We start from the raw sequence: 57,671 nt of genomic DNA, 5'->3' as shown, positions 1-57,671 counted from the left end.
AGACAAGCTACACCAATTAAAGTGGCTAAAAGTTTGGGTAAGTCATCAATCTTCCATTGGGGATTACCCAGACTGACCCAAGCTGCTAAACAACTAATCAACAAAGGAATCAAGTAAATCGGAGCCATTGTTATTTTGCTCTAAAAGATATTATTCATAGTATACTGATTTACAAACTTTGTTCCCACTTCTCATGATAGAATTGGAAAATTTAACATTTATATATAAAGGAAGAAGCAGTTTGAGAGCAGATCGGGTAAAAACCCCAAATTTAACCTTATATAGCATTGCCAATTAAGCTATAACAATCCTAGTGCTTCTTGTTCTAAGAGCGCTACGCGCTATACTAACTAAAAAATAGCCCTTGAGTGTTAATCATGTTAGGCCAATTTTTCCATAAACCCACTTCTGATGAGAGCGATCGCGTTCCACCCGGACAACATTTAAGCAAAGGTTTTCCCGTCTTAACCTATGGGGAAACCCCCGAAATTTCTATTGAGAATTGGCAGTTAAAAGTTTGGGGTTTAGTCACACCCAAAACCTTTACTTGGTCTGACTTAATGGCGATGCCTCAAAGCAATTTTACCGCCGATTTTCACTGTGTAACTCACTGGTCAAAATTAGAGGTGAAATGGACAGGAATTAAAGTAACTGATTTCATGAAATCTGTTGAAGTTGATCCCCAAGCAATTCATGTTATGGAACATTGCTATGGGGGTTACACTACTAATATTTCAATGGAAGATTTCTTACGAGAAGAAAACTTTTTTGCCTATCAGGTTTTTGATGAACCCTTACCCGCCGATCATGGTGGCCCGATGCGGTTAGTTGTTCCCCATTTATATGCTTGGAAAAGTGGAAAATGGATTAAGGGGTTAGAATTTCTGGATCATGAGGAATTGGGATTTTGGGAACAGAATGGTTATCATAGAAGGGGGGAACCTTGGGCAGAAGAACGCTATAGTGATTGATTTTCGGACTTAAAAATTATCGGGGAAAAAGTTGGGTTGTACTGTTTTCAACTCAACTGAGAACCTAAATTTGATATGATGATTAAAGTGCTAATCTACATAACCCTCAAATCTTATGAAACTGACTAAAACCGAAGCCAGACAACTTTTAGAACGAATGATTTTTGATGAAGAACGCCCGCGAGACTGGGTACAGGATGTTTGGGATATGAGTCCCATGTTAGGAGAAAATGCGGCTAAACTCCTCGATGCTTTTGATATGTTAGTAGACTGTTGTTCTGAAGAGAAACTAGAGAATTTAGTTCAAAGTTTATATGCAGAACGTTTAGAATAAGCCAGAATTAACAGTCTCAAACTCTAATCTAATGTTGGAAAGTCTTTCTAACTCTAAAGTTTCTCCTTGGTTAACACCCATTGCTTATTTTTTATTCGGTGGTTTGGTTGTACCCTTCTATTTTAAAAATATTGAAATTGAGGGTCAGGACTATTTACCCCAAACAGGTGCAGTCATTTTAGCACCTACTCATCGCTCTCGATGGGATGCCATTTTATTAGCTTATTCAGCCGGACGGTGGGTAACGGGACGAGACTTAAGATATATGGTTTTATTAGAACAAACCCAGGGTTTTCAAGGGTGGTTTATTCAACGGTTGGGGGGGTTTCCTGTTAACCGAGATCACCCTGGAACCTCCAGTATTCGCTATAGTATAGAATTGTTAAAACAAGAACAAATTTTAGTTTTATTTCCCGAAGGACATATTTTTTTAGAGGGGGATATTCGCCCCATTCAACCCGGAGTCGCGCGAATTGCATTACAAACTTTATCCCAAAAACCGGATTTAGATTTAAAAATTGTTCCGATTAGTATTCGTTATGATCGCCCTGCACCAATTTCTAAAGGATCTTCTGTTAAAATAAAAATTGGAGAACCAATTCAGGTTAATAATTATACAGAACAATCTCCTAAACTGGCAACAAAATCTTTAACTTCAGACTTAGAAACATCTCTTAAAACGTTACATACCTAGATGATTTATTCTCTGTTTTACACTGAGGTACACCCCAAAAACCCGGTTTCTTTGACCATACCCTCGCCAATATTATCGGGGTAATTTTTAAGATCGCTGATGACAACCACAAAGACACAAAGACACAAAGAAAGGAAGAAAGATGATTCAGAGAATATGGGTTTTTAAGTCCCTCACCCGACTAAAAACTGCTATCAACCTTAATATAGCAGGGAAAAGCTTAACTGCTTAACGGGTCAGAAAAGGCTTCACAGTCTGGATTTCAGCATTAGTCTTTGTCAAATACCCCCAGGCGCGGTTGCTATACCTCCTTCATATCTTCCTTTGTGTCTTCGTGCCTTTGTGGTAACATCTACAGTTAAAAAAATGGGGAAGGTATTGTTTTAGAAACCGAATTTTTAATCCCCACTGTACCCCATCAAGAGTGAAAATTGCTATAATTTCACCAAACTTGCTGTGTGAGAGCATCTATTTCTGGATGTCGTTTTTAAGCTATTTTAAAAATTGATTTAAACTAGCTAGATATTGCTTAATTAAAGGTAAAATAGTATAACAATTACCTTGTTGTTCGATTAAACAGCGTCGGAGTAAAGATTGGATGGCGTTGAGTAAATCTGATGAGAGAATTCGGCTATTTTCTAACAATTTAACTAAATTAACCGGATTGTTTTCGGCTACCAATAAAGACAGCACTTGTTTTTCTATCTCCGATAAGCGATCGCACTGTTGCTGTAAACTCTCCTTCACCTCTTCCGGTAACAATAGGGTATCTTTCAATAATACTTCAGTTGCACATCCTCCCAACTCTTGGATCAAATTTGCTATACTTTTTAACCAGAAGGGGTTGCCTTGATAAGGTTGAATAATTGTCTCAAAATTCTTAATTTCAACTAACCCATAATCTCTAAATATTTCGCGTACAGCAACAATATCTAAACCCGTTAATTGTAAAGTCCGAATTACAGAATTTTCGCTTTTAACCTCAGTCACTTCTCTGGGATGTTTCCAACCGATTAACAGAAAACAACTTTGATGAGATAATTCTTTAATCTGTTTAAATAAAGTTCGATAGTCTTCATATCCGGGTTTATATTTTCCCGCTAATTCTCCGCTACTAAAAAGATTGTGAATATTATCTAAAATAATTAAACAGCGATGCTTTTGCAAATATTTAATTAGGGGTAAAGCTTTCGGATGAGGTGCTGATAAATCTAGTTCTTCTGACTGCGAAAAAAATTCGATTAAGTTAGTTTGAAAGTCTGCTAAAGTTGGAGATGAGTCAAAATTGCACCAAATTACAGACTCAAATTCATCTTTAATTTGTTGAACCAATTGCACCGTTAACGCCGTTTTCCCCATCCCACTAATACCCGTAATCGCAATCAAACGACAGCGTTGTTGTAAAATCCAATTTGTCAAGGTTTCTAATTCAGGCGTGCGACCATAAAAAGCACCTAAATCAGGCATTTCACTTAAATCATAACATTGGTTTTTAGATTGTTTAGTGTTATAAATATTCTCATTTTGCTGATAGGCGTTGGGTATATCTGGCGGATGTCTACTTTCTCCACAAATATTAAAACTATGATTAACAGTTTGCCCAAAGTTGAAAAAATTAGCGTTTTGTAACCTCTCCATCGCGGCTCGAAAATTCGATTTACTAATATCTTCCCCTAGTTCCTCTGAAAAAATCTGCCATAATTTTGATCCCGCATTCCTAACGTTACTTTCAGAACAATCAAAGTCCTTAGCAATTTGTTTATATGTCTCATGTTCCAGTGTTCCCCGCAATACCGCTTCTTCTAAATCGTCAAGGTGTTGGCCCGTTTTACCAAATACTATATCATCAGCCACTTTTAACACTTCTTTGAGATCCATGAGGGCTAGGAGATGCAAAGGTTTTTTATATTATAGCGTACATGGGCTGATTTTTTTAGACAATTTTGTATATTTTTGTATAAAAATAGGTTTTACTAGAATGAAAGTAGGTAAAAATTGTTGGCAAAATTGAACATTTTTGACCTAGACAATGCTTGAATTTATAATATAAATTATAAAAATATTCTCATATAAATTTAAAGTTTTGTAGGGATCTGGTCATGAAAAAAAGTACCATTATTATTACTGGTCTTCTAGCAGTTCTCCCTTTATTACCAGCCTTAGCCCAAAATGTCCGTAATGATCAAGTTGGTATGCTTGAGGCTCCTAATGCTACTCCCTGGGGTAGTTGGACTAGAGCCGTTTACTGTCCTCCAGGTAGTTGGGCGGCTGGTTATACCATGAGAGTAGAACCGAACCAAGGCACTGGTGACGATACTTCCCTTAATGCTGTTGCTCTTTATTGTCGTGACAGAAATGGGCGCGATGTGACTCGCATTACCCCCCATGACGGTTTTTGGGGTTCGTGGAGAGAGGGTGCTAATTGTCCACAAGGTCAGTTCTTTACTCATTTTACACTTAAAGTTGAACCTAGCCAAGGCAGTGGCGATGATACGGCTGCAAACTCTGTAGCTTTTGCTTGTAATGGTCAACGTATTGAAGCATCTGGTGGTGGTCAATGGGGTGAGTTTGGAGAATGGCAAGGCAAACAGTTTTCTGGTGCTGCTATATGTGGTGTCCGGGCAAAAATAGAGGGAAAACAAGGAACAGGGGACGATACAGCCTTGAATAATTTAGAGTTCACTTGGTGTCGAATTTAAGTTCTTTTAGTTTAGTCAATTGACTGATATTGTAGGTTGGGTTAATACTCTTGAAACCCGACCTCCTAATTAATAGGAAGTTTGAATTAGTTACCTTAGTAATACAGGAGTAAAAATTTATAACAGTAAAAGCAGCATAAGAAGATATCGTTAATATTGGGGGTAGGACTATGCTAGCTAAAATAATTTTAAATAAGATTTGTATTTTCCTAACTTTAGGGGGGGTTATTTTCACAAGTGTACTGATTATTTCAGAACCAACTGTGGCTGACCATAGAACAAATAAACCTAATGTCCAACGGAGCCTCGAAAATGGCTGGATTGTAATTTATTCAAAAGAGTTCAGTCATGAAGAGTATCTAAAATTATCATCAGCTATAACAGCAGATGCGCTAGGAGGAAGTGGCTCAGTAACAAGCGCATATTTTTCAAATTTTGCTGACGAATCTCGGGCAAAAATTTTACAAGAGGTTGTTTTAAAAGCCCCTTCAATTATTGATGAGATTACAAGAGAGCTAACAATTCAGAAGATTTTGTCTGCTATTAAAGTTTCATTTAATGGCAGTAACAGCGTTAATTTTTCTATTGCTGGAATGGAATTTGAAATTGGGCGTGCTACTTATAATAGAGAGGAATGTGCAAGAATTAAGGAATGTGCTGTTCCCAGAATGGGGCAAACAGGTTGCAGAAAGTGGATTAGCACATTTTGGGGTAGCAGAGAGTGTATTGCACCTACGTTTGGACAAGTAGGTTGTGATAAATGGGTGGAAACGTCTACAAGGTGTATTCCTACTCCTAATACATATCAGCCATATATCCGTTTTAGAGTAGCAAGAAATAACTCTGTTAGTTCAACTAACGCAACTAATTCAAATAGTTCTGTATGCGTCTCTGTAGATTCAACAAAGGGATGGCAAAGGTTTAACTTACCTGGAAATTTTACTAAGATTACAAGCCTTGGCGGAGGATGGAGCGTTGATACCCGAAGTTATCAACCAGTTAATGCTTCTGGACATGGAGGGTCTGATGCTCAGGCTCTTACACCATATAATCAGTACAAGTTTGATCAAAGATTTCCATTTGGTGCTTTGCTAATGGCTAGTAGTCAAGGTGCCTTATGGATTCAAGCTCCGACTTCATTGAATAGCCCATTTAATGCAGTTGATATGAGAATTAATGATGCTGATAATGCACTTAGCGATAATGGAGGCTTACTTCAAGTCTGCTTTGGACGTTAATTTACGGCAACGGATAAGTAATTTGTTGAAATCCCTGATTTTTGATTTTCAACATTATTTTATTATTGTATAAAACTACACAATAATAAAATAAAAATCGGTAAAAACTGTTGTCAAAATCGAACTTTTTTAGCCTATATAATACTTGAGTTTATAATTTATATTATAAAAATATTCTCATATAAATTTAAAGTTTTGTAGGAATCTGGTCATGAAAAAAAGTACGATTATTATTACTGGTCTTCTAGTAGTTCTTCCTTTGTTACCAGCCTTAGCCCAAAATGTCCGTAATGATCAAGTTGGTGTGCTTGAGGCTCCTAATGCTACTCCCTGGGGTAGTTGGACTAGAGCCGTTTACTGTCCTCCAGATAGTTGGGCTGCTGGTTATACCATCAGAGTAGATGTCCTATCAGGCCCTGGTGACGATACTGCCCTTAATGCTGTTGCTCTTTATTGTCGTGAGCGAAATGGGCACGATGTAGCTCGCATTTCTCCCCATGACGGTTTTTGGGGTTCATGGAGAGAGGGTGCTAATTGTCCACAAGGTCAGTTCTTCACTCATTTTACACTTAAAGTTGAACCTTCGCGACGCAACCAGGATGATACGGCAGCAAACTCTGTAGCTTTTGCTTGTAGTAATGGTCAACGTCTTGAAGCATCTGGAGGAGGTCAATGGGGTAGCTTTGGAGAATGGCAAGGAGGGTTTTCTGATGCTGCTATATGTGGTGTTCGGGCAAAAATAGAGGAACCACTAGGAAGAGGAGGCGACGATACAGCATTGAATAATTTAGAGTTCACATGGTGTCGAATTTAAGTTTTTGTAGTTTAGCGTAATAGGAAAAGTGAACCAGAAACCGGGTTTCTCAAAAAGATGAGCGGATCTCAACCGAGATTGTTGTTAAGAAACCCGGTTTCTCAGCCTTGAGCGGTTAAAATATTGCGCTGGTACTTTCTTCTCATCATTGTAGACAGAGTGATCGCAGTCTTAAAAAAAACGATCACACTTTATTGTAATAATTGTAGGGAAAGCGATCGCAGTCTTAAAAAAAGCGATCGCACTTTCTTGTAATAATTTTAGGGAAAGCGATCTCTGAACTGGCTAGATATCTATTAATATTGTACTGTAAGGTTTAGAGGTTGAGAAAGTGAAGTGAAAGAAACAGTTTACATTGAGACTAGCATTTTTGGATATTTAACAGCTAGATCAACCGAAAACTTGATTCTAGCTGCAAACATTAAGGTGACACAAGATTGGTGGGAAAAGTGCCGTGGGGATTTTGATTTGTATATCTCTTTTGTAGTTTTAGATGAAGCGGCGTTAGGCGATCCTGAAATAGCTGCAAAGCGCTTATAAATTTTAGAAAGTATTCAATTACTAGAAGCTACGGAGACAGCACAAGAACTAACTTTACAATTCTTAGCAAAAAGCAATCTCCCATCAAAAGCTGCTAATGATGCTGCTCATATAGCCCTTGCTACGGTTCACGGTATAGATTACCTGTTAACATGGAACTGTAAGCATATTGCCAATGTGCAAATCCAGAAAAAGCTATCTCAGGTTTGTTTTGAATTCGGTTATGAACTACCCAGAATTTGCACACCTTATCAGTTAATGGGAGAATAAAAAATGTTAACTAATGAAATCCTAGAGGAAATTTATCAAATCCGAGAAGCTCATGCTAAAGCTTTCAACTACGATGTGGCTGCCATGTTTGCAGATTGGCGTAAGAGACAAACAGAAAGTGGAAAATGCTCAGTAACACTACCCGCAAAGAAGTCTAATAAGTCATTAGAACCGACGGGGCAAAAATAGTAAAATTATGAGGTTTTACAATGTGATAATCGTTTCCGAGATTGATGCCGACAGGTGGCTACACCATCGCAGTCTGAAAAAAAGAGCGATCGCACTTTATGGGTGATAATTTTAGGGAAAGCGATCGCACTTTATTGTAATAATTGTAGGGAGAGCGATCGCATTCTTAAAAAAAGAGCGATCGCCTGAATTAAAAAGAAACCTGATTTCTGAGATAACTTTTGTCTGCTAACAGAAATGTTATTAATAAACCCTCTTCCGAACTCTCAGGCAATAATGATCAAGTTAGATAAAAATGCTTAAAGAACGAATTTAATAAACTTCGTCATGGCTACCAATATCAATCAGAAGGATTTCTTCAACATCTGAATTTGAACACTTCTTAAAATTGAAGACTATGCGACAGTCGTACTCTAAAGTACAAGCCCAGGCACCAGATAGCTTACCTTTTAGCTTGTGGGTCTTAAGTGAGGGATGGAATGGATTATTTACCAATAGTTCTAGTCGTTCAGCTATTTTTTCCTCCATTTCAGGTTTTTGGCGGATTAAAGATTTAAAAGCTCGTTTGAACGAAGATGCTAAAACCAGAATTCTCATCGATTTAATTCCGCCATTATATCATTAACTGTTCCTCTGAAGACTTGTTCATGCAAATACTCTTCATCAGCGCGAACAATATTAAGAGCGATCTCGTCTCTCCGTTTTTCCCTAAGTCGTTGGCTGATCAAATTGATTAAGGTGATTTGTTCATCATCAGACATTTCTTCAACTAACTCTATAATGGCATCAAATCTATAGGTTTTCATTGTTCGACTCCATAAATTCAGAATCACTTAGTTTATTATATCACCAGTTTCTATCATGACAATGTGATCATTGTCAAGAGAGCGATCGCTTAAGATATAATCAAATCAACCCATCTCATAAAATAGTTCAATCATGAAAACACAACTTAATCAAGAGGGACAGATTACTATACCTCCTGAAATTCGTGAGCGTTTAGAACTGAAACAGGGAGATGAATTCCTATTAATTGTTACCGGAAATGAAATTAGGTTACAACCAATTCAAAGAAAATGCCTGAGTGAATTTCGAGGAGTTTTACCAGCTACTCAACCTGATCCGGGTAAAACAACTATACGCCAAACTGTAGCCCAATCTTTAGCTCAGAAATCTAATCAGTCATAATCATGAGTAATTATTGGGTAGATGCCAATATTTTATTAAGGTTCATTACCAATGATCCCCTTGATCTCGCTGAACGATCTGCTAGATTTTTACAGCAATGTTGTGATTCATTTGGGCTTCAGGAGTTTCCAGGGTTTTTAAAGCTAAGTTAATCCATGTAACCGGATCTGGTCGTAAGGAAATCCTTCCTTTTTCTGCAAGAATGAGTGTCTCCCAAATGCTAATAGGACTCAACCAAATTTCAGTGTTAAGATCGGCAATCAGTGTTTGAAGTTGGATTGATAAGCGTTGGTCACCCAGTAAATACCAAAGCCAAATATGGGTATCGAGTAGAAGTTTCACTCTAAAACCTCCCAAGGTTCGGCAACAGAAATGATTAAATCTCCTAATATTTCACCACTTCCTTTCATAACTCCAAAAGCGGGGCGTGAGGGTTGGCTGTTGGCGGGATATATAATTACTAATGGTTTTCCTTCATGGATAACAGTTAGGGGGGTTTTGGTACGTTCGACCTCTATTAATAGAGTTTGGAAGGTTTGAGGTAATTCAGTCGTGGTAATTTGTGTCATTTTTTAAGGGTTCATAATCAGATCTATTTCTATTCTATCAATGTGCTCATTGATTTCCCCAACAGAAGGAGCATCAAGATGAGTAAATAGTTGATTAACTTTAGAGGTCAATAGATCAGCAACAATAATTTCACTGTTCATTTCCTTCAAATGCTGCCAAAATTTCTTGGGGTAACGGTTCATTAAAGTCGTCTGGTATGATAAATTTACCTTGATCTTGCCCTAAAGTTGCCCGTCGATTGGATGAAGGACGAAACGGAATTAACTTAGCGATCGCAACCCCTTGATTGGAAATAATAATTTCTTCTCCAAGTTCTACACGAGACAATAACTCAGAGAGATTTTTTTTGAAGTCATTAGGTAAGTTTTCAATCTGAAGTTTAGCCATGCCGATCCCAGAATTACTTAATTTATTATATCACCCGTTTCCATCATATCAATGTGATCATTGTAGGGAAGGGCGATCTCTAAACTTGCTAGATATCTATTAATGGCGATGCTGAAATAGCTGCAAAGCACTTAGAAATTTTACAAAGTCTTCAATGTCATTGCGATTGTTAGTCATTTTGGGGAGCTTTATCATTATAATTAATAGTTAAATTAATTAGTAGAGTTAACGATGCGAACTATTGGATTAAAGGTAACGATAACAAGCAATGGCAAGTTGTTAGTCGATTCTCCTGTAGATATACCAGTGGGTCAGTATAACGCTGTTCTTGTTATAGAAGATCAACCCATTCGGGATCAGACCCAAACTTCCCTCCAAAAGGCTCAAGCTCTTTTCAGGCAATATATTCCTGCTAGTAGAAAACTTTCCGAAGAGTTGATTCAGGAGCGAAGATTGGAGGGGACAGGTGAGTGAAGTTGTTTTAGATGCCTCTGCTGTCTTAGCTTTACTGAATCAAGAAACAGGTAGCGAAGAAATTTCGCGGTTTATTGGGAATGCTGTTATCAGTACCGTCAACTTGTCTGAAGTGATAGCAAAGTTAGCGGAAGCAGGAATAAATGAAAACGTCATTCAGCAGATTCTATCCAATCTAAATCTTGAGGTTGTAGCTTTTGATCAAGAACAAGCATTAAAGTCGGGAATGCTGCGACCAAAAACTAAATCAATTGGGCTTTCATTTGGTGATCGCGCTTGTCTAGCGTTAGGGATTTCTTTGAATCAACCTGTTCTGACAACTGATAGATTGTGGAGCAATCTTAGCCTTGGAGTTGAAGTCCGAGTGGTGCGTTAGATTGAAGCGAATTAATTAGAATATTCGTTTAATTGGTGTAGTTTTAATTGTAGGGAGAGCGATCGCAGTCTTAAAAAAAGCGATCGCACTTTCTTGTAATAATTTTAGGGAGAGCGATCGCAATGCGTTAAAAGTAAAGAGCGATCGCCTAAAATATAAACAGCGAACGCCCATTAGGATCAACCCATAAACAACAACCCTCGCACAGCTTATGACCCTAAAAGAACAACTTCTACAAGCAATTGAAACTTTGCCGAGCGATCACCTTGCCGAAGTCCTCACTTTTGTTAACTCTCTTCCGGGCAAACCTCGTAACACATCCGCTAGATCCTTTCTCGCTCATCTCAAGACAATCGGCACTTGGTCAGGGGACGATTTCCAAGAATGTTTAGAAGCCGTCCAATACTCACGAGGCGAAATACAATTTGACCACAACCCCAATCCTTTCGAGTAATGTTTCTGCTCGACAAAAATCACTGTAGTTACGCTATACTCGGCAACACTCAAGTGCTTGATCGCCTTGCCAATCTTGCGGATGAGTCAATCGCAACTTGCACAATAGATGACCTATGATAGATTTAAGTAACTTTCCTGAAAAATCTATGAAATACAATGAGATCATCACCATCGAACCCGGAAAACGGAGTGGAAAACCGTGTATTCGAGGAATGCGAATCACTGTCTACGATATCCTAGAATATCTAGCAAGTGGTATGACAGAAGCAGAAATTTTAGAAGATTTTTCGGAACTCACTTCCGAAGATATCAAAGCTTGTCTTGCTTTTGCAGCCGAGCGGGAGAGAAAGTTATTTGTGGTATCATGAATCAAACTACTACTAGATGAAAACCTCTCGGATCAGATTATTAGCAAGATTATCGATTTGTATCCCGATTCTAATCATGTCAAAACCTTGGCACTTACAAATACTGAGGATTCAGTTATTTGGGAATATGCAAAGCCAAATCATTTCGTAATTGTGTCAAAGGATTCTGATTTTCATCAACGAAGTTTACTCTACGGTCATCCACCCAAATTTATCTATCTTCGCATTGGTAACAGTTCAACATCCAAGATTGTTCAAATTTTAAGAGATAATTTTGACACGATAATTCAATTTTGCAATAGCAAAGTAGAAAGTATCTTGATATTAGCGTAGTGCATTCCCGTGATTGTTGTGGCTACGTTATCACATTCTTAAAAAACAGAGGAAGGAGCGAGTTGATTTAGAGTTTTACGAGTTAACTAAGATAGTCTTGAACTCGCCCCTACGGTCAGGGTTATTTTATTGATATTTTCTGTTAAAACTCAATTAAAACAGACCCTTTTAATGAATAATTTAGGATGATCGCAGCTTATTTCGTTGAGATTTAACTATCATAAATAGTCCAATTATTCCTAAGCCAACGACCATTCCCGGTTCAGGAACACTAGCCGTATTATTCAAGGGATTATTGGGTTTATTTAACTGTTCTTTCCCGGTTTCAATCTTACGATTAAATCGATCAGCAGAGGCTTCTGCGGCTTTCAATGCTTGACGTTGTTCATCATTAACTAAAACAATCATCGAAGAATAAGGGGTAACAATATTATAGGTTTTTGCGATCGCATGAATCCCATCTAATTCCGTTAATTGTTGATCAGAGGTTTTCTGACTTAACCCTCGAACTAATAACCGGGCGGCGATAGGTTCAAACCCCTGAGAATTTGTAGGTTTTTCTGTCGTTTTTTCCATGAACCACCCATAACCATCTGCTACTGTTAAAACTGTCGGTTTGGGTTGGGGTGAACTCACTAATTTCTGGGTGAATTGTTCAGTGGTTGCGATGCGTTTAATCACCTCAGAAATATCGGTAGAAACGCCACCGCCATTCTTTTGAATCATCTTTAATGTTCCATCTTCATAAGCAGGGGCGAGGGAGCCTAAATGGACAATCCACAGGGGAACAGAAATCTGAGGAACTCCTGTTTTATCTTCTGATAATTCATAACTTCCTTCATCGCTAATTAATATAATCCCGTCATAGGGTTTATTTTCCTTTAATTCCATAAATTGACGTAACATTTCCTTAATTTGCAGGGTTCCATAAAAGGCTTTTTGATTCACCGGGAATTGACGCAAATTATCAATTAATTGGGGTTGATTTCCTTCCGTTGCGGTAACATATAAATCCGCTTGATTATTCGGAAGCACATTAGTTTTAAACCAGTCTAAGGTTTTCACTAATTCCTGTTGATGGTTTCCCATACTGCGAGAGGTATCGAGAATAATCGCAAATTGTTGACCTTGGGGTAAAATATAATCCTTTTGAGTTAAGGGTTGAGCCGTAATTTTGTAATTAGCTAATGTCACTTCATGGGATTGAATTGACGCTTTAGAAGCGGGTAAACTAGCCTCTAACCAATTATTATCAAACCCTCTAATTCTTTTTTGATTGCGAATTCGTTGGGTGCTTTTTGTCCAGAAAATATTGCGTTTTTCACCAACTTTAGGGAGGAGCCATTGATTTCCTTGACGCAGGACTTTATAGGTTAACCAAAGATGTAATTCTGTCGGACGACTGGAATTATTTCTCTCCCAAGAAGTTGATTTAGCAGGAATAGGAAAAGCTCGCAGGCGATAATGTTGAGTTCCGACTTGTTCTAATAATGCTGGGTCAACAGGACGTTCCCGTTTCACTTGGGAATTATACACTTTTTGCGCCGCACCTCTGGGAGCAACGGTAAAGGGAAAACGTGTGGCTTTATTATTCGTATCTCCTAACCAAAGACCTGTAATTACGGCTGTTTCCGGTAAGGAAAAGGAGTAAAAAATTTCCTCTACATCGTTGGTTTGATTTTGATAAACTTCATAGATTTCTACCTCTCCCCAGTCCCCCTGTTCTTCAACTGTAACCTGTTGTTTTGCTAACCAAACTTTCTTCTGATTAATATTCAATAACCCCGCCTTAGCTTCATCTAAAATAGCGGTAGATTTGAGTGCGTGTTGAATGGCTAGGCGTTCTCCTTTTTGAATGGGAGTATCAAAAAAATTAGCATAGAGTTTTTCAGCTTGCTCAGAGTCTTTATCTAAATCTCCTTGATAGAGAAAGGGTGACATCACTTGATTATAACTATTCTGAATTCTATCTAAAAGAGGTTGAGGCAGGTTAAAAACATCTTTGTACATTGTCTCAATAGAATTACTATCTTTGACGGCTCCTAGATAACGATAGGCGGATAGATAGGCATTAATTAATCCTTTACGAATGGGTTGAGATTGAGCTAATAATTCTTGTTTTTGTTGATCAGTTTTGGGAATCGTTTCTAACTTTTCAAAGGCTAAAACTTGCGGTTGATGGAGAAAATTTATAAATAAAACCATCCAAAGGGTTATCACCCCTAACGAAATTTGGGCGGTACGAATGCGACCATATTGAGTAGCAAAGTTGCGTAAAATTCGTTGTCCTGAATGAATATAAAGGGCAACAAAAGCAGATGGCATTCCTAAAAATAGGGTGGCTGTTCCTGTCAACAGAATTGTCACTATAAAAAAAGATAATAAGAAATCATGAGTTAAAGACTGCCAAAGAAAAGTTAACCATTCCCATGAAAAGAACTGGCGCAGGAGAATAACAGCAAGGGGAACAGCATAATAGAATAGAAAAATTCCAACGTATAACCCGACTAATAACATTAAGCTATGGGTAACGAGTTGAATTCCTGATAAAAATCGATGAATTTTATTGTGTTTGTTTCCTAAATATCCCCATAACAATTCTACAAAAAAAGCACAAATACAAATCAGAATGGTACTTAAAACTAAACGGCTGGCTGGAGTTAGTTCTCGCAGAATAAATAATCGCACCAGACAAAAGAGAAATAGCGGTGCTTCTACACCATAAAATAATCGGATTAACTCGACAGGACGTTGGCGAAAATATCGGGCACCAATAACAGTGCAAATGGTGGGAACTGCTATTAAAGTGAGGATGGTCAGAGTAAATTCTAGTTCAATTTCCCCGGTAAAAGTTGCTACCACTAAGAAAATCGCTACAAAGGGTAAAATCCAAAGATAAACAACGCTTAGGAAGGTGAAATTCCACAACCAAAAAATTAATTTAAACAGAGAATGAAGAGTTTTAGTTATATTCATATTACTCCATGAAAGTGTATATGAAGGCAGAAGTTAGAACAAAAACTATTGCACCCTCTTAGTTTTCCAGTTTAACGATCTACAGTTGAGCTATCCACAATTACTTAAATTTAGAGGCAGAAATTTACAATTTGTTATATAGATCGAGGGAACAGGGAACAGTAAGTTATCACCCTTGTTACAAGGTTTAGTATTGTTAAATACCTTAATTGGTAGTGCTATAATAATCAGAGAATAGAGAAATTGTACTCTAATAAAAAAGCTCAAGCATTGCTGCCTGAGCTTTTTTATATTAGATGAAATCTAGGGACTGATCAGAGCCAGTCCGAATCGGAGTGATCCGCCCAGACACAATTTAGTAGCGACCACGACGATTACCACCGCCACGAGCACCGCCACCAGCACCACCAAAGCTATTATCACCCCTTGAATTCTCACGGGGTTTAGCTTTATTCACTTTCATGCTCCGACCCATCCATTCTGCTCCATCGAGATCATCAATGGCTTTTTCTTCCTCTGCTTCAGTTTCCATTTCAACAAAAGCAAAGCCCCGCACTCGACCTGTTTCCCGATCTTTAGGAAGCTGAACCCGTTTTACAGAACCATATTCTGCAAAAACGCTGGTTAGATCCTCTTGGGTAACTTCATAAGAAAGATTGCCGACATAAATAGACATGGGGTATCTCCAAAATCAAGACAGTGCAGAGGTTGGAATTTCGGAGAGAAGCCTGTCCAAACCAAACGGGAAATGCCCATCAAGACTACAAACAAAAGCTACAACCGAATTTTACTCTCACTGGTTACTTTAGCACAATCTGTTAAAAAATAGGTAATAGAATATTGGATTAAATAACTTAGTAGCGCCGTGAATAATTTTGTTTATTTCCCCAACTCCCTCTATCGGGTTTTCGGTCTTCACGCGGTCGAGCTTTATTCACTTTGAGAACCCGATCCATCCACTCCGCCCCATCCAGTTCATTAATTGCTTTCGCTTCTTCGTCATCCGTTGTCATTTGGACAAAGCCAAAACCTCGCTTTTTCCGGGTTTCCCGGTCAATGGGGATTTGAACTTCTTGAACAGAACCATACTCAGTAAATACTTCTCTCAGATTGTCTTCCGTTACCTCGTAAGACAAATTACCTACATAGATCGTCATTAACTTACCTCTTTAGTCAAAAATTTAAGGGGTGTGTAGAGATTGGAACTCGGAGGTAAGCGGGCAGAACTTACACCAGAGATAAAAAACGTTCCTGATGCGATCGCAAACTAGGCTACCGATATCTAATCTTTTTGAGATTATAACATTAATTGCTAAAAAATCTCTATCTGTCAAAAGATAGATATAGATTTTTTTTACTCCATTTTTCTATCCAATTATTACAGATTGTAAAGGATTGTTTCAAGATATTGTGATCCGATTAGATAATAGTTATTGATAAAAAACGCGGGTTAAAAATTCTGTAGCTTTTAAATGATCTAACGGTTTAGAAATTAAATAGCCCTGTCCATAATTGCATCCCAACTCTTCTAATTTTTCGAGTTGGATATTGGTTTCAATTCCTTCAGCGACTACATCCATCCCTAAGCTATGAGCTAACGTAATAATTGTGTGAATAATTTCTGCACCTTCTATTTTAGACTGAATTTGGCTGACAAAAGAACGATCAATCTTTAAAGTACACAGAGGGAAACTATGCAGCCGACTTAAAGAGGAATATCCTGTGCCAAAATCATCAATACACAATTGAATTCCGATGGCTTGAAGTTGTTTAATTAAATCCTGTTCAAAAGTCAAAGTTTCTAAAAAGCACGTTTCAGTAATTTCTAACTTTAAAATCCAATTTCCTAGAGAATTTACTTCCAAAACTTGCTGAAAATTTTCAACCAGATTAATCTGTTTTAAATCAACGGGAGAAAGATTGATACTCATACTCAAAGGGGGTAAATTTTGAAATTGCTGGTTCCAGCGACAAATTTGGTTACAGGCTTCTTTTAATACCCATAAATCAATAGCTTGAATTAATCCAGTTTCTTCGGCGAGAGGAATAAATTCACTGGGATTAATTCTTGTTTTAAGGGGATGATCCCAACGAATTAAGGCTTCAAATCCTACGAGCATTCCTGTTTCTAAAGAAATAATAGGTTGATAATATAATAAAAACTCTTGCCGAATTAAAGCTTCCCTTAACTGATTTTCTAATTGTAAACGTTGCACAGCAGGAACTTGCATTGCGGGAGTTAAAACTTGATAACACCCTTTCCCTAAACGTTTAGCTTGATACATGGCAATATCAGCATCTCGAATAACTTCTTCAGCTTGGGAATAGCCTATAGAACTGATAGTGATTCCAATACTAACTCCAGTAAAAATTTGATTTTTATAAATATAAAAAGGCTGTTTAATCTGTTCAATAATTTGTTGTGCTACATCTGTTGCTTCAGTTAGATCTGTAATATTTTCTAATAAAATAATAAATTCATCTCCTCCGAGTCGTGCGACAGTATTCTTGAGTTTAACGACCGTTGTTAAACGATGAGCTACACTTTTTAATAATTCATCTCCGACTAAATGACCCAAGCTATCATTGATCACTTTAAATCGATCTAAATCTAAAAATAAAATAGCATATAAATAATGATTTTCAACTTTTGTTTTTTGAATTAAATGTTGGAGTCTATTTAACAGCCAATTTCTATTTTTTAACGCTGTCAAACTATCGTGAAACGCATCAAATTTTAGTTTTTCTTCCCGTTTTAATAATTCCGCTTGTGTTTTTTTTAAATGTTCTAAAGCTAAAGAAAGTTCCGATGTCCGTTGATCAACTCGATCTTCTAATTCTTTATTGGATTTTTCAATAGCTGCTTTAGCTTCTTGTAATTCAGCCGTGCGTTCTTGTACCCGCACTTCTAATTTTTCAAAAACGGTCTTCAACTGCATTGCCATTTGATTAAATGACTGGGCTAAAATTCCCAATTCATCTTTTCGATTAATTTCAATCTTCTGGTCTAATTCACCTTTGGTAATAGCTTGACTCGCTTGACTTAACTTAATAATAGGGTCAGTAATTATATGAGCCGTTATGATTCCTAAAATTGTTGCTATAATCAAAGCCAAAAGACACAAAAATAACGTAACTTTTGTATTGTAAATAATCAAATTCATAAAATCCCGTTCGGGAACCACAATACAAATTAACCAATCAATTCCCCTGGGATCTGAAAACGGAAAAACCTTAACAATATATCGTTCATCACCTGCTTTAAAATCTAAAGAAATAGAGTCTTGAATAGAGTCAAAACTTGTAACCTGATTTTGGAGATTTTTAGCTGTTTCTCTAATTAAAATATCATTAATTTCAACCGCTTTTATTCTTTCAGGTTTACCTTCTTTAATCAGAAAAGGATTTTTCACTGAAGAACTAGCAACTAACAGCCCAGAACGCTCCATAATAAAGCTCTGTCCAGATTTACCAATCTTCACACTTTGAAGAAAATCACCAATTTCTGACAGATAGAATGCCGTATCTAGCACGCCTAATAAACGTCCTTCTGAGTCATAAATGGGTAAAACGGCATCAATAGCTAAGGTACTGTGATAAAACCAAAGATAAATCGGAGTCCATATACCTGTTTTAGCTTGGGTTGCAGCTTGATACCAAGGACGACGACGGGGATCATAATTAGGCAATCTTTTTAAAAGTTTACCCTGTTCTCCCGTTTTATTTAAGCTGTAAATATGAAACCAATCTTGAGTCGAATTCTGAACAATTTCTAAATTAAATTGTTGATCGTTGATTCTTCGAACACCAATATATTCTCCTTTTTCACTTCCCCAAGCTATATAGTCAATGGGAGAAAAAGAATTGACTTGGCTTAAAAAAAACTGTTTTAAACGTGTAAAGTCTGTTAACGAGATGAAATCTGGCGTCAGCGCATTTTTATTAGTCTCATTCACAAGATGAGCCCTATTCAGGTAGGTTCTCAGAGCTAACTCTATCCGGGTACTAATTTCTTCATGTAACTGAGTTGCTAACTCATGGACAGCTTTTTGACCATTTCTATACGAAAAAAATCCCGTTATTCCCACTGCGATCACAATTTGTAGCACAAAAGGAATAACGAGTAGTTGACGCAGTGATAACTTCACGAGCGCTGATCTCCTTGAGAAGTAAAGCAACTAATCAACTGGTTACGCATTCAAAATCGCTGACATCACATCACTCATTGTTTCTTAATCATTAGTAATTTTGTAGAGTGCTTTGTTCCTGCATTTGAGTCCCTCTACAAACCCCAATTAAAATTTTGTCCACTCAAACCCAACACGGGGGCGATTGATCTCTGATTCCCAAGCTTCAACCAGTCCGACCTCAACAATTTGGGATGCAATGACCCGTTTAAACGGAATCGGATCATAATCGGGGTTATCCGGTTCGCTAGGAGGAGCCGTTCTACTAGGGGGGGAAGTCGTGGGAGAGCGACGGGGTTCAAGGGGTTCTTCGGAAATAGGGGGAGGAGTGTTAGCGCGACGAGAACCCAAATCAACAACTTTATTGGGTGTGGCTGCTGCATCAGAAGGATAGGGTTGGCTTTTGAGATCCCCCTTTACAGGATAGATCCGTTGAGCCGTTAATTCCGCGCGTTTTTCTTTAAACCCTTCTTTTCGCTCAATCATATTCATTCCTAAACGACCTTCAATAATGATTTGATCGCCTTGATGATATTTTTCATGAACTTCTTGGGCAAAATTCCCCCAGGCGATCACTTTTAAGGTAGCCGGGGGATCAACCTCTCGCACCCCAGGAAACTGAACTAACATTTCTGTTAGGGCGAGTTGGTTATCGGGGGTATAACGAAGTTGCGGATCTTGAATAATCTCCGCCATTAGAATAATACTGTTCATGGGTTAATGAATAAATTCAAGTACAAGGTTAAACTCTCCAAGGGAGTTGAGTTTTTTTTTAATCATGACATTTTTAATTGCAAATTCAAACTATTTTTCTGTTAATTTTGAACTTCAAATGTCTTCTTGGTGATCCATCCCTTGAGATTGATTAACAAAATCATGGACTAAATTGCGATATTCTCGCAAGGTGGTATCAACCCAATCTCGATCAACGCTATTGGCAAAAATATGAACCATCGGTTCTCCCGCATCGGGTAAAATCAAAACCCAGTTATCATCTTGGTAGTTAATTAACTTCACCCCATCAATTAATTCTAAGTTTTCAGGGGAATGGGTTTCCACTAAATGCCGCATCAACGCTCCTTTGATTGTCCAAGGACAACGGACGGTATATCGACGATGGACAACATGGGGTAAATCTGCCCGCACTTGGGTGAGCGATCGCTCTTGACTGGTTAACATTTCAATAATTTTAGCAATGGAAAACATGGCATCAAACCCCGGATGCAGTTGGGGGAAAATAAACCCCATATCCCCACTCCCTCCTAAAACCACATTAGGATAGCGGTGACAAGCTTCCATTAAAGCCGTTGGGTTAGCCTTCGTGCGAATCACCTTAGCATCATAACGACGGGCTATTTGTTCCACCGCCGCCGAAGTATTGACGGGAACTACCACCACACTACGGGGATGGGAAGTTAAGACCATATTCACCATCAGAGAGGTTAAGGGTTCCCCTCGGATGGGACTTCCGGTTTCATCAACTAACATAAATTGTTCGCCATTGGCATAGACTTGCGCCCCGAAATTAGCCCGCAAAGCTTCTACAACTCGCCCTAATTGATCGAGTAAATTTTCCCGTTCAGGAACGGATAAAGCGGTGTGATTCAAACTAGCATTTAAAACCACGGCATCACAGCCAAATTTTGCTAAAAGTTGCGGTAAAATTGCCCCAGAAACCGCATAAACATAGTCAATTACAACTTTGGCATTACTGTATCGTAACACCTCAATATTGATATGTTTAGCAAAACTTGTACTATAAATATCGAGTAAATCGATGGCATAACTAACGTTACCAATTTCGGGAATTTGTGCCCGTCGTAAATCTTCTTTAAAATAAGCCCCTTCGATTTTTTTCTCTTTGGTTTTGGTAATATTAATTCCTTTACTATCGAGAAATTCAATTAACAGATAATCCGCCCGTTCTGGGGAAAGTCGGACATGAATTCCGCCAGCGACTTTTAACGTGGGAATCGTAGTCCGAGTAATCGGAATCGCTGTGGCATCTAAGTTAATAATATTAATCCCAACGGACATTAAACCCGCCACTAAAGAACGAGTGACCATCCGAGAAATCGGCCGTTGATCCCGCGAAACTGCCACCGTTGAACCGGGTTTTAAAGTTGATCCATAAGCAGCACCCAATTTAACCGCAAATTCGGGAGTAATATCAATATTTGCTAATCCTTGAACCCCCCGTTGACCAAATAAATTGCGTTGGGCCGTATTCCCCCAAATTAAATTAATATTCAGCGTCGCCCCGGATTCGATTTTTTTACTCGGCCACACCCGCACCCCTGGACTAATTAGGGCTTCTTCCCCAATACTGGATAAAGAACCCACCACCGCCCCTTCGAGGACATGGGCGCGACGGCCGACACGGGTGCCCCTGGCGATCACACAGGCCCGTAAATGGACATCATCCCCAATAATCGCCCCATTCCAAATAATCGGTCGTTTAATATTGGCATCCGCCCCGATGGTGATATTATCGCCAATGACGCTTCCGGCTTCAATTTGCGCCCTCGCCCCAATCCGACAATTGCGACCAATCAAAACCGGGGATTCAATTTGGGCCGTTTCATCAATATAGGTATTTTCGCCAATCCACACCCCCGGAGAACGTTCAGGATAGGGAATTTTGAGTTTAACTTTTCCGATTAAGGCATCATAATGGGCTTCTCGATAGACATCTAAATGACCAATATCACACCAATAGTTATTGGCAATAAACCCATACATGGGTTCTCCTTTTTCCAGGAGTAAGGGGAATAAATCTTGGGAAAAATCACACTCTTGATCAAAGGGAAGATACTGTAAAACTTCCGGTTCTAAAATATAGGTTCCCGTATTCACCGTATCGGAAAAGACTTCACTGGCGGAGGGTTTTTCTAAAAAACGATTAATGCGATTATTTTCATCGGTAATCACCACCCCAAATTCAATCGGGTTAGGCACTCGGGTTAAAATTAATGTGGCTTTAGATTGTTTGCGGTGATGGAATTCAATGGCGGCAGTTAAATCAAAATCGGTAACACTATCTCCACTAATCACTAAGAAAGTTTGATCTAAAAGTTCAGCAATATTTTTTACACAACCTGCGGTTCCCAGAGGTTGATCTTCTTCAACCGCATAAGTAATTTGTACACCCAAATCACTGCCATCATGAAAATATTCCCGCATGACATCGGGAAGATAATGCAGGGTAGCAATCACTTCTGTAATATTATGTTGTTTGAGTAAATGAATAATATGTTCAGCAATGGGACGATTGAGTATCGGTACCATCGGTTTAGGAAGATCGCACGTTAACGGTCGTAGTCGCGTTCCCGATCCACCTGCCATTAGCACTGCTCGCATATCTCCTCCTGACTGATTTAGGCTAATTTATTATTCAAAATCCTAGGTATTCTTTCACTCAAATTCCTTGAACAGCTTGCCGATCAGGGATTTCAATAGAAAGGCAGTAAAGATGTTAGAATCAATAACCTACTTAGTAATAGGATAGCAAATTTCTTATTTAATCGCTAAAAATCTTAAAATGATTCTCTCTTTTAATCGTTAATTTTTATTAAAATCTCCAAATCTTCCCCTTCAGGTAGAAGTCACCCGTTTATCCCTTAATCGGTCGATTCAAAGGCTTTTTGTCTACCGGAAACCCAGACATCTTGTACAAGCGGGTCAAGGGGATCACTCCTTCATCAGTTGTAAAGTACAATTCTTTGAGATTAACTGCTAAAATAGAACAACGTTAACTTGTAGATAATCCTTTACGGCAAAATCCTTTAGCTATGAGTTCCCTAATTACCCTGCTATTGATTGCTATTTATGGGGGTGGAATTTGGAAGTTTTGGAGGGGGTTTGAAAATACCAACTTCAACCGCAGTTTCCAGAACCGTCTCATCCTCTCCTTATTATGGCCTGTGTTGGTATTCAATTCCTCCTATCGGAAAAATTTTACCAAAGCCTTAAAAGGCTCAAAATAGAGTTATATCTATAATGAATGTCTAAATCTTCTAATCCATCCAATTTTTTCAGTTTGTCTGTAAGTTCCGATCCCTTGGAAAGGGCGATCAACTCTGTAGCCTATCGCTTTAACCGCGAATATCAAGGGGAAGCCTTTGATTTACCGCCAGAAGTGGAAACGATGGCAATTTTCCGCGATCGCATGGCCGGAACTTTATCCGAAAAAATCACTTCCCCCTTTTGGGAAATTGCCAAACCCCAAAAAAATCAGCGCTGTTTAGATATCGGTTGTGGAGTCAGTTTTCTGATTTATCCTTGGCGAGATTGGGAAGCTTTATTTTATGGTCAAGATATTAGTAATATTGCTAAAGATGCCTTGACAATTCGAGGGCCGCAGTTAAATTCTAAACTGTTTAAAGGAGTGAAATTAGCCCCCGGTCATAAACTGCAATATGAAGATCATCAGTTTGATTTGGCGATCGCAACGGGATGGAGTTGTTACTATCCCCTGAGTTATTGGGAATTAGTCTTAAAAGAAGTCAAACGAGTCGTTAAACCCGGTGGCGATTTTGTGTTTGACATTCTAATTCCCGATGCTGAATTAGCTGAAGATTGGGCAATTTTAGAAACCTATTTAGGCACCGAAGTTTTCTTAGAGCCCTTAGAAAATTGGGAAACAATTATTAAAGCAACAGGTGCTAAAATTTTAAAACGTAAGCCGGGAACGTTATTTCAACTCTATAAAATCCGCTTCTAAACGGAATCATGATCATCGACCTGTTATTAATGGGTGCATTAGGATTTCTCGGAAGTTTTGGTCACTGTTTGGGGATGTGTGGCCCCTTAACCGTTGCTTTTTCTTTTTCCGATCAATCTCTATCCCCTGGCAAAATCCCGTTGCAATTTCACCTGTTATTAAATTTAGGCCGAATTCTCAGTTATGCTTTAGTTGGAGCTATAATTGGCGGGTTAGGTTCGGTTTTAATTGCGAGTGGACAAATGGCGGGAATTGGCAGTATTTTTCGCCAAGGAATTGCTATTTTAACGGGGATCATGTTAATCATTTTAGGACTCGCCCAAATTAATCCCACTGTCTTTCATCGCTTCCCAATTTTCCATCCCTTATCCCCTAAAAATTTACATACTCATCTGAGTAAACTCATGGTGAATGTGTCCTTACAAAATCATGCTTTTACTCCCCTATTATTGGGATTAATTTGGGGGTTTATTCCCTGTGGTTTTCTCTATACAGCCCAAATTAAAGCCGCAGAAACGGGAAATATAGGGTTAGGAATATTAACGATGTTAGCCTTTGGGACAGGAACTTTACCGACTATGTTAGGAGTGGGATTATTAACCGAAAAATTCACCGCCGACCGTCGCAGTCAACTGTTTAGAATGGGAGGATGGATTACTTTATTAATCGGAATTTTAACCGTATTAAGAACAGGAAATCATGTTGATTATACAGGGTATGGATCTTTAATTTGTTTAATGTTAGCCTTAATTGCCCGTCCCATTAGTCGGTTATGGTCATATCCTTTAAAATATAGACGAGTTTTAGGAGTGGGAGCTTTTGTATTAGCAATTGTTCATACAGTGCAAATGTTAGATCATACCTTTCAATGGAATTTAACCGCCTTTGAATTTATGCTCCCTCAACATCAAGGAGGAATTCTGGCGGGAGGGTTAGCATTCATGTTAATGATTCCTGCTGCAATTACCAGCTTTGATTTTATCCAAAATTACTTAGGAATATTCTGGCGTAAAATTCATTTATTAGCAGTTCCCGCGTTAATTTTAGCGGTTATTCATACTCTATTGATTGGGTCTAATTATTGGGGAGGATTTGATGTTACAATTGGGAGTAAATTCAGAGTTGTTATCCTGACCTTTTTAACCTTAGTGGTATTATTGGTTCGGTATCGTCCTGTTTGGTCATTATTTGGGTTAAAAAAATTTTATGTTGCACCCCTACCCCTTAAACAAAAATAAGTCTTTAAAGTTATTATTAATTGTGGGAACATTTCTCTGTTTTCAACCCCTGCAAAAACTTCTCCATTCTAACCCTGCTATTGCTCATGAAGTGGAAGTTTCTGGAGATGTGGCGGTAACGTTCCACTTAGAACCAAATCATAACCCCCGTACAGGCGAAAAAGCAACGATTTGGTTTGCATTAACCCGTCGCGGAGGAAACATTATTCCCCTCTCCCAATGTAATTGTCAACTGGCGATTTATCGAGAACCGCGTTCATCAAATCCTCAACCGTTAATGCAACCCCAATTAAAAGCGATTTCCGTCGAAAAATATCAAGGTATCCCCGGAACAGAAGTAATTTTTCCCCAAGTGGGAAGTTATCAATTAGAATTAACAGGAACTTCCAAAGATAACAAGAGTTTTAAACCGTTTAAAGCTAATTATTCTGTGACAGTTCGATGATTTTTAACCGGATTTTCTCACCCCGTAGGGGCGGGTTCGAGTTAACCTTTACTGCTCACAAACAATCTACCTAAACCCGCCCCTCTTAATTTAAACTATAATATTTAAAAAAAATTAAAACCGAGGTTTATGCAGAAATTAATTCATCGAGTCTGGTTAATTGGAGGAACTAGCGAAAGTGCAATATTAGCTGAGGCGATCGCACAATTGCAAATTGATTGTATTGTTAGTGTGACTACAGAATCAGCAAAATCTCTCTATCCTGAATCTGAATTTTTAACAATTTGGGTAGGTAAATTAGAGGAAAGCAAAATTAGCCAATTTATTAATACTAATAAAATTAACAGGATTTTAGATGCTTCTCATCCCTATGCAGTAGAAATTTCTAAATTAGCGATCGCAATTTCCCAAACCCATAAGATTCCCTATTTACGATATGAACGTCTGGCTATAGTTCCTCAAAATTTAGCTAATATTGTTTATTTAGATAGTGTTGAAACCCTATTAAACGGCGATTATTTAACCGGAAAACGAGTATTACTCACCTTGGGATACAGAATATTAGCTCAATTTACAAAATGGCAAGATCAAGCCCTATTATTTACGCGAATATTACCTTCTTCTGTTGCTTTAGATACAGCTTTGAAAGCCGGATTTACACCGGATCGAATCATTGCCCTTCGTCCTCCTTTCTCCCTAGAATTAGAAACAGCATTATGGCAACATTGGCAGATTTCGCTGGTGGTGACAAAAGCCTCTGGGTCAGCAGGGGGGGAAGATATTAAAATCAATCTAGCCCATCAATTCAACATTCCTTTAATTATTATTCAGCGACCCTTGATTAATTATCCTCAGATGACTCAATCTTTTTCAAATGCTATTAAATTTTGTCAACCCTTAAAGGGGGGATAAAAACCCTATTAACCCGTCTAATCTTTAATCTCCCTAGACCTTGGCCAAAACTTGATGGCGAATTTTCATCGGGTCTTGAAGACTCCGAGCACATCCAACGCCGGACACCGGACACCCGAAAAAGTAGGAGATCGTTGCTGCGGTGATCCCCCTTTCCGATAAGATGGTATACGCGGCATCCAACTAAGGAAAGATAGGATATGAGTGATACGTTTGAAAAAGTGAAGGGAATTGTTAAAGAGCAATTAGACGTTGAGGAAGATAAAATTACTCCATCGGCTAACTTTATCGATGACCTAGGCGCTGATTCTCTGGATACAGTGGAACTGGTCATGGCGTTGGAAGAAGAATTTGAAGTCGAAATTCCTGATGAAGACGCTGAAAATATTAAGACCGTTCAAGACGTTGTAAACTACATCAAGAAGAACGCAGAAAAGGAATAACCCTCAACTGAGGTAAAATCAACAGAACAAGTGGAGGATTAGCCTTCCACCAGTCTCACAGAGATTTTTTACTGCGTCCGACTGTCTGGATTAGGCAATCCCAACCCATCTTAAATAAACTGCTGTTATAAGGTTAGTTTTGCTTCTCACTGACGTTCTGCATTTTGGGTGATTAAATTCTTGAATCGACGAAAATCATGAGTACGATGAATGTTAAGCGCGTTGTTGTAACAGGTTTAGGAGCAATTACTCCGCTTGGAAATACCAAGGCTCAATATTGGGACGGGTTAATCAACGGACGCAATGGAATCGGCCCAATCACCTTATTTGATGCGTCACGCCATGATTGTCGCATTGCGGGTGAAGTCAAGGGATTTGACCCCTGTGATTACATCTCGCGCAAGGAAGCCAAGCGGATGGATCGCTTTGCTCAATTTGCGGTGGCGGGTAGTCAACAAGCCATAGCAGATGCCAAATTCGTGATTAATGACCTAAATGCAGAACAGGTGGGTGTCATTATTGGAACAGGCATTGGCGGACTGAAAGTGCTCGAAGATCAGCAAGAGATCTATTTGACTCGTGGCCCCGATCGCTGTAGTCCTTTTATGATCCCAATGATGATTGCGAATATGGCGGCCGGACTGACGGCGATTCATACGGGAGCCAAAGGGCCAAACTCCTGTTCTGTAACCGCTTGTGCGGCGGGATCAAATTCTGTGGGCGATGCCTTTCGTTTAATTCAACGGGGCTATGCTCAAGCGATGATTTGTGGGGGTACAGAAGCGGCGGTTACACCTTTATCTGTCGCCGGATTTGCCGCAGCACGGGCATTATCGACCCGCAACGATGAACCTCTGAAAGCTTGTCGTCCCTTTGACAAAGATCGAGATGGGTTTGTGATGGGAGAAGGCGCCGGAATTCTGCTGTTAGAAGAATTAGACTGTGCCTTAAGTCGGGGTGCTCACATTTATGCAGAATTGGTGGGTTATGGCATGACCTGTGATGCCTACCACATGACCTCCCCGGTTCCCGGTGGAGAAGGGGCAGCTAGAGCCATCTCCTTAGCGATGAAGGATGCTGGATTAACCCCAGATCAAATTAGTTATATTAATGCTCATGGAACCAGTACCTCTGCTAACGACACTACAGAAACGGCAGCGATTAAAAAGGTATTAGGCGAAAGTGCTTATCAAGTGACCGTAAGTTCTACGAAGTCGATGACGGGTCATTTATTAGGAGGTTCTGGAGGCATTGAAGCGGTAGCAACGGCGATGGCTATTGCTGAGGATCGAGTTCCTCCGACTATTAATTTAGATAACCCAGATCCAGCTTGTGATTTGGATTATGTTCCTCACACCAGTCGCGCCCAAATTGTTAATGTGGCGTTATCCAATTCCTTTGGCTTTGGAGGACATAATGTGACCTTAGCGTTTAAAAAGTTTAAACCCTAACCCCAATGTAGAGGCGTGCCATGGCGCGTCTCTACATTGGGAAAATAGCCACTTGATCAACTTGTTGATGGAGTGGCTGTTGCAGTTATTAAGCTATTCTGTACTCGCGTAACAGGGTAGGATAGAAAAATCAAGAAAATTTAATAATTGTTGTCTTTGTAGTCAACCTAGAGAGGTATCCTTGAGTCATCATCTTGACGCTATTGCTCCCCATGGTGGACATCTGATTAATCGCATTGCCACCCCTGACCAACGGCAGGAATTTTTGGACAAAAGGGAACATTTACCCAGAGTTCAGTTGGATGAGCGCTCGCTCTCTGATTTAGAATTAATTGCCATTGGCGGTTTTAGCCCCTTAACTGGGTTTATGGAACAGGCGGACTATAAAACCGTTGTTGACCAAATGCACCTCAGCAATGGTTTACCTTGGTCAATTCCGATTACTTTGTCTGTGTCTGAAGAGGTAGCCTCAAACCTCAAAGTGGGTTTAGTGCGTTTAGATTCCCCAACGGGTGAATTTGTGGGTGTTTTGGAACTCACCCAAAAATATACCTACGATAAGGAAAAAGAAGCTCTCAACGTTTATCGCACCACAGACGAAAAACATCCAGGGGTGAAAGTCGTTTATGATCAAGGGGGTGTGAATCTTGCTGGCCCGGTTTGGTTATTAGAGCGTCAAGCCCATCCCTATTTCCCAAAATATCAAATTGACCCCGCAGAATCACGGGCGATGTTTCGAGAAAAAGGATGGAAAACGATTGTCGGATTTCAAACTCGAAATCCTATCCATCGAGCCCATGAATATATTCAAAAATGTGCGTTAGAAACCGTTGATGGATTATTTTTGCATCCTTTAGTGGGAGCAACAAAATCCGATGATATTCCGGCAGATGTACGGATGCGCTGCTATGAAATTTTGATTGATCATTACTATCCTAAACAACGGGTGATTTTAGCGATTAATCCGGCTGCGATGCGTTATGCAGGCCCCCGTGAAGCGATTTTTCATGCTATTGTGCGGAAAAATTATGGCTGTACTCACTTTATTGTCGGTCGAGATCATGCCGGGGTGGGCGATTATTATGGCACTTATGATGCTCAATATATTTTCGATGAGTTTGAACCTGGGGAATTAGGCATACTGCCGATGATGTTTGAACACGCTTTTTATTGTACGGTGACAGAAGGCATGGCTACTAGCAAAACCAGTCCTAGCACCCCAGAACAGCGAATTCATTTATCGGGAACTAAGGTGCGAGAATTACTGCGTCGGGGAGAATTACCCCCCCCGCAATTTTCCCGACCCGAAGTTGCTAATGAACTAATTAAAGCCATGAAAACGAATAATCAGTAATCAGTTATCAGTAATCAGTTATTAGTTTTAGAGTTAATATAGCAAGTCTAAATTAGTTTTCTAAATGGCTTGAAATTCAATTCACCCCAAGAGGGGAGATGCCCTTCTAAACTGATAACTGATGACTGATGACTGATAACTGATAACTGATAACTGATTTTTGGTAATGGGATTAAAACGACGGGAATTTTTACAACAGGCTGGCTTGCTGCTGGCGATGCTGGGGATTCATGAAAGATTGTATTATCGTTCATATCAAGCCTTGGCACAGCCAACCCGACGGAAGTTAGCCCTATTGGTAGGAATTAATCAATATCCAACAGTTAATCGGATTGAAGAACCGTTGCAAGGATGTTTAACGGATGTGGAATTGCAACGGAATTTATTAATCTATAAATTTGGGTTTCAACCCGATGATATTGTCACGTTAACCAACGAAGAAGCCACTCGAAATCAGATTGAATCTACATTTATTTCCCATTTAATTGAACAAGCTCAAATGGGGGATTTAGTGCTGTTTCATTTTAGTGGTTATGGCAGTTGTATTCCCCGTTATAACTCGGTTTCTAGTCAACCTCAAATTCAATATTCTTACCTTCCTGTTGATGTCGCGTTATCAGAACAGGAAGCTGTTAATGATATTTTAGAAGATACGTTATGGTTGTTATTGCGATCGCTTTCAACTTCTGATGTCATTACCGTTTTAGATACAAGTTTTATTTATCCGGGTGATCATCAACAAGGGACTCTCAAAATTCGCGCAGTTGACCGTCCAACAACCGTTGAAGTCAACCCCGCAGAACTGGATTTACAAAATCAATTATTATCCCATTTAAGCCTTTCGCGTGAAGAATTAGAACAACGAAAACCGGGGCAATTACCGGGATTAGTTTTAGCCGCATCTAAACCTTCCCAAGTTGCAACAGAAGGTCGCTGGGATGGATTTAATGCAGGATTGTTTACCTATACTTTAACTCAAACTCTCTGGGGGGCAAGTTCAACTGATAACTTACCCGCCCAAATTAGCCGAGTGGCTGGGGAAGTTGAACAAATTGTTGGGCCCTGTCAACAACCCCAACTACGACGCACGTTAACGGGGTCTAATGTTAAAACTGAACGGGAATTTTCTTTGGGGAATTTAGGGGTTAACTTTCATCCCGTTGATGGTGTAATTACTGGCGTTGAAGAAAATGGAAAAACCGCCAAAATTTTATTAACGGGGCTTCCTACTTTTGTCTTGGATTCCTATAGTTTAAATAGTATATTAACGATTATACCAGAGTCTAATACTTTAGAAAATCCTGTCTATTTACAACTGCGTTCCCGCACGGGATTAAATGCCAAAGCGCAAATCAAAACCAGTGATTTAACATCATCTTTCGAGTTACAAACCGGGCAACAGTTACAAGAAGTGATTCGGATTTTACCCCGACAAATTAATTTAAAAATTGCCTTAGACCCTAAATTAAATCGCATTGAACGAGTTGATGCTACCAGTGCTTTTTCGGGGTTTTCTCGGATGACAATTGTAGCCAGTGATCAACCTGCGGATTATTTACTCAGTCGTGTTACTGATACCACTATTGCTCAAGCGTTAAACGCACCCTTATCTCCTTTATTTGAAGGACGATATGGGTTATTTTCCAAGGGTTCAGTATTACTTCCCGATACCGTTGGCGAAGGAGGAGAAGCGGTAAAAATGGCGGTACATCGGTTAATTCCCCAACTCAAAACTCGTTTAGCTATTAAGTTATTACGATTAACAGAAAACGAACGTTCTTCGCAATTAAAAGTCAAAGCAAGTTTAAATTTATTAGCCCCCCAGTCTCAAGTCTTAATCAAACGAGAAACCCAGGGAATTCTCAATCAAGTTAATCGAGAAAACACTCAAACTGTTAATTCTAAATCGAGTTCAAATCAATCTATTATTTCAGCTTCAGAAACTATAGGAATTGTCACGGTTGCTGTGGGAAGTCGGTTACAATATCAACTGCAAAATCAGGGAGATTTTCCGGTTTATTTTCTTCTATTTTATTGCAATAGTGAAGGACAAACTTATATTTTTAATTCGGTTTTTGATCCTCAGCAACAAGAAATTGCAGCCGGAAAATCCCTCAGTTTACCCCCAGCTACTATTTACAGTGGAAATTCTTCAACGGAAATTATTGGAGAACTGGTAAAAGGGCCAGCAGGATTAGCAGAAACTCACGTTATTTTAAGTCAAAATCCTTTCATAACAACTTTAACAAATTTAGATAAAAATGTCAAGAAAAACGAGGGAATATTAAAGTTTAACTTAGTCTCTAATCCTTTGGATCTTGCCGATTCAATTTTACAAGATTTGAGTCTAGGCAGTCAACCCATATTAGATAAAATGGGCATTGTTACTGATGATTTAGCCCTCGATATTAATCGTTGGGCAACATTGAATTTTGTTTATCGGGTTGTGGGGTAGAAATCGGTAATGCAATTTCAGGGCTTAAGCTTAACGATTTAACCAATCTGAAAATTCCTGGCTAAATTGAGACAGGGATAATAAATGAATTCTAGGATATTCTAACGTTAAATCTCGTTCTTTTTGGAGATTATAGCCCCAATCTGCTAAAAATAATTGTACTGAGTTTAAATCCGGTTGTTGTTGCACCGATAATAACGTTTGTAAGCGATCTTCAATAAACCAAATATTCGGAGTCGGTTCAATTGTTGTTAATAATTCGCGTAAAATCTGGGCTTTCGGACGTTTATAACCTTTGCCAAAAATTCGGCCTTCGGGAATTGTAACCCCTTGTTGTTGGAGAAGCGATCGCACAAATCGCTCCTCCTTTGTAGTAATAATATAAACAGGAAAAGACTGTTCAATTAGAGGTTTAATTCGTTCAATCACACCCGGATAAAACCGATGTAATCCTAACCAACCAGACAAATCATTATTAATCCATTGATCTCGAACCCCATCCAAATTAGGGCCCATCACCTCCGCTTTTAATTGTTCTTCCGTGACAATATTGTGAGCAATTGTTGACCAATTCTGTAAAATATCCGTTTCCGAAATCCCCAAAACCAAAGCTCGAATTAAAATCGGCATTTCCCAACCAATTTCAATCACAGGGCGAGTTCGATAGAAAATCGGGGCTAATACTTCGGGTGAAACAGTCTCAGGAGGCGACCACAGTTGACAATAGCTGCGCCATGCGGTTTCAAAATATTCCAACAGTCCATCACAAACAACCCCGTCAAAATCTAGTGCCAGTAAAGTCGGTTTATCGTTTATCATAAAATTTTAATTTGAAATTGACAATTTCAGAATTAACTCAACTTATATTAAATCAACGTTGTTTTATTCCTCTAAAATTTGTAATTGAGGATCGATCGTGGTACAAGCCTTACAACTCGAAACTGAATCCTTCCTTGACCCTCCAATGCCTCCCTATCAGCTTGACGCGGACTTAATCAGGGTGGCTAAACATCTCTATTATGCCTATGTAGAAGTCCATGCTCAACGAATGCGTCGGCCTTTGGGAGTGGCGATCAACCCCAGTAATTATCGCAGTTGCTTATTATTTTCGGGTCAACCGATTTTGCTACCTGGGGAATATTTTATCCCTTTTGAACGCATTGAAGCCGATTTATTTTAGATCCCAGAGACTCTTAGAAACCCGGTTTCTATATAAAGCTTTCGGCGTTTAATCAAGACCCTTTCAGAAACCGGGTTTCTATATAAAGCTTTCGGCGTTTAATCAAGACCCTTTCAGAAACCCGGTTTCTATACAAAGCTTTCGGTGTTTAATCAAGACCCTTTCAGAAACCGGGTTTCTGGTGAATGGTTTTAGCTCCCATTTTAATAGTTAGCATTGAACATGGATATTTTACTGAATTTACCTGCCTATTTGATTGTATTTGCGTTTGGAGCGTCTATCGGCAGTTTTCTCAACGTGGTGATTTATCGAATTCCCGCCCGGTTATCCATCCTGCATCCTCCCTCTCGCTGTCCTCGATGTTTAACGCGGTTAAGTCCCTCAGAAAATATTCCCGTGTTCGGTTGGTTGTGGCTTCAGGGACGCTGTAAACATTGCCATACCCCGATTTCTATCCGCTATCCCCTTGTCGAAGCCGCCACAGGACTCTTATTTTTATTGATATTTTTAATCTCCCCAAACTTCACCCAAACCTTGGGCTATTGGGTGTTATTCAGTTGGTTAATCGCCCTATCCTTAATTGATTTAGATACCTATACCCTGCCTAATGTTCTCACCCAGTCCGGGTTAATATTAGGCCTAGGATTTCAACTAACCCAAGGGTTAAAAGTATCCTCACCCCTGAGTAATGGCTTAATGGTGGGAGTTTTTGGGGCTGTTCTAGGGTTATGGCTATTTGATATGATTTCCTTTGCAGGAACCCTAATTATGGGTCAAACCGCAATGGGGGCCGGAGATAGTAAACTCGCCGCCATGATGGGTGCTTGGTTAGGCTGGAAATATTTACTGGTGGCTGGATTTATCGCCTGTGGGTTAGGGGCTATTGTCGGAGGAGGAGCGATCGCACTCCAATTAATAAATCGCCGTCAACCCATCCCCTTCGGCCCCTTCCTCGCCCTAGCTACCGCTATCACCGCCCTTTGGGGACAAACCCTATTATCAGCCTACCTCAGTCTATTTTTTCCTCTATGAAGCAAGCAGGGGAAGCAGCGCGAGCGTCCTCGCTCGCTAACACTCAACACTCAACAGTCAACAGCCAACCGCCAACAAATTTCTATGTCTTGGATTACGATTAAAACAACAGCCCTGCGATGGGAAGCTGAATTGATGCAGCAGGTGTTAGAAGCGCAGGATATTCCCACGCGGATGATTGACTTGGGGGTGTGTTCTTCCTTGGGAATGGGGAGCCCTGTGGGGTTGCAAGTTCCCCTAGCCCATCAATGGACAGCGTTACTGTTATTAAGTCCGATTGATGAAGAATTAGAATCTGTGGATTGACATCCTCCACTGCCTAAAGGCGAGTGGATTCCCAAACCTCACGATTTAAGTTTCTGCTTCATCCACCGTTGCATACCACAGTTAAAAACCATGTACCGTCTTACACAGAGTCCACAGACTTTTATTCCCCTTTCAGAAAATCCGATCCCGATAGTCCATCGGTACGGTGTCAGCAAAAGCTTTTTGTACTTGTTGCTTAAAGTTTTTACCTGTACAAGCATTTCTGTACAGAACCCCCTAACTTGAGTTTTCAAGGTGGATTGCCTACTGCTTGGTTTTCGCTTTTCGGCGATTCAAGTTTACCACACAAACAAAATATAAAGCCGTCCTCAAAGGACGGGGTTTTTACCCAAATTTTCGATAACGTGATTGATCTGATGTAGATCGTTCTATTATGGTATAGATTTAAAATTCAATCCTGGGGCTAACGGGAATTCCCCAAATTTCCAAATGCCTCATTTTTTAAATTAAAAACTGAAAGGTCAAAACAATCTTTAATGTCTCTATTTGATTGGTTCGCAAATCGGCGCAAATCATTACCCAGCAGTCCTGAACCCCAGGAACGTGAAATTGCTGATGGGTTATGGGTGAAGTGCGAACACTGTAATGCTTTAACTTATGCCAAAGACCTACAAGCTAATAACATGGTTTGTTTGGAATGTGGTCATCATTTCCAGGTACATAGTGATGAGCGTATTCAGCAACTCATTGATCCCAATACCTGGATGCCCCTAGATGCCGAAATGTGTGCCGTTGATCCGCTCAAATTCCGCGATCGCAAATCCTACAGTGATCGACTGCGGGAAACGCGGGAAAAAACCGGGTTATCCGATGCGGTACAAACGGGAGTCGGGTTACTCGATGGAGAAACCGTTGCCCTCGGTGTCATGGACTTCCGGTTTATGGGCGGAAGCATGGGCTCTGTGGTCGGGGAAAAACTCACCCGATTAATTGAACACGGTACACAAGAACGCTATCCGGTGATCATTATTTGTGCATCGGGAGGCGCGAGAATGCAGGAAGGAATGTTGAGCCTGATGCAGATGGCGAAAATTTCCGCCGCTTTGCAACGGCATCAAAAAGCCCGACTCCTGTATATTCCCGTTCTCACCCATCCCACCACCGGAGGGGTGACGGCGAGTTTTGCCATGTTAGGGGATATGATTTTAGCCGAACCGAAAGCGACGATTGGTTTTGCGGGCAGACGGGTCATCGAACAAACCCTCCGGGAAAAGTTACCCGATGACTTCCAAACCTCAGAATACTTATTAAGCTATGGGTTTGTCGATGCGATTATTGCGCGTACCCAACTTAAGAAAACCTTAGCGCAACTGATTCGCCTCCATCGTCCCCCCCAAAATTCCAGTCCTTTTTCCCATTGTCCAGAAGTTAAATCCTTAACTTCCCCCCATCCCGAAGTAGACCTAAACCATGAAGTCTCACCGTCAAAGTCTGTCTAAGAAAGTGGAACAGGCATCTTGTCTGTTACCTGTTACCTGTTACCTGTTACCCCAGAAAGAAAATTAGCTGTTTTCAGAGATACCAAACGTTCCTATAATTTTTGATCAAGACCTGTCAGCAACTAGACTCATGGGTTTTGCCGATCTGTCCATTACAGAAATAGCAGAGGACTACAATCTCCCCGTTGAGACTGTACTCAAACTGTGCGATCAGTTGGGAATTGCTTATCAACATTCTCAAACCCGTTTGGCTCTTGAGGATGCTAAAGCCTTGATGTCCTACATCATTGCTGAACGCCAGTCCCCAGAGTCCAACGAGTTCGATGAACCTTAACCCTTTTGAGTTTAAAGGCATTGAAGCAAGAATCTGTGAAATTATATTTCGCGGACGGTCAAAAATGGTAAATAACAATAGACGATTGACAAGTAACGATCAGCCAATGACCGGGATCAGGTACATTGAACACTTGAACCGAAACTGAACTGACTTCTGCTTGCGGATAAAGCCAAAACTGGATTGAGCCTTCAATAATTACTTAGCTATAAGGAGAACCATGCTAAAAAGATACTTTTGGCTGGCAGTAGCCACTGTATTCTTCACCTTTCAACTATTTGTCAATAATGCCAATGCGGTAGAATTGACCAAAGAACTTCGGACTTTACCTCTGAATGAACAAGGGGAAACCGTTGTCCTGAGTGAAAGAGAAATTCAAAAAGGCAAAAGCTTATTCAATAAGGCTTGTGCTTCATGCCACGCTTTAGGGATGACAAAAACGAATCCTGACATTAACCTCAGTCCTGCAACCTTAGCAGGTGCGTCTCCCTCCCGCGATAATATTGAGGCTCTGATTGACTTTATGAAAAATCCCACAACCTATGATGGGTTGGAGGAAATTTCTGAAACCCATCCCAGCACCAAGAGTTCAGATGTTTTCGTTGTCATGCGGAATCTGACAGAAGATGATTTATACAATCTGGCTGGCTATCTGTTAATAGAACCCAAAGTTCGTACTGAACAATGGGGTGGTGGAAAATACCTCCGCTAACATCCGTTAAAACCTGATAATTTTAGACTTTAGGTTTTGGGTTTTAGATGATCGAGAGGTTTGGGTCTTTTCTCTGCCAAGAGTTGAGAAAGCAACACAAAATCATCTTTAGTCTAAAGTCTAAAGTCTAAAATTTTGAGGAATTGCTGAACTTAAACAGGAAACATATCTTCCTGCTATATCACCAGTTTTTTATTCGTTCTTTATTGATAATGGGGAGTCCAACAAGAGCAACAAACCCCTTCATTTTGAATCTGAATCTTGATGATTGCTTTTAAGTTTCAATCTGAACTTAAATAAACGGATGGGTAGTCTATTGTTCGTTTCATTACCAACAAAAAACTACCCAAAGATTGATCATTAATTAATTCTAAAAAATTAGAGTTACTAAACTCCAATTATTTAGTTAGAACGATTTGTCCCACCATACCAGCACCGCGATGGGGTTCACAGTAGAAGGGATAAACACCAGCAGGCATATCATCGGTAAAAGCAATTTCAAAAGATTCACCCGGACTGAAAAGGGATTTCTTATGAGAAAGCTTTTCAGCAACGCCAGCATCAGCAGATTTGGCTTTATCAACAACCATATTATGGGGAGGAAGTTTGTTATTGACAAACTTAATACTATCGCCGGATTTTACCGTGATTTTGCTAGGCACAAATTGTAACATTCCACTATCAGCACCCATTTTAACAGTATAGGTTTCTGCGGAAGCGGAAGCAGCACCGAAAACAAACGTGCTAATCATTAAAAAGGCCACAGACAGAACAAGAGCGACCTGCTTGGACAGTGAAACAATTCGATTCATAAGTTGCCTCTAAAAAATGTGACTTTCTAAGTTCTAAGGAACATCTTACCACGAACTATGACGATCTGTCGTACTAATAGATGACCCTGGCAATTGCGGAACAAATCTGTCACAATTTTCTCTAATCACTGTTATCGTCCCCTACCCGAATCTCAAGAATGGCAAAAAAGCAAAAATTCCCTTATCTGTTAGGATCAAAATGGACAGCAAATCAAAAAAACTGGGGTTGGAGGCATTTCCAAGTGGTTAACCGCAAAAATCAAGGAAAATGGGTATTTGCTGAACTCGTAGCCTCCTGTGACCCAACAGTACGATTTTGGTTAAATGCCCAACAACTTCAAGATCGTGCGTTATGGCAACCGGGATGGCAATCTACACAGGAACTTGAAGACATTGATTAATCCTAAAAAAGTGTAATTTCACGATTTTTGCTCCCCTATCGTTAATCTAATCTAATAGACATGAATTCCCCGCAACTTCAGGCTACCCTTGAGCTTTTGCAGCAGGCTACCCAACATCTCCAAAATCTGTTACAAAACCCTATTTCTGAAAGCAATAACCGGGAGATTATTCAGGAAGTGGAAACTCAGTTAACTCAAGCTTTAATCACATTAAAAACACCGACTAATCCTCCTAATTTAGATCATGTTCCTCCTGAGATTTTACAACAAGTTCAAGCTTTGGGACTTCCCCTAGAAAATCTCGATATTCAGATGGCTTTATCCAACCATCATCTCAGTCAAATTATCGGAATTTTAACCGAAATTCAGAATAAATCTGAACAGATTAGAAACAGACGAGACTATTTTTTAGATCGTCTTCCTCAAATGCCAATTGAGAAGTTAGGCCCTAGAGTTCCTATTGTTACGGCGGCAGATTTTTTACCCGATTATGAACCTTTACCTAAAGATAAACGAGAAGAATTAATAGTTAAATATAATATTGATAAATTAATTCAAAGACGACAGCAATCTCGTTCTTCATTATTTGCAAAAATTAAACAAGCGGAATCGTTTCTGAACTCCCAAAGTAAACCCTTAGAAAATTCTCCAGAAGGGGAAGAAGATTTACGTTTTTAATTTGCGATATAATAGAATAATATCCCCTGTTTTTATAAAGGAGTAAAAAATGTCTCAACCTGGTGCTCAACATCCCTCAACTCCCGATGAATCTCCTAAGTCTGGAGAGGCGTTAGAAATTGTTAGTATTGATATTAATAAATCTCAAGCAAAGATTTCACATCAAGAAGGTTTATCTCAAGATCAACTCAATCAAGTTACTGACAAAATTAACGCGGATTTCCAAGAAAATAAAGATCCAAACTGGCGAGTTGAAACCAATGGGGATGAAACTAAAGTTAAGGTTGATTTAGATTAAAAACCGTAGGGTAATTTAGGGAATGCGATCGCCGTTTCTGTTTTTCCTGACCCGGTGGGGCACAAAGGAGAAGGTTTTGGCGGTTGAGGAGATGGGCGATCGTTTGCTGTTGGAAGTGACGAGGGGGGTAGGGGATGAGTGCGATCGCATTTTATCGTTTTGGTGGTCTAGCCCAAGCAGCAGAATTACCTCCTTCAGAGTTACCCTTTGGCTTTTGTTGTTGTTTAGATGGCTGATCTTTTGTGATTTGCTTATCCTTATTTTGCCCTTGAAGTATAAGTTTAGGAGTGTTACTAGCACTACCATCAGTACCACTAGGTTTACTTATTTGTAATGGAGTAGGTAATACAGGACGGTTTTGATACTCTTTCGCTTTGATAGTCATGTACCGCGTTTGTTCTGCATCTGGAGTTTGATCGCACCGCAACATTGCTAATAACATTTCAATTCGTCGTGTTTCCTTGAAGCTGGTAGCTTTCGTTTTGTCTGGACGTTCTCGATCTTTGTCACTAATTCCCTTTTCTGAATCGAACATAAAATCTTCAAACGCTTTTACACACTCTTTCTCGCGTTTAGCAGTCTCCGCTTGGTTTTCTTCCCCAGTTTTCCATTGATCGCCATCGAATAGATTGCTATAACGAGAAGTGCGATCGCTCAGATGCAAATTATAATCAATCTTAACTGCACCCATTCCCAATGGTTTACCCATCCCTAGAGAAAAGCAGTATTTTTCATTTTTTTTTCCAGTTACCAGTTGTTGCGATTTATCGCTGCTAAGACTTAGCACCCATAACAATGCACCCAATTCAACATCACTCAAATTTTCAAAGTAAACATCAAACTTAAAAGTCACCCCTTTTTTAATAGGTTCAATTTGAGTTGTCTGAGTATTCAAATTTTCTTCAGAAGAATGAATAATTTTTCTAGAAGAATTAATGACTCTTTTGGTAGGCGAAGCAGGAAGTTCAAAATCTGGGTCATCTCCTTTATGCCAGTATAACTTATGACCTCGAATTACAGTTTCTTCAAGAGGTTCACTAGCATAGTGTTTAAGCTTTAATTGATCTGCATTTGGTTGAACTAGATAATGTGGAAAGTAGCTGGGTTTTGGTTCAGATAATATTTGAGGAGTTACAGGAGTTTCACTATAGAATATACCATTTTGATTACTTTCATATAAAGCATCTGTAACAAAAATACGGCTTGATCTCTGTTTATCAAAACCGTCAGGTAGTCTTTCATTTTCAGACTCTTGCTTAATCCAACCAAATATAGCATCAGCTAAATCAATTGAAGCTAATTTTCTTAAATTTTTAGGAATAAAATCTAATACAGTAGTAGCATGACCATTACCTTCTGGAGAATACGGTATACGAAAATTAGGACTTTGACCAAAAAATCCAACTGTTTTGCTCTGACCATCGTGATAGTAAAACACTGGATGACCTTCTTCTAATACTCCCCAATCTTTATCAAAGGGTGATTCTTTCTGAAACTCAGTCAAAGCATTACGGTAATGTTCAATCGCTGTATCATCTATGGGTAATGGCTTGGCACTTTTACTCTCAGGGAAAACTATGCAGTGATTACGGCGAGGTGAATCTTCATCTGCTTGTTTCATGTTTCCACTGGTAACAAGTTTACTAATTGGCTCACTTTCCTGTAAATTAATATTCGATGCAAACCAAGGTTTAGCAATAACTCTACCATTTTTTTTAACTTCTTTTTGTTCTAAAGAATTATAGCTAACATCAAAATACTGGGGTTCATAACCATCACTATTAAATCTTTTAAATCTAGGTAGATTCGCAAGCTCACTTTCTTCAACCCAAGCAAAAGTTACGCTTTCATCTTCAGTAGCAGGTTGAATATACCATTTCTGACCATCTTGTTTTAAATAACCAGCTTTAACAATTTCAGGCTTAACATATTGTTTATATTCTTTTCCCCAAGATTCTTTACTCGGATTTGATCCTACTGCACGAAAAAATAATCGTTGATGTCCAGAGACTCTTTCAATTTTACTAAAACTCACAATTTCAACTAAAGTTCGCAACATCCCTCGTAAGCTACTACCAGGGATGACAGGTTTTTTAGATTTACTAGATGGATCGGTATAGAAAAACTCTGGTAAATCTTTAGATTCTTTACCTGATTCAAACTCGTCGGTAGTTAATCCACAACGAGTATACAAAGGAGATTCTGTTGTTAAAATACATTCAATTCTTCCGGTATGTCGATTTAGATGATAGCGATCGCCTTCTGGTAAAGGTCGTTCAGCTTCAACAACTTTTTCTGGTAATTCTACAAAATTGTAGGGTGCGATCGCTCTACGTTTTGGATCGGTAATATTATCAATATGTCTAGGATTCATTTACTTATCCTCCCAATATTTTTTATATAAAAGTACATCAGTTTGAACATCAAATTGCCAAGTCTCAGGAAACTCTGTTTGTTTATACTCAAATCGAACACTCTCTAGCGCATTAGCATAGACTTTAGCTAATATTTCTGCTAGATAAGGTTTGAGACTGGGAGAGTCTTCCAATAAATACCGAATTTGTCGCCGTTGTTCAATAATCGTTACTTCCCACTCATTGAAATTTTCTGGACTATTGACATATATTCGCTGGAGAATATGAGCAAGCATTACCATCAATCTATTTCTTAATTCTCGGCGATCGCTTCTTCCCAAACTTTCCACCTCCTCAATTAAATTATCAAAATCTAGGTAATCAAGCTCCCGCTTTCTAAGTTTAGCCACAGTATCTTCACACCAGGCTACAAAATCTTGTTCATAAAGCGTATCGTTTTTGGGTATTATTTCAGCCATGCTCTTGCTCCTCAGTAACTAAATTGATTACTCTGATTTATTTCCTAAATTTTTTACTTTATATTTTAACAGATTCTAAATCTACCAATCGACTTAAATAAATTCTCGCCACTCCACTACTATTATCATCATCAATATAGTGGTGAACTTCCAAACGCACTCTATTTTTAAGTTTGTGATCGCTCTCTAACTCAATATCTGTAAATGGGACAGCGTGCCTCAAACCTTGCTGTCCGTCCCATAGTAGAGTAAACCCGTTTTCTTCATCTTTTTGACCATGAGTTCCCCAAAGTATTTGAGATTCACAGATAGAGTCTGTACCTTCTGGTTCAATGATCAAACGGCTTTGGGGTTGACCATTCACTTTCCAAAGCATAATCTCAGAAGTTTTACTAAATATTCGGCATTGCTGAAGCGTTAACCATCTGAGTTTAGCAAAATTATTTTGTGGAAATAAATCTTGTGGTTCAGTTTGAGTAATTAGTGTTCCATCGGTTTCAAATCGTCCCCAAATAACTCCATCATCAGCATGAGCCAGTAAGTATTGAAGATGATAATCTTTCGCTTTTTCTTCTAACCATCCTTTTAAATTGCTCTCAATTTTGCTAACATCATCGATATTCTTACAAATGGGTTTATTCATTGATTTACCTCATTTTTTATATTCAGGTTGATTCTCTAACTGTTGAAAACTTGCCAACTCATCGGTTGCCAAATTTTAGTTAAAATTTCAGGAGTTTTAAGAATTGCTTGGCTCATTATTATTGTTATCCTTAATATATTTTACCAGTTCTGATACATAGTTTCGTAGTTTTTCTTTGTCACTTTCTGGAGTTATTTCAAGGGAATTATCACGATTTTGTTTAATCTCCCAGGTTGAATCTTTCCACTTTATCGTAGCCTGTTTTCCCTTCAGCCGTCCTCTCCCAATACTACTAGAACCGCCAACGGGTAAATCTTCTGTCCACAGATCTTTAAGTAGTAGTAACAGTAAGCCTATTTCGTGTTCTATAGGGTTGCGTAATTCTATTTCTAATTTTAGCTCTGTTTTATGATTTGCAAAAATAGGTTGTTCCTGAAATAATGCACCGTGATAAGCACCTCCAGTAAAGCGATCAATAGCAATGCGAGTTTGTACTAAGTCAGTTGTATGATTGATGGTACTCTCATGGACAATTAGACGGCTTGCTTGCGATCGCTTGTTTTCAACATGACCAAAAATAGATTTGATAATTTCTGGTTCTTTATCACATTTTGGGTTTTGACCAAATGAACACTGAAGCGTTTTTGCAATCCGTTCGGCACGATGTCGCAATACTCCTGCTAAACTTGTACCAGAGAGAACAGACGTTAAGACTTTTGCTTTTAGAAGATTATGTGCAAAAAAGAATAATTCCCAATTTTCAGAACTCCATAAATCTATTTCTGATGGCAACTCACCTAGAATCTGGATAGCTCGATCAAACAGCCATTTAATTTGTTGATTAATTATTCGGTAAGATTTTAAATGTACAACATCAGGTGCGCGTCCCGTTTCAGCTTGACCTGAACGAATAAGTAAGGGACTGGCGAGGGTAAATGTGGCGTTGATGGTGAAGCGATCGCGCTGATCTTCCTTCTCATCTAATACCACACCCAAAGCATCAGTGATTTTATTCGTAATAACGGGTTGCTTGTTAGTGCATTCACGATCAAAGAGCAACCAAGCTGTGCGATCGCCTGCATCCGTTAGATCAAAATTCCAAACCTGCCATTCTTTGACATGACAGCGACCAAAACCCCGGCGTTTTTTCATACCAAGGCTGATTTCATGATTTTGTAAGCCGGAAAGTGCGATCGCTAATCCTTTGCGTAACTCAGTTTCATTACTATCTTTCTCAATCAACAATTCAAAACACAAAGAAAACTCTGTTCCCGCTTGCAGTAATTCTAAGTCATATTTCTTTTTATCTTCTGCTGTACGAGTAATGCTATCAATTTTTACCCCATCTCTGAGTTCAGATTGAATAGGTTGAGTGCTGATAACATCGTCAATAATCAAATTGCTTTGCTCACCATCATCATCTTTGCGGGTTCCACCAAATAAAACAGTTGCTAAATTATCAGATTTTTCATCTGTCAGATATCCATGTTCGCGTTCCTGTAAATAGTTCCGTAAAGCACCCGCGATAGATGAACCAGTTAATAAAGCGTGATCGCTAATACTATCCCTGAGTAATGGTAAATCAGTGGGACTATCTGCGTCACCACTTGCCAAACAAGTAGGGGTATCTAAAATTAAAGTACCGCGTATTACAATACGTCTAATAATATGACGTTGTTTCCGTATCGATCGATTATCTATTGTAGGTTGTTCCTTAGTAGCTGTCATTTATTTTTCTCCTTTTTAGCTTTCTTAGCAATTGCCATAATTAAGCGTAATGTGTATTCTCTAGCTAACTTAAGAGTCAGTTTTCTAGTAATTCCAGCAACCTCTACTTGTAAATCTTGTGGATTTTTAATCCATGATTCAGGATTTCCTATTGGTTTTCTCAACAAATCATAAATTTGCTCATCAAGATGTTTAGGTCGTTCAGCAATCCCTAAAACTTCAGTGTTCTTAAACTGATTACGAGCATTTGAGGCTAAGTAACGTAGTAACCTAAAAACGGGAATGCGACTTTGAACAGTCAAAGCCTGTTGAGCGACAATCTCTAATCGAGAAAGTTGACTGTTGCTAATCTTGCGTCGTATACTTATATGATTTATGCTGATATGACTAATTTTTTCTACAAGAAACTGCTCCAATTTTTGGCGTAAAATATTTTCAGCTATTTGTCCAGCTAAGTCATGGTATTTTTCCTCTAGCTGAGTTTCCTTGGCTGTAACTGGCTCTGGCGGTGTAGCTGAAAATTCTCGGTATTCTCCTAACCAATTAACAGCAATTCTCCCAAAACCATCAATGCAGCGATCGCCAATTCCTTCTCTTTCCAAAATTTTTATTTCTTCAGTTGTCAATTGTGCATCAAATACAAACACACTGCCTGCTGATAAAGCTGGTACTTGAGGTAAAGGTAAACCCCATTTCTGATTAAATCCACCAACAATGGTACTGCTGATAAATACATTAGTTGCTTGAGGTAGCTGCACAAGCAATTTATCTTCAATTGCTTGTTTTACCAAACAAGGATCGGCTGAACATTGCCCACAGTAATCGCGGAGTATTACATCACTAAGAAGAGTTATTTTTAGCTTTTTACGATTGAGTCTATCTTCAGGTTTTTTAATCTGTATTTCATTCCAATTATCAAGTTCTTGAGGTTTATCTGGACTAAGGATTTCAATTTTTATATGTCCGTATCCAGCACTTCGAGAACCTCCTAACCAAATATCTGTTGGTTTTAGTAAACTCTCAATTGTTTGTGCATCCTTATCTTCACACAAAATAACGCCTTGAAAAGTTTGTTTAACATCTAAAGCTTCATAACGAAAGATAGTACCTTCTCCCTCTTGAATAACTTGATTAGTAGCAGGATCGCGTTTTGTTGCTGATGAACGTCCTTTAGTGCGATCGCGTGCTGTATGAATATTAATCCGTCGATTTTCTCTATATAAAACAACTTGTCTTTCGTTAACAGTACACAATTTTTCACTTAAGCCTTTCAGCGATACCTGTTCTGGTTCAGATTGACTCAAATCGTAAACATCTAATGCTGGTTCTTGGTTTTGCGGTAACTCTTCGTCTTTATTTCTATACCAAGAAAGAGGCACTGGTAAGGTACGTTTTTTTTGTTTTTCACAAAAAAGGTAGGCGTTTAAATAACGAGTATTGCCATCAAAAAATAATCGTTTCACCTCTTTATTGATATCTGCATCTGATAAAATATCTTCTGGTAATTCTGGATGACGCTTGAGATAACGACCAATCAAAGCACCTCGAATCATACTCCCAGGAATATAAGCATAAGACACATCACTATTGGGATCTCCCTGAAATGAAGTTGCTAAAACTGGCTGTTGTGTCTCTAAAAGAAAAGTAATTACTTTCATTTATTTTCCCTCCTCAATTTTTCCAAAGCGATCAACAAAATCTTGTGTAATATCATTTTTGCCATTAGCATTCCATAAACTACATTGTACATGACCTCGCCCTCGGTTTCGTCCACTTCCAATATGTCGAAGTGCTAAAACTCCAACGGCTAAAAGTGCTTTCATATCTGCTGTTGGTTCTTCATCAAAGAATAGAGAAGCCGTAAAACGGGACGGGGTATTAGTGCGATCGCGTATCACCACACGAGCCGAGCGTAAGCTACCTCTATCTGCTGTACCATTATTAGGATTAATCGCGGTTTGGCGACGAATTGTTGTCAGTGAATGCAATATATCTGTTGGTGTTAAAGCGGGTTTATCTCTTTCTGGCTCTTTTTCTATTTGAATTTTCACGGCTTCCCGTAATTTTTGTGGGAGACAAGCATCACTAACGTGCATAATAGAAGTTTTTTCTATAACACTGCCAGCAACACCAAATAATTTATTTCTGACATCATTCCAATGTCGGAAAACTTCGTCTTTTAGCAATATAAGTAAGTTATCGCACTCTTCACTCAATAAGCCTTTCAAAGTGCGTCCTCGTAGATAAGGAAACCCATAAGAATCATGCTCAACTTCTTGATCAACTAAACCAGCAACACCATCACCCCGTCCAAAGGTAGTATCGCTCAAAAGTTTAATCTGTACTTGCAATTCATAGATATTCATTGTCATCCTCCTTCAACCCGATGTAAAAATCCATTGCTTCGATCGCATCAAAATAACCGCAATAATGCTGTTCACCTTGAATACACCAACCTTGCTGTTGTAAATTATCTACTTGTGGAAAAGGTGGCAATTTTTTGATCCCGTATGCTTTCATAAACTGTTCAGTTTTGTAAGACCCTTCACGCAGAATTTCACGCAAGGCAATAATTTTATTACGACGATCTTTCCAAGGTTCATTACCTTCTATGTCATCAAAGTAACCATTAAAGTGTTCAACTACATTGATAAAATTTGACCAAGTTCGCCATTGATCATCATCCTCATCATGCTCTTTTATTCGGATAGGTCGCATGATCATATTTCCAGATGAAACTTTATATTCCCGTTGACGAATTTCTGAGAGAGAGCCAATTACACCACTAGCTGCAAAATGCCAATCAATGCTTGAACAATAGTAATTATCGGGATCTTCTAAAAAGTCTTTTAATCGCTCCCTTTCCTCTTTAATAAACTTTTTAGCTGTTCCGTATAACTCCTCAACCAGTTGATACGCTCTAGCAAAAGGATAATGAGTTTTAACGACACAAATGCCAGCACGAGCCGTTAAATTAAGGGGTTGACCATCTATATCTTTCTGTTCTTCAAACTCCCTCAGATAAGTTGCAGCCAACTCAAGTCCTAATCTTCCTTCACAAACAAAGATAACATCATCACCTCCATAAACTAAAGGACGGAATGGCAGATAGTATTTACCATTTTTGGATTTTTTGAGATTAAATTTGCCTATTTTACCTATTATTTCTCCATTTTTAATTGAGTGATTAATTATATTCAAGACTTTTTTAAGAGCGTTTATCCCAGCATCCTCAACACTGAAAGAAAGTTTACGCATCTCAATAATTGCTTCTTGGTCAGATTTTCCTTCCCCACACTTTTGAAACCTATTTCCCATTCCATTACCATCTGCATGAACAATGGCAACATAGCTTGACTCACCTTCAGCACGACCTAAATAATCAGTTCGACGAGGAAAATCATAAATTTCAGGATCAAAAGTACCTGGAAATTTTTCTATTAATCTCTGATTTGCTTTTGGTACTGCTTTTAGTTTGGCTTCACTTTCCCTAGAAATTAAATAGATATCTTCTTCATCAGTATCAACATATTTCTCGCTAGTATTGACTGCGGGAAGTTGAGTTGACTGACAAGTTGCTGTTATTCCTAAACCCAATAAAGGCGCAGAAGCAACTCGCTCACGTTTCTTTTTAGCTAAGTCTTTTTCTAAAAGCTGATTTAACGTCTTTTTAAACTCTCCCTTTCCCAATTCAAATTCCTTGTAATGAACAGCCACAATATTTAAACCAGGTGCTTCTTGCAAAACTCGCTTGCTCAAAATTTGGGTAAAGCATTTAGCATATTCAGCATTAGCAAACAGTAAAACTGTGTTTCCTCCTCCTGCATAAACTATCTCACCCGCAACATTCTCATTACCAATATAAATTTTATGCAATGAATTCCTTGTAGGAATATGAACTTCTTGATTAAGTTCTTTTCCTAAATCTTGTAAAGCCTTTTCAGCCCATTCTTTAGTAGCCTGAGACACCAAGTAAGATGCTCCAATGTTTTCACCCAAGCGGTTACTGCTAAAAACATAGTCTTGAATTCCAGTTGTATCCAGTACAGTGATAGTTAGTTTAGTCATAATGCACCTTTATTGTCTTTAACCCAATTGTCGATTTTTTCTTTTAAATTAGGTAAATCTTCACGGAGAAAAACAGCAATTTTAGGATTGCTTACAGCCCCTTCAAGCTGACTTTTAAGATAACGGCTAAGATGTTGTTTTTTACTGTTATCATTATCACAACAGCAAACTAAAGCAACTCTCGCTTCATCACCACCAAGTTGTTTAGCCCGTATGTATGCTTCAAATAGTTTCAGCTTACATTCTTTTGGATCTTTACTTGTTGTACAGGAAATCGCAAACACTTGATAACTTCGCATGAATGCGACATCAAATTCAAATACTCCTCCTTCCCAAGTTTGGCTTTTTTGAATAACAAATGACATTTTGCTTTCACCAAGCTGTAAGTCTTTCGTTAGTTCCTTAACTTGTTGAAGTACATAATGCTCTAACCAAATACCTCCTAACCATTCACAAACTTGTTGACAACTATTAAATCCTTTTGCTTTGGTCAATTTCAATAAAATTTGAGTGTCAGAAGCATCTAATTGCTGACGCAAAACCTCGATAATGTCTGGGTGTACGCCTTTTAAGCTCAAAGAGAGTTTAGAAAGATCATCTTCAGATTTCCATCTCCATTCATTGTCTTTTAACTCTTTTGCTTTTTTAAGTTCTCCGTAATTATTGTAACGATGAGTATTAGACCATGTTCTCCAAGTTTTTGCTATTTCCTCATTTTGATAAAGTCTGACAAATTCTGCGGCTGCATCTGGTAAAATAGGTTCAGAAAGGGGCTTTTTATTTTCTTGCCACTCGTACTTGTGGAGTTTAAACAAGTCTTTCAGGGATAATGTAAGCTGAACTCCTCTGTGAGTAGAATCGGAATTGGGATGATCTATAAATATCTCCAGCGTCTTAGCATCAAGATAGCTATAGACTGCATCAGTTCCACGCACATCAAATATTGCTCGGTGAGCGTGGACAGCCATTGTATTTGTCCCACCTGTGTAATGTAACCCTATTCGTTCATTGGATGGAATTTTTTCAGCGTCTCCTTTAACTTTATTGAAAATCTGATAGGCATTAGATTTGTTATCTTTTAAATCAATTTCCTTACTTTTGAAACCTTTGATTTTAAGCTCTGTTTTTAAGCAGTTTTTTTGGGAAACTGTTTGACCAGTGTAGACGAAATATACTGTACCTCCTTTATTCAAAAGAGTTTGAGCCGCGACATAATTCGGTAAAGGATTCTCACCCACCAACAAAAATAGGTGATCAACCTGATAGTTTTTCCAATCATTAGGATTTGTACTGGTCATAAATTCCTCTAAATTTTGGTTAACTGGTGAACACAATTTAAGTAGTAAAAACGCGATCGCTATCCTTCACTCCCCAGACAAATCAACTTTAAACACCTGAGAAATCGAAACATCATGGGTATGGGTCGCCACTACCACAGCCCCTAAACGCGGGTCATAACACCCCACCCAAGCCGCCGGATGACACTCATGAACTAAATACCCATACAACCAAATCGGGGCTTTTCCTTCTATCACAATGCCTTGAGTAAAATCGATACCTTTAGGTAATTTCAAACCCTTCAAATCAGCCGGGGTAATAATGCCATTTTCATTGGTAATCTCAATCTGCAAATGTTGATAGGCTAAACCAAACTGGGTTTGATGGGGAATAATCCTTAACTGAATGGCACTCATAAAATCAGAGCTAATGTAGGTTTACTGTGAAATAAATGAGAAAAAATGAATCTTAAATTAGTAGAAAAGGTTGTATTAAAAAGAATTTAAACAACAGTTTGTATTTATCATTCATTTTGAATCTAAAAGGGATCAACTGTCAAGCAAAGCTTCTCAAATCAAAAAAAATTGATTTTCTGACTTATTTCTTTACCAATCTTAATCAGAAACTCGGTTTCTTGGATTTTGCCAATTGTTCTCAGTTTCTTGAATTCCTGAAAATTAAACTAAAATTCCTTCCGCAACTTTAACCACTGTTCCCCCGACTTCTACTTGTATAAAATCCCCTATTTTTTGAGATTTTAATAACAATAAAGAAGGACGATCAATTTCATAACCCTGCTCGACTCGAATATCAACTTGATCAGAACCAAAATAATCATAATTTGAGAGATATCCAGCTAAACAACCATTTGCACTTCCCGTTGCTGGATCTTCAGGAACTCCTAAAGCAGGAGCAAACATTCTCGCACACAAATGATTATTAGGGTGATGGGTTTCGGGACAAAAGATAAAAATTTCTTTAGCTGTTGTTGTTTGAATAAACTCAGCATAACGTTCAAGATTTACCTTAGCTTTTTTTAACGCCGACTGCGTTTTTAACGGAACAATAATAAACGGAATTCCCGTAGAAACCGCTTGAATGGGATAGCGATCATCAAAATCAGAGGGTTCTAAATTTAATACCGATGCTAATATTTCTTGATCATAACTCTGAGTAAATTCAGGAGAATTTTGTCGCATCCAAAGAATTTGTTTTCCTTCCTCTGAAATTTTCCACGTCACCGGAATTTGACCTACCGCTAAATTTAAAATTACCTGTTCAACGGAGTTTTTAATAATTTCTTGTTGAATGATATAAGCTGTTCCTAATGTGGGATGACCTGCAAAGGGTAATTCCCGTTTGGGGGTAAAAATTCGCACGGGATAACCGCCATTTTCGGGTTCAGAAGCACTAATAAATGTGGTTTCTGAATAATTCATTTCTTGGGCAATTTTGAGCATTTCCTCCTCGGATAATAACTCAACTCTTTCGCCCCAAATTACCGCTAATTGATTTCCGGTATATTTCGTTTCTGCAAAAACATCAACAATTGAGAATTTCATAGATTTTGTAATATGAATTTTACTATCAAACTCTTTCACTGATAACGGAGATGGGCGAGGAAACCTCGCCCCTACTAATTACCTTTCATTCCAAGTTTTTTCGGCATCTGCGATCGCTTGATCAACGGTTTTTTGATTTAACATTGCTGCTTGTAGATTATCATAAATAATTTTTTGCAACTGTTTAATATCTTTCTGGGGGGGAATTAAAACCTGGGCAGTTTTGAGTTCTTCTGCACTAATTAAACGCGCTTGATCTGCGGTTGTTGGATTAGCAGGAAGGGTGGTAAAATAACTATCTTTGAGAGCATCTTGAGTAGAAGGTAACACATTTGCGGCTTTAGCAAACGCGAGTTGATTCGTACTATTAGTGACAAATAAAGCAAATTTTAAAGATTGTTCAGGAATATCTGTTGATTTCGGGATCACTAAATTCATCACAGCAACCGTAGTTTTTTTCGTATCTCCAGTAATTTGACCCGCAGGAACAGAAACTTTGGCTACAGTGGGAGCATTTTGATTAATAGCTTTTAAAAATTGTGGCCCTGATGCTAATAACGCTGTTTCTCCCGCTTGATATAATTCAATGGCGCGGCGATGTCCTTGGGTTAAAACTTCTTGAGGAAGTAAGCCTTTTTGATATAAATCAACCCAATATTGAAAGGCGGCTTTTCCTTGGGGAGTATTAAAGACAGCTTTCCCATTTTTATCGAGTAATGTTGCTCCCATTTGCACTAAAGATTGTAAAACTTGAGCCGAATCTTCAGGAACAAAAGATACAAAAAACGCATATTTTCCGGTTTTTTCCTTGACTTGTTGTGCGACTTGTGCTAATTCTGTATAAGTTCTAGGAGGTTGATTGACTCCGGCTTGTTGGAGGAGTTGTTGATTAGAAATCGTAATTTGGGTTGTTAAATACCAAGGAATGCCAAAGGTTACGCTTTCACATTGATTATTCGGACAAACATCAATTTTATTCGCTTGCCAAATATTGGGTAAATATTGAGATTGAACGGTTTCAGGAACCCTTGAATTTAGGTTTAACCAAGCATTTCGTCCCGCTAGTAAAGCGGCAAAATCAGGATTTAAGTTAATCACATCGGCAGCAGTTTTGGCAGCAACGGAGGCTAAAACTTTACTTTCCATTGCTGACCAAGGAATATCAACCCACTTGACTTTAATGTCTGTATTTTCGGCTTCAAAGTTGGCAATCAGTTGATTAAAATAATTCGTAAATTGCGGTTGCAGTTGCATCGTCCAAAATTCTATTTCTTGTTTGCCACTTTGAGAAGTTGGGGAGGAAGTAGAGCAACTCACCCCCCAACTCAAAAATAAACCTAAAACTAATAACAAACCAAACCGTTTCCAAGACTGCAATTGTTTCATTTTGTTGAGAACTTAACTAAGCGGGCTAAATTTTGGTAAACTGGATACCAGTCAATCAGGACAGAGGGGAAAGGTCAAAGATCAGCCGTTTGCATCTACTCCTAACCGGAAATGTTTGCTTTGATCTAAGAAAACATAAATTGAGCCCGAACGGATCAATTTTTAGAAAAAAAATAATCATAAAACTAGGACAATGAGGACGGACGAACAGGGTAAGATAGGGGGAGAATTTATCTCTGAGTCCCAGCATCGGGAATTTTAACTTTCTGGGTACAGGTCAGCTAAAATGCTTAATCGCTCATTAAACCTAAAAATATGGTTAGTTTATTAAAAGGTCTGTTTTCCAAGCGCAAGCCGGGAATTGGAATCGAGTTAGCCTCAGAACGAATTAATCTAGTCGAACTGCGGAAGAAAGGTCAACAATTAAAGTTAGTCACCTTGGCAACAACTTCTGTTCCAGAGGGAATTGTCCAAGATGGTCAAATTGTGGATACCCCAGCAATGGCGGAGTTAATTCAGTCTATAATTACTGATAATAATATTAAGGCAAAAACCGTTGCCACATCCATACCCGGACGGGAAGCTGTCACGCGAATTATTCCGGTTCCGGCGGAACTCAACGATGACGAACTCAAAGAATACATGAACCAAGAAGCGGGTTTGTATCTTCCCTTTCCCAGAGAAGAAGCAGACGTTGATTATCAAAAATTAGGCCGATTTGTGGATGAGGATGGCATCGAAAAAGTCCAAGTTTTGTTAGTGGCAACTCGCAAAGAAGTCACTGATACCTATGTGGAAACCTTTGCTCAAGCGGGTTTAAAAGTTACGGTATTAGAGGTGAGCAATTTTTCTTTAATTCGTACCCTTAAAAGTCAGTTAGAGCAGTTTTCCTCCACCGAAGCCGCCATTGTTGCCGATATTGAATTTGATAGCACCGAACTAGCCATCGTTGTCGATGGAATTCCGCAGTTTAACCGGACAATTCCCATCGGACTCTATCAAGTTCAAAGTGCGTTAAACAGTGCCATGAATTTACCTCCGGGGAGGGATGTCAGCGAACTCCAGGCCATGACGCTTCCGGTGACTGATACAATGGGAGCATTAAACGATCCCAATCCGGGGACGAATGCCATCATTAAGGTTTTTGCCGAATTAGCCGATGAACTGCGTCGCTCCGTTGATTTTTATATTAATCAAAGTGACGGACTAGAAATGGCACAGTTATTATTAACTGGCCCTGGAGCCGCCATTGGACAACTTGATGAGTTTTTCATGCAACGGTTAGCGATGCCTGCGACACAAGTTGATCCCATTGATTCCCTCTCTCTTGCCTTTGAACGGGAAATTCCTCCAGAACAACGTGCTAGTTTAGGAGTGGCTTTAGGATTAGGAATGCGAATGACCTAAAGCCCTTATCAGTGAGCCGTAAACCGTCAACCGTCAACTGATTTATGTATAACTTAGATATCAACTTTTTGAATGATCGACCTGATCTATTAGAACGAGAAGTTCGACGACAGGTCAGTCCCACCCAAAATATTGACCAGACTCCGATTTTAATCGGTTTAGGGGCGGCTTTAGCCCTGAATGCCATTGTTGGAGGAGCTTGGTTTATTTTTAGTCGGCAAAATGCAGACCTGACAAAAGAACGGGATGCTCTTGTTGCCACCTTGGGACAAAAAACAGCCGATGTCCAAGCCTTAGATAAAATTAATGCAGAAACCGCTCAAGCCAATAAAGAAGCGGATGCTTTAGCAACGGTGTTTAATCAGATTAAACCCTGGTCAGCACTCACCCTAGAATTAGGGGAATTGATGCAAGTCGCTGGGGTGAGAATTCTTGATATTAAACAGACGGAGCCAGTGGCTACCGCAACGGCTGCTGCTGCTGCTCCACCAGCGAGTCCAACTCCGGCTGAAGGTCAAGCCGCCGCCCCGCCTCCACCCGACCCAGAAACCGCTAAATTAGAAATTTCAGGACTTGCTAACTCCTTCACCCAAATTAATGATTTTGTATTATTGCTAAATCAATCTCCCTTTTTTAATGGGGAAAAAACAAAATTGATTTCGGCTAAATTAGAGGAAAACCCGACGCAACTGGTTTCTAAATCAGTTAATGCGGATACGGGTACTGTTAAACCTCAGTTACAACCAGTGGTGAAGTATACGATTGAAACAAATCTCAGTCAAGCTACTGCCTCGGAGTTATTACCTGAACTTCAAAAAAATGGAGCTTTAGGACTGGTTAATCGAATTAGAACCCTTGAAGAAAAAGGAGTTATTAAGCAATGACCGTAGCGAATGAATTTATTCAAGACGTTGACGGCGAAGGCGGTGGCCCAGTTATATTTGGCATTCCCTTGACGCCTAAAATCATGGGAATTGGGGCCGGAGTTGTCGGGGTCTTACTAGCAGGTTTCTTAATTTATAAATTAGTCCTTCCCGCCTTAGCTGAAGGGCAAACTTTACGCGAGGATATTAAAACCAAACAAGATGAAATTGAGAAACAAGATCAGCGTTTACGCGAACGTGCTAAAGCTGAAAAAGATTTAGTAGATGCTAAAGTTCGTCGAGCTACAGTTACGGCTTTATTTGCTGATGATTCTAGTTTAGAAACCTTGTTGTTTGATCTCAATGAACAGATTAATAAAATTAATGCTGGGATCATTGATAATCGCAGACAAGCTAAACTTTCTCAATTCAAACCGATTCCATTAGAAACACCAGAAGCTGAGATTGTCAATGATAGTACCTTGGGGCCAGATGTTAATGGCAAACTCAGAAGACGGGAGTATGAGGTGGAGTTTCAAGGCAGTTTTGATCAGACTCGTCAGTTCTTAGTGGCCTTAGAACGATTACAACCCCTGTTAGTGGTGAGAAACTTAAAAACTCAATTAGGAGATCAAACTCAAGTGATTGAGGGAGAATATCGACAAGGGAAATTTGTTCCCTCTGTCAATCAACCTCAAAGATGGCTAAAAAGCAGTTTTGAGTTGCAAGTGTTACTCCCCTTGAGTTCCGAACAAGTTAAGGCTGCTACCGAAGCCGCCAAAGCGCCGGAAACTCCAGCCGAACCTCCTAAGTAGGTAGAATTTCGGCCCAAGTTGTTGTATGTTGACGGGTGTTGACTGTTGGCAGATCAGATGTTAAGCAATCACCGACAACTAACACCCAAAACTAAATATTGTGTTGAGGAGGAAACGTGAAACAACTTCAAGGAATTAGTGCAGGATTTTTAACCACTGCTGCGATCGCCATTGTGGCACAAACCCCAGCATTCGCCCAAACTCAAGTCCAGGATGTGCGACTGGTGGAAATGAACGGGGAAGTCGGCCTAGTATTAATGACCAAAAGTGGAGAACGGCCGGAAGTTTTTGTGGTCAGACGGGGCAATGATTTTGTTGTGGATATTATTAATACACAACTTCCGGGCCAAAAACAAAACTTTCAACAAAATAATCCAATTCCCGGTATTTCCTCGGTTGTGGTGACTCAACTTGATCCTACCAGTGTCCGGGTGATTGTGAGTGGGGTAAACAGTCCCCCCGATGCCCGAATTATACAAGGAGCTAACGAAGGTATTGTGATTAGTCTGGGTACGGCCTCCGGTGCAGTGGCTCAAGTTCCGAATCAAGCCGTAACGCCACCACCTCCCATTCCTGGATCTACTGCCCAGCCAGCCCCAAGAGGCTCTCAATCTGTATTAGTTCCTGATCCGGCCATCACTATCGAGGGTCGGAATGTTCCCCAAGGAGCACCTCGTCCCTCTGATGCGGCTCCGCCCTTCCTCCCCCGTGCTGTTGCGCCACCATTGGGGGATATGGCTGTTTCTAATATTAACCCCGGAATCCCGGTGATTCGGCTTAATACCACTCAACGGATTCCTCGTTTAGTGTTGCGAGATGCCCCGGTTAGTGATGTTTTAGCCTTATTAGCGAGAACTGCTGGATTGAACTTAGCCGTGAGTAATTTGGTTAAAGATTCACTAGGCGAATTCAGAGCACCCAATAGCGAGCAGGAAGAAAAACAAATTCTAGGGCGAAAAATATCCTTAGATATTGAAAATGAGTCTGTTGAGGATGTTTTTAACTATGTTTTGCGTTTAAGTGGATTACAAGCAAATCGCGTCGGAAATACAATTTTTGTTGGTGTGAAACTGCCCACTGCTGCCAGTAATATTGTTGTTCGCAGCATCAGACTGAATCAGGTTCCGGCAAGCAGCGCGGCAGGTTTTTTGAGTAGTCAAGGAGCAGGAACTCAAATTCAGGTCGATCAAGTCCGTATTGAGGAGGTGGGAACAGGAGTTAATTCCAGATTTGTTGAGACCAGAACACCCACAATTACATCCTTAGCAGCCAAAGAGTCCGATAGTCCCCTCGTCCTGAGAGGATTATCCATCTCTATCGATGAGCGACTCAATTCTATTACTCTCGTTGGCCCAGCGTATTTGGTGGAAACGGCATCAGCCATGTTGACCCAACTTGATTTACGTCAGCGTCAAGTAGCCGTTAATGTTAAAGTCGTTGACGTCAATTTAAGTGGACAAGAGGCAGCCAGTAGCAGTTTCTCCTTTGGAATTAACGACACATTCTTTGTGAATGATGGAGGTGCGGCATCGGTTAATTTTGGTGGGATTAATCCTCCTAATCGGACAACCGCGACCAGTGGGATTAATGGGCGACCGATTGTTCCGAATACTCCCCTTGCTGGTGAGGCTCCTTTTTATGATCCTAACAGATTGTCTACAACTCCTTTAACAGCACCCGGAGGTGGCATTGGTTTAGACCCGATTGCACCTGTTACCTCTCGTCCGGGTCAAGTCGGGATTTCTGAGTACGAACCCTTTACCCGAAATTTAGAAACTGGGGCACTTGAC

The 57,671-nt window shown here is 39.3% G+C and carries 63 protein-coding genes (2 of these 63 running past the window's edge); 36 read left to right on the top strand and 27 right to left on the bottom strand.

All coding sequences use genetic code 11. The features are described 5' to 3' along the window. A protein-coding gene (locus PL8927_RS27265) for a hypothetical protein (protein ID WP_083627039.1) crosses the window boundary here: on the bottom strand, positions 1-128 show its 5' portion. 109 nt of this gene lie to the left of the window's left edge; only the first 128 of its 237 coding nucleotides appear in the window; the start codon lies at positions 126-128; the stop codon falls past the left edge of the window. Positions 129-377: 249 nt separating this feature from the next. On the opposite strand from PL8927_RS27265, the gene PL8927_RS27260 reads away from it, so the two are divergent. From PL8927_RS27260 to PL8927_RS27250, 3 genes are all read left to right on the top strand, one after another. Further along, positions 378-971 (top strand): sulfite oxidase-like oxidoreductase, encoded by a 594-nt coding sequence (locus PL8927_RS27260; protein WP_083627038.1) that lies wholly within the window; start codon positions 378-380, stop codon positions 969-971. A 115-nt stretch (positions 972-1,086) separates the two neighbouring features. Next, a complete protein-coding gene (locus PL8927_RS27255; RefSeq protein ID WP_083627037.1) occupies positions 1,087-1,305 on the top strand; it encodes a hypothetical protein in 219 nt (72 codons plus the stop codon). 31 nt (positions 1,306-1,336) lie between these two features. Continuing rightward, positions 1,337-1,999: a lysophospholipid acyltransferase family protein gene (locus PL8927_RS27250; protein WP_083627036.1), complete on the top strand. Its 663-nt coding sequence runs from the start codon at positions 1,337-1,339 to the stop codon at positions 1,997-1,999. A gap of 492 nt (positions 2,000-2,491) precedes the next feature. Here PL8927_RS27250 and PL8927_RS27245 read toward each other — a convergent pair whose 3' ends face one another. Continuing rightward, positions 2,492-3,877, bottom strand: a complete 1,386-nt coding sequence (locus tag PL8927_RS27245; protein ID WP_083627035.1) for an NB-ARC domain-containing protein — start codon at positions 3,875-3,877, stop codon at positions 2,492-2,494. A 221-nt stretch (positions 3,878-4,098) separates the two neighbouring features. Here PL8927_RS27245 and PL8927_RS27240 point away from each other — a divergent pair, with 221 nt between their 5' ends. The 6 genes from PL8927_RS27240 (at position 4,099) to PL8927_RS28925 (ending at position 7,938) form a co-directional block, all read left to right on the top strand. Further along, complete coding sequence (locus PL8927_RS27240) at positions 4,099-4,698, top strand: hypothetical protein (protein WP_083627034.1); 600 nt, start codon at positions 4,099-4,101, stop codon at positions 4,696-4,698. 170 nt (positions 4,699-4,868) lie between these two features. Next, entirely contained in the window at positions 4,869-5,936 is a 1,068-nt protein-coding gene (locus PL8927_RS27235) for a hypothetical protein (protein ID WP_083627033.1), read from the top strand. 259 nt (positions 5,937-6,195) lie between these two features. Beyond that, entirely contained in the window at positions 6,196-6,750 is a 555-nt protein-coding gene (locus PL8927_RS27230) for a hypothetical protein (protein WP_197047574.1), read from the top strand. A gap of 336 nt (positions 6,751-7,086) precedes the next feature. Continuing rightward, on the top strand, positions 7,087-7,290 hold the full coding sequence (locus PL8927_RS29055; protein WP_331281867.1) for a PIN domain-containing protein: 204 nt from the start codon (positions 7,087-7,089) through the stop codon (positions 7,288-7,290). Between the two features lie 273 nt (positions 7,291-7,563). Continuing rightward, positions 7,564-7,749, top strand: a complete 186-nt coding sequence (locus tag PL8927_RS27220; RefSeq protein ID WP_083627031.1) for a hypothetical protein — start codon at positions 7,564-7,566, stop codon at positions 7,747-7,749. 54 nt (positions 7,750-7,803) lie between these two features. Continuing rightward, positions 7,804-7,938, top strand: coding sequence for a hypothetical protein (locus PL8927_RS28925; RefSeq protein ID WP_269322040.1), 135 nt, complete (start codon positions 7,804-7,806; stop codon positions 7,936-7,938). Between the two features lie 123 nt (positions 7,939-8,061). Here the strand turns inward: PL8927_RS28925 and PL8927_RS27215 are convergent, their stop codons facing one another. Together PL8927_RS27215 and PL8927_RS27210 are read right to left on the bottom strand one after the other, a co-directional pair. After that, entirely contained in the window at positions 8,062-8,277 is a 216-nt protein-coding gene (locus tag PL8927_RS27215) for a type II toxin-antitoxin system RelE/ParE family toxin (RefSeq protein ID WP_231506165.1), read from the bottom strand. Between the two features lie 65 nt (positions 8,278-8,342). Continuing rightward, positions 8,343-8,555: a hypothetical protein gene (locus PL8927_RS27210; RefSeq protein ID WP_083627029.1), complete on the bottom strand. Its 213-nt coding sequence runs from the start codon at positions 8,553-8,555 to the stop codon at positions 8,343-8,345. Between the two features lie 133 nt (positions 8,556-8,688). Here PL8927_RS27210 and PL8927_RS27205 point away from each other — a divergent pair, with 133 nt between their 5' ends. Continuing rightward, on the top strand, positions 8,689-8,937 hold the full coding sequence (locus PL8927_RS27205; protein WP_083627028.1) for an AbrB/MazE/SpoVT family DNA-binding domain-containing protein: 249 nt from the start codon (positions 8,689-8,691) through the stop codon (positions 8,935-8,937). An 81-nt stretch (positions 8,938-9,018) separates the two neighbouring features. On the opposite strand, the gene PL8927_RS27200 is transcribed toward PL8927_RS27205, so the two are convergent. The 3 genes from PL8927_RS27200 to PL8927_RS27190 all read right to left on the bottom strand — a co-directional run bounded on the left by PL8927_RS27200 (position 9,019) and on the right by PL8927_RS27190 (position 9,894). Then, positions 9,019-9,279, bottom strand: coding sequence for a type II toxin-antitoxin system VapC family toxin (locus PL8927_RS27200; RefSeq protein ID WP_156093352.1), 261 nt, complete (start codon positions 9,277-9,279; stop codon positions 9,019-9,021). After that, positions 9,276-9,506 carry a type II toxin-antitoxin system Phd/YefM family antitoxin gene (locus PL8927_RS27195; protein WP_083627027.1) on the bottom strand — a complete coding sequence of 77 codons (231 nt, stop codon included), beginning with the start codon at positions 9,504-9,506 and terminating at the stop codon, positions 9,276-9,278. Before PL8927_RS27195 ends, PL8927_RS27200 begins: the two co-directional genes overlap by 4 nt. A gap of 130 nt (positions 9,507-9,636) precedes the next feature. Next, the gene (locus tag PL8927_RS27190) at positions 9,637-9,894 is read right to left on the bottom strand and encodes a type II toxin-antitoxin system Phd/YefM family antitoxin (protein WP_083627026.1); all 258 of its coding nucleotides are present in this window, start codon (positions 9,892-9,894) and stop codon (positions 9,637-9,639) included. A gap of 231 nt (positions 9,895-10,125) precedes the next feature. Between PL8927_RS27190 and PL8927_RS27185 the strand changes: the two genes are divergently transcribed. Continuing rightward, positions 10,126-10,368 carry a hypothetical protein gene (locus PL8927_RS27185; RefSeq protein WP_083627025.1) on the top strand — a complete coding sequence of 81 codons (243 nt, stop codon included), beginning with the start codon at positions 10,126-10,128 and terminating at the stop codon, positions 10,366-10,368. Then, a complete protein-coding gene (locus PL8927_RS27180; protein WP_083627024.1) occupies positions 10,361-10,744 on the top strand; it encodes a PIN domain-containing protein in 384 nt (127 codons plus the stop codon). The genes PL8927_RS27185 and PL8927_RS27180 overlap by 8 nt, the downstream gene beginning before the upstream one ends. A gap of 15 nt (positions 10,745-10,759) precedes the next feature. On the opposite strand, the gene PL8927_RS27175 is transcribed toward PL8927_RS27180, so the two are convergent. Further along, positions 10,760-10,918 (bottom strand): hypothetical protein, encoded by a 159-nt coding sequence (locus PL8927_RS27175; RefSeq protein WP_156093351.1) that lies wholly within the window; start codon positions 10,916-10,918, stop codon positions 10,760-10,762. Positions 10,919-11,346: 428 nt separating this feature from the next. Between PL8927_RS27175 and PL8927_RS27170 the strand changes: the two genes are divergently transcribed. Together PL8927_RS27170 and PL8927_RS27165 are read left to right on the top strand one after the other, a co-directional pair. Next, positions 11,347-11,568 (top strand): DUF433 domain-containing protein, encoded by a 222-nt coding sequence (locus PL8927_RS27170; protein WP_083627087.1) that lies wholly within the window; start codon positions 11,347-11,349, stop codon positions 11,566-11,568. Continuing rightward, positions 11,569-11,901 carry a DUF5615 family PIN-like protein gene (locus PL8927_RS27165; RefSeq protein ID WP_083627023.1) on the top strand — a complete coding sequence of 111 codons (333 nt, stop codon included), beginning with the start codon at positions 11,569-11,571 and terminating at the stop codon, positions 11,899-11,901. A gap of 180 nt (positions 11,902-12,081) precedes the next feature. Here PL8927_RS27165 and PL8927_RS27160 read toward each other — a convergent pair whose 3' ends face one another. The 6 genes from PL8927_RS27160 to PL8927_RS27135 form a co-directional block, all read right to left on the bottom strand. Further along, complete coding sequence (locus PL8927_RS27160) at positions 12,082-14,877, bottom strand: TIGR02921 family PEP-CTERM protein (protein WP_083627022.1); 2,796 nt, start codon at positions 14,875-14,877, stop codon at positions 12,082-12,084. Between the two features lie 355 nt (positions 14,878-15,232). Beyond that, complete coding sequence (locus PL8927_RS27155; RefSeq protein ID WP_083627021.1) at positions 15,233-15,553, bottom strand: RNA recognition motif domain-containing protein; 321 nt, start codon at positions 15,551-15,553, stop codon at positions 15,233-15,235. 178 nt (positions 15,554-15,731) lie between these two features. Beyond that, positions 15,732-16,034 carry an RNA recognition motif domain-containing protein gene (locus PL8927_RS27150; RefSeq protein ID WP_083627020.1) on the bottom strand — a complete coding sequence of 101 codons (303 nt, stop codon included), beginning with the start codon at positions 16,032-16,034 and terminating at the stop codon, positions 15,732-15,734. A gap of 273 nt (positions 16,035-16,307) precedes the next feature. Further along, positions 16,308-19,025 (bottom strand): bifunctional diguanylate cyclase/phosphodiesterase, encoded by a 2,718-nt coding sequence (locus PL8927_RS27145; protein WP_197047572.1) that lies wholly within the window; start codon positions 19,023-19,025, stop codon positions 16,308-16,310. 147 nt (positions 19,026-19,172) lie between these two features. After that, positions 19,173-19,778, bottom strand: coding sequence for a single-stranded DNA-binding protein (locus PL8927_RS27140; RefSeq protein WP_083627018.1), 606 nt, complete (start codon positions 19,776-19,778; stop codon positions 19,173-19,175). 114 nt (positions 19,779-19,892) lie between these two features. Beyond that, positions 19,893-22,424: a mannose-1-phosphate guanyltransferase gene (locus PL8927_RS27135; protein WP_083627017.1), complete on the bottom strand. Its 2,532-nt coding sequence runs from the start codon at positions 22,422-22,424 to the stop codon at positions 19,893-19,895. Positions 22,425-22,855: 431 nt separating this feature from the next. Between PL8927_RS27135 and PL8927_RS27130 the strand changes: the two genes are divergently transcribed. The 9 genes from PL8927_RS27130 (at position 22,856) to PL8927_RS27090 (ending at position 32,085) form a co-directional block, all read left to right on the top strand. Beyond that, a complete protein-coding gene (locus PL8927_RS27130) occupies positions 22,856-23,050 on the top strand; it encodes a hypothetical protein (RefSeq protein ID WP_083627016.1) in 195 nt (64 codons plus the stop codon). A 17-nt stretch (positions 23,051-23,067) separates the two neighbouring features. Continuing rightward, positions 23,068-23,787, top strand: coding sequence for a class I SAM-dependent methyltransferase (locus PL8927_RS27125; protein WP_083627015.1), 720 nt, complete (start codon positions 23,068-23,070; stop codon positions 23,785-23,787). A gap of 8 nt (positions 23,788-23,795) precedes the next feature. Continuing rightward, positions 23,796-25,025: an urease accessory protein UreH domain-containing protein gene (locus PL8927_RS27120; RefSeq protein ID WP_331281866.1), complete on the top strand. Its 1,230-nt coding sequence runs from the start codon at positions 23,796-23,798 to the stop codon at positions 25,023-25,025. Next, positions 24,994-25,470 (top strand): hypothetical protein, encoded by a 477-nt coding sequence (locus PL8927_RS27115; RefSeq protein WP_083627014.1) that lies wholly within the window; start codon positions 24,994-24,996, stop codon positions 25,468-25,470. Before PL8927_RS27120 ends, PL8927_RS27115 begins: the two co-directional genes overlap by 32 nt. A 129-nt stretch (positions 25,471-25,599) precedes the next feature. Continuing rightward, positions 25,600-26,382: a cobalt-precorrin-6A reductase gene (locus tag PL8927_RS27110; protein WP_197047571.1), complete on the top strand. Its 783-nt coding sequence runs from the start codon at positions 25,600-25,602 to the stop codon at positions 26,380-26,382. A gap of 200 nt (positions 26,383-26,582) precedes the next feature. Beyond that, positions 26,583-26,825, top strand: a complete 243-nt coding sequence (locus PL8927_RS27105) for an acyl carrier protein (RefSeq protein WP_083627013.1) — start codon at positions 26,583-26,585, stop codon at positions 26,823-26,825. 197 nt (positions 26,826-27,022) lie between these two features. After that, complete coding sequence (fabF, locus tag PL8927_RS27100) at positions 27,023-28,276, top strand: beta-ketoacyl-ACP synthase II (protein ID WP_083627012.1); 1,254 nt, start codon at positions 27,023-27,025, stop codon at positions 28,274-28,276. Between the two features lie 181 nt (positions 28,277-28,457). After that, complete coding sequence (gene sat, locus PL8927_RS27095; protein WP_083627011.1) at positions 28,458-29,630, top strand: sulfate adenylyltransferase; 1,173 nt, start codon at positions 28,458-28,460, stop codon at positions 29,628-29,630. Between the two features lie 166 nt (positions 29,631-29,796). Next, complete coding sequence (locus tag PL8927_RS27090) at positions 29,797-32,085, top strand: caspase family protein (RefSeq protein WP_083627010.1); 2,289 nt, start codon at positions 29,797-29,799, stop codon at positions 32,083-32,085. A 30-nt stretch (positions 32,086-32,115) separates the two neighbouring features. On the opposite strand, the gene PL8927_RS27085 is transcribed toward PL8927_RS27090, so the two are convergent. Next, complete coding sequence (locus tag PL8927_RS27085; RefSeq protein ID WP_197047570.1) at positions 32,116-32,904, bottom strand: HAD family hydrolase; 789 nt, start codon at positions 32,902-32,904, stop codon at positions 32,116-32,118. A 97-nt stretch (positions 32,905-33,001) separates the two neighbouring features. Here PL8927_RS27085 and PL8927_RS27080 point away from each other — a divergent pair, with 97 nt between their 5' ends. The 6 genes from PL8927_RS27080 (at position 33,002) to psbV (ending at position 37,109) form a co-directional block, all read left to right on the top strand. Further along, positions 33,002-33,265, top strand: coding sequence for a hypothetical protein (locus tag PL8927_RS27080; RefSeq protein ID WP_231506159.1), 264 nt, complete (start codon positions 33,002-33,004; stop codon positions 33,263-33,265). A 222-nt stretch (positions 33,266-33,487) separates the two neighbouring features. Then, entirely contained in the window at positions 33,488-34,297 is an 810-nt protein-coding gene (locus tag PL8927_RS27075; RefSeq protein ID WP_083627009.1) for a prepilin peptidase, read from the top strand. Positions 34,298-34,381: 84 nt separating this feature from the next. Beyond that, complete coding sequence (locus PL8927_RS27070) at positions 34,382-34,603, top strand: hypothetical protein (protein WP_197047569.1); 222 nt, start codon at positions 34,382-34,384, stop codon at positions 34,601-34,603. Positions 34,604-35,100: 497 nt separating this feature from the next. Beyond that, entirely contained in the window at positions 35,101-36,063 is a 963-nt protein-coding gene (accD, locus tag PL8927_RS27065; RefSeq protein ID WP_083627007.1) for an acetyl-CoA carboxylase, carboxyltransferase subunit beta, read from the top strand. Positions 36,064-36,193: 130 nt separating this feature from the next. Beyond that, positions 36,194-36,397: a translation initiation factor IF-2 gene (locus PL8927_RS27060; RefSeq protein WP_083627006.1), complete on the top strand. Its 204-nt coding sequence runs from the start codon at positions 36,194-36,196 to the stop codon at positions 36,395-36,397. 220 nt (positions 36,398-36,617) lie between these two features. Further along, on the top strand, positions 36,618-37,109 hold the full coding sequence (psbV, locus tag PL8927_RS27055; protein WP_083627005.1) for a photosystem II cytochrome c-550: 492 nt from the start codon (positions 36,618-36,620) through the stop codon (positions 37,107-37,109). Between the two features lie 398 nt (positions 37,110-37,507). Here psbV and petE read toward each other — a convergent pair whose 3' ends face one another. Continuing rightward, positions 37,508-37,921 (bottom strand): plastocyanin, encoded by a 414-nt coding sequence (gene petE / locus PL8927_RS27050; RefSeq protein ID WP_083627004.1) that lies wholly within the window; start codon positions 37,919-37,921, stop codon positions 37,508-37,510. Positions 37,922-38,079: 158 nt separating this feature from the next. On the opposite strand from petE, the gene PL8927_RS27045 reads away from it, so the two are divergent. From PL8927_RS27045 to PL8927_RS27035, 3 genes are read left to right on the top strand one after another with little or no spacing between them, the layout of a single operon-like run. Continuing rightward, on the top strand, positions 38,080-38,322 hold the full coding sequence (locus PL8927_RS27045; RefSeq protein ID WP_083627003.1) for a TIGR02450 family Trp-rich protein: 243 nt from the start codon (positions 38,080-38,082) through the stop codon (positions 38,320-38,322). 60 nt (positions 38,323-38,382) lie between these two features. After that, positions 38,383-39,000 carry a hypothetical protein gene (locus tag PL8927_RS27040; protein WP_083627002.1) on the top strand — a complete coding sequence of 206 codons (618 nt, stop codon included), beginning with the start codon at positions 38,383-38,385 and terminating at the stop codon, positions 38,998-39,000. Positions 39,001-39,049: 49 nt separating this feature from the next. After that, entirely contained in the window at positions 39,050-39,298 is a 249-nt protein-coding gene (locus PL8927_RS27035; RefSeq protein WP_083627001.1) for a hypothetical protein, read from the top strand. Positions 39,299-39,449: 151 nt separating this feature from the next. Here the strand turns inward: PL8927_RS27035 and PL8927_RS27030 are convergent, their stop codons facing one another. The 11 genes from PL8927_RS27030 to PL8927_RS26975 form a co-directional block, all read right to left on the bottom strand. Then, on the bottom strand, positions 39,450-41,672 hold the full coding sequence (locus PL8927_RS27030) for a TIGR03986 family type III CRISPR-associated RAMP protein (protein ID WP_083627000.1): 2,223 nt from the start codon (positions 41,670-41,672) through the stop codon (positions 39,450-39,452). Continuing rightward, positions 41,673-42,131, bottom strand: a complete 459-nt coding sequence (locus PL8927_RS27025; protein ID WP_083626999.1) for a DUF29 domain-containing protein — start codon at positions 42,129-42,131, stop codon at positions 41,673-41,675. Between the two features lie 58 nt (positions 42,132-42,189). Next, on the bottom strand, positions 42,190-42,774 hold the full coding sequence (csx19, locus tag PL8927_RS27020) for a type III-D CRISPR-associated protein Csx19 (RefSeq protein WP_083626998.1): 585 nt from the start codon (positions 42,772-42,774) through the stop codon (positions 42,190-42,192). Positions 42,775-42,870: 96 nt separating this feature from the next. Continuing rightward, the gene (locus PL8927_RS28730; protein WP_231506158.1) at positions 42,871-44,502 is read right to left on the bottom strand and encodes an RAMP superfamily CRISPR-associated protein; all 1,632 of its coding nucleotides are present in this window, start codon (positions 44,500-44,502) and stop codon (positions 42,871-42,873) included. Continuing rightward, positions 44,499-46,160, bottom strand: a complete 1,662-nt coding sequence (locus PL8927_RS27005) for an RAMP superfamily CRISPR-associated protein (protein ID WP_083626997.1) — start codon at positions 46,158-46,160, stop codon at positions 44,499-44,501. Before PL8927_RS27005 ends, PL8927_RS28730 begins: the two co-directional genes overlap by 4 nt. Further along, complete coding sequence (locus PL8927_RS27000) at positions 46,161-46,868, bottom strand: RAMP superfamily CRISPR-associated protein (protein ID WP_083626996.1); 708 nt, start codon at positions 46,866-46,868, stop codon at positions 46,161-46,163. Next, complete coding sequence (locus PL8927_RS26995) at positions 46,855-48,570, bottom strand: Cas10/Cmr2 second palm domain-containing protein (RefSeq protein WP_083626995.1); 1,716 nt, start codon at positions 48,568-48,570, stop codon at positions 46,855-46,857. The genes PL8927_RS27000 and PL8927_RS26995 overlap by 14 nt, the downstream gene beginning before the upstream one ends. Then, entirely contained in the window at positions 48,567-49,868 is a 1,302-nt protein-coding gene (locus PL8927_RS26990; RefSeq protein ID WP_083626994.1) for a PDDEXK family nuclease, read from the bottom strand. The genes PL8927_RS26995 and PL8927_RS26990 overlap by 4 nt, the downstream gene beginning before the upstream one ends. Before the next feature lie 66 nt (positions 49,869-49,934). Continuing rightward, the gene (crn3, locus tag PL8927_RS26985; RefSeq protein ID WP_083626993.1) at positions 49,935-50,264 is read right to left on the bottom strand and encodes a CRISPR-associated ring nuclease Crn3/Csx3; all 330 of its coding nucleotides are present in this window, start codon (positions 50,262-50,264) and stop codon (positions 49,935-49,937) included. A gap of 261 nt (positions 50,265-50,525) precedes the next feature. Beyond that, on the bottom strand, positions 50,526-51,410 hold the full coding sequence (locus PL8927_RS26980; protein ID WP_083626992.1) for a PhzF family phenazine biosynthesis protein: 885 nt from the start codon (positions 51,408-51,410) through the stop codon (positions 50,526-50,528). Positions 51,411-51,488: 78 nt separating this feature from the next. Beyond that, positions 51,489-52,796: an ABC transporter substrate-binding protein gene (locus PL8927_RS26975; RefSeq protein WP_083626991.1), complete on the bottom strand. Its 1,308-nt coding sequence runs from the start codon at positions 52,794-52,796 to the stop codon at positions 51,489-51,491. A gap of 315 nt (positions 52,797-53,111) precedes the next feature. Between PL8927_RS26975 and pilM the strand changes: the two genes are divergently transcribed. From pilM to PL8927_RS26955, 4 genes are all read left to right on the top strand, one after another. After that, entirely contained in the window at positions 53,112-54,203 is a 1,092-nt protein-coding gene (gene pilM, locus PL8927_RS26970) for a type IV pilus biogenesis protein PilM (RefSeq protein ID WP_083626990.1), read from the top strand. Between the two features lie 44 nt (positions 54,204-54,247). Beyond that, positions 54,248-55,087 (top strand): PilN domain-containing protein, encoded by an 840-nt coding sequence (locus PL8927_RS26965; protein ID WP_083626989.1) that lies wholly within the window; start codon positions 54,248-54,250, stop codon positions 55,085-55,087. After that, positions 55,084-55,881, top strand: coding sequence for a pilus assembly protein PilO (locus tag PL8927_RS26960; RefSeq protein ID WP_083626988.1), 798 nt, complete (start codon positions 55,084-55,086; stop codon positions 55,879-55,881). The genes PL8927_RS26965 and PL8927_RS26960 overlap by 4 nt, the downstream gene beginning before the upstream one ends. A 116-nt stretch (positions 55,882-55,997) precedes the next feature. Next, positions 55,998-57,671 carry the 5' portion of an AMIN domain-containing protein gene (locus PL8927_RS26955; RefSeq protein ID WP_083626987.1) on the top strand. It continues 660 nt past the right edge of the window, so the window shows 1,674 of its 2,334 coding nt (coding positions 1-1,674); it begins with the start codon at positions 55,998-56,000; its stop codon lies off the right edge, out of view.

The organism is Planktothrix serta PCC 8927 (assembly GCF_900010725.2).
Lineage (GTDB): Bacteria > Cyanobacteriota > Cyanobacteriia > Cyanobacteriales > Microcoleaceae > Planktothrix > Planktothrix serta.
Note: the sequence above shows the minus strand (reverse complement) of the source record. Positions and strands in the feature narration are given on the sequence as shown.

Bases quoted from the DNA above. Each gene is read 5' to 3' on its own strand.
- PL8927_RS26960 (WP_083626988.1), top strand. From the start codon at position 55,084: ATGACCGTAGCGAATGAATTTATTCAAGACGTTGACGGCGAAGGCGGT.
- PL8927_RS27170 (WP_083627087.1), top strand. From the start codon at position 11,347: ATGAAATACAATGAGATCATCACCATCGAACCCGGAAAACGGAGTGGA.
- PL8927_RS27035 (WP_083627001.1), top strand. From the start codon at position 39,050: ATGTCTCAACCTGGTGCTCAACATCCCTCAACTCCCGATGAATCTCCT.
- PL8927_RS27240 (WP_083627034.1), top strand. From the start codon at position 4,099: ATGAAAAAAAGTACCATTATTATTACTGGTCTTCTAGCAGTTCTCCCT.
- PL8927_RS27195 (WP_083627027.1), bottom strand. From the start codon at position 9,506: ATGACACAAATTACCACGACTGAATTACCTCAAACCTTCCAAACTCTA.
- PL8927_RS27160 (WP_083627022.1), bottom strand. From the start codon at position 14,877: ATGAATATAACTAAAACTCTTCATTCTCTGTTTAAATTAATTTTTTGG.
- PL8927_RS27070 (WP_197047569.1), top strand. From the start codon at position 34,382: ATGTCTTGGATTACGATTAAAACAACAGCCCTGCGATGGGAAGCTGAA.
- PL8927_RS26990 (WP_083626994.1), bottom strand. From the start codon at position 49,868: ATGACCAGTACAAATCCTAATGATTGGAAAAACTATCAGGTTGATCAC.
- PL8927_RS27150 (WP_083627020.1), bottom strand. From the start codon at position 16,034: ATGACGATCTATGTAGGTAATTTGTCTTACGAGGTAACGGAAGACAAT.
- PL8927_RS27030 (WP_083627000.1), bottom strand. From the start codon at position 41,672: ATGAATCCTAGACATATTGATAATATTACCGATCCAAAACGTAGAGCG.
- PL8927_RS27155 (WP_083627021.1), bottom strand. From the start codon at position 15,553: ATGTCTATTTATGTCGGCAATCTTTCTTATGAAGTTACCCAAGAGGAT.
- PL8927_RS28730 (WP_231506158.1), bottom strand. From the start codon at position 44,502: ATGACAGCTACTAAGGAACAACCTACAATAGATAATCGATCGATACGG.
- PL8927_RS26975 (WP_083626991.1), bottom strand. From the start codon at position 52,796: ATGAAACAATTGCAGTCTTGGAAACGGTTTGGTTTGTTATTAGTTTTA.
- PL8927_RS27215 (WP_231506165.1), bottom strand. From the start codon at position 8,277: ATGGAGGAAAAAATAGCTGAACGACTAGAACTATTGGTAAATAATCCA.
- PL8927_RS27085 (WP_197047570.1), bottom strand. From the start codon at position 32,904: ATGATAAACGATAAACCGACTTTACTGGCACTAGATTTTGACGGGGTT.
- crn3 (WP_083626993.1), bottom strand. From the start codon at position 50,264: ATGAGTGCCATTCAGTTAAGGATTATTCCCCATCAAACCCAGTTTGGT.
- PL8927_RS27140 (WP_083627018.1), bottom strand. From the start codon at position 19,778: ATGAACAGTATTATTCTAATGGCGGAGATTATTCAAGATCCGCAACTT.
- PL8927_RS27205 (WP_083627028.1), top strand. From the start codon at position 8,689: ATGAAAACACAACTTAATCAAGAGGGACAGATTACTATACCTCCTGAA.
- petE (WP_083627004.1), bottom strand. From the start codon at position 37,921: ATGAATCGAATTGTTTCACTGTCCAAGCAGGTCGCTCTTGTTCTGTCT.
- PL8927_RS27105 (WP_083627013.1), top strand. From the start codon at position 26,583: ATGAGTGATACGTTTGAAAAAGTGAAGGGAATTGTTAAAGAGCAATTA.
- fabF (WP_083627012.1), top strand. From the start codon at position 27,023: ATGAGTACGATGAATGTTAAGCGCGTTGTTGTAACAGGTTTAGGAGCA.
- PL8927_RS27000 (WP_083626996.1), bottom strand. From the start codon at position 46,868: ATGAATATCTATGAATTGCAAGTACAGATTAAACTTTTGAGCGATACT.
- PL8927_RS27125 (WP_083627015.1), top strand. From the start codon at position 23,068: ATGTCTAAATCTTCTAATCCATCCAATTTTTTCAGTTTGTCTGTAAGT.
- PL8927_RS27045 (WP_083627003.1), top strand. From the start codon at position 38,080: ATGGCAAAAAAGCAAAAATTCCCTTATCTGTTAGGATCAAAATGGACA.
- pilM (WP_083626990.1), top strand. From the start codon at position 53,112: ATGGTTAGTTTATTAAAAGGTCTGTTTTCCAAGCGCAAGCCGGGAATT.
- PL8927_RS27245 (WP_083627035.1), bottom strand. From the start codon at position 3,877: ATGGATCTCAAAGAAGTGTTAAAAGTGGCTGATGATATAGTATTTGGT.
- PL8927_RS27115 (WP_083627014.1), top strand. From the start codon at position 24,994: ATGTTGCACCCCTACCCCTTAAACAAAAATAAGTCTTTAAAGTTATTA.
- PL8927_RS27260 (WP_083627038.1), top strand. From the start codon at position 378: ATGTTAGGCCAATTTTTCCATAAACCCACTTCTGATGAGAGCGATCGC.
- PL8927_RS27075 (WP_083627009.1), top strand. From the start codon at position 33,488: ATGGATATTTTACTGAATTTACCTGCCTATTTGATTGTATTTGCGTTT.
- PL8927_RS26965 (WP_083626989.1), top strand. From the start codon at position 54,248: ATGTATAACTTAGATATCAACTTTTTGAATGATCGACCTGATCTATTA.
- PL8927_RS27005 (WP_083626997.1), bottom strand. From the start codon at position 46,160: ATGAAAGTAATTACTTTTCTTTTAGAGACACAACAGCCAGTTTTAGCA.
- psbV (WP_083627005.1), top strand. From the start codon at position 36,618: ATGCTAAAAAGATACTTTTGGCTGGCAGTAGCCACTGTATTCTTCACC.
- PL8927_RS27210 (WP_083627029.1), bottom strand. From the start codon at position 8,555: ATGAAAACCTATAGATTTGATGCCATTATAGAGTTAGTTGAAGAAATG.
- accD (WP_083627007.1), top strand. From the start codon at position 35,101: ATGTCTCTATTTGATTGGTTCGCAAATCGGCGCAAATCATTACCCAGC.
- PL8927_RS27090 (WP_083627010.1), top strand. From the start codon at position 29,797: ATGGGATTAAAACGACGGGAATTTTTACAACAGGCTGGCTTGCTGCTG.
- PL8927_RS26995 (WP_083626995.1), bottom strand. From the start codon at position 48,570: ATGACTAAACTAACTATCACTGTACTGGATACAACTGGAATTCAAGAC.
- PL8927_RS27040 (WP_083627002.1), top strand. From the start codon at position 38,383: ATGAATTCCCCGCAACTTCAGGCTACCCTTGAGCTTTTGCAGCAGGCT.
- PL8927_RS27130 (WP_083627016.1), top strand. From the start codon at position 22,856: ATGAGTTCCCTAATTACCCTGCTATTGATTGCTATTTATGGGGGTGGA.
- csx19 (WP_083626998.1), bottom strand. From the start codon at position 42,774: ATGAATAAACCCATTTGTAAGAATATCGATGATGTTAGCAAAATTGAG.
- PL8927_RS27190 (WP_083627026.1), bottom strand. From the start codon at position 9,894: ATGGCTAAACTTCAGATTGAAAACTTACCTAATGACTTCAAAAAAAAT.
- PL8927_RS27185 (WP_083627025.1), top strand. From the start codon at position 10,126: ATGCGAACTATTGGATTAAAGGTAACGATAACAAGCAATGGCAAGTTG.
- PL8927_RS27255 (WP_083627037.1), top strand. From the start codon at position 1,087: ATGAAACTGACTAAAACCGAAGCCAGACAACTTTTAGAACGAATGATT.
- PL8927_RS27175 (WP_156093351.1), bottom strand. From the start codon at position 10,918: ATGGGCGTTCGCTGTTTATATTTTAGGCGATCGCTCTTTACTTTTAAC.
- PL8927_RS27220 (WP_083627031.1), top strand. From the start codon at position 7,564: ATGTTAACTAATGAAATCCTAGAGGAAATTTATCAAATCCGAGAAGCT.
- PL8927_RS27025 (WP_083626999.1), bottom strand. From the start codon at position 42,131: ATGGCTGAAATAATACCCAAAAACGATACGCTTTATGAACAAGATTTT.
- PL8927_RS27110 (WP_197047571.1), top strand. From the start codon at position 25,600: ATGCAGAAATTAATTCATCGAGTCTGGTTAATTGGAGGAACTAGCGAA.
- PL8927_RS27250 (WP_083627036.1), top strand. From the start codon at position 1,337: ATGTTGGAAAGTCTTTCTAACTCTAAAGTTTCTCCTTGGTTAACACCC.
- PL8927_RS27120 (WP_331281866.1), top strand. From the start codon at position 23,796: ATGATCATCGACCTGTTATTAATGGGTGCATTAGGATTTCTCGGAAGT.
- PL8927_RS27060 (WP_083627006.1), top strand. From the start codon at position 36,194: ATGGGTTTTGCCGATCTGTCCATTACAGAAATAGCAGAGGACTACAAT.
- PL8927_RS27135 (WP_083627017.1), bottom strand. From the start codon at position 22,424: ATGCGAGCAGTGCTAATGGCAGGTGGATCGGGAACGCGACTACGACCG.
- PL8927_RS26980 (WP_083626992.1), bottom strand. From the start codon at position 51,410: ATGAAATTCTCAATTGTTGATGTTTTTGCAGAAACGAAATATACCGGA.
- PL8927_RS27235 (WP_083627033.1), top strand. From the start codon at position 4,869: ATGCTAGCTAAAATAATTTTAAATAAGATTTGTATTTTCCTAACTTTA.